This is a genomic window from Nocardioides sp. Root240, from assembly GCF_001428825.1.
Classification (GTDB): Bacteria; Actinomycetota; Actinomycetes; order Propionibacteriales; family Nocardioidaceae; genus Nocardioides.
Map to the genome: position 1 here is coordinate 336,928 of NZ_LMIT01000011.1, position 56,888 is coordinate 393,815.

The window sequence follows — 56,888 nt, forward strand, 5'->3', positions numbered from 1 at the left end:
GCCCTTCGTGGGCGGCGCAACGGCGGGCTGTGGCGCAGCTTGGTAGCGCGCCTCGTTCGGGACGAGGAGGCCGCAGGTTCAAATCCTGTCAGCCCGACCGCCCAGCAGGTGGATCCCCAGGGATCCACCTGCTGTCATTTCGGAGAACGACCAGTCACCGAACCGGTGGTACGACATGACAGACTGCACTCCATGTCTGACGAGCAGGACAAGCTGAAGCTCAGCTTGGAGCCGCCGAAGCTGTTCGGGCGGAAGAAGAAGCCGGCCGCACCGGCGGCGACCTCCGAGCCTGCCCAGCCGACCCGTCCTGTCGCAGCAACGCCGGCTGCCCAGCCGGCCGCCGAGCCCGTCGAGGCCGAGGAGACCGTCGAGGTCGTCGAGGTCGTCGAGGAGCCCACCGCCGTCCTGGAGACGGTCGTCGAGCCCGAGCCGGTCGTGGAGCCGGAGCCCGAGCCGGTCGTGAAGCCAGAGCCCGAGCCGGTCGTAGAGCCGGAGCCCGAGCCGGTCGTGGAGCCGGAGCCCGAGCCGGTCGTCGAGCCGGAGCCCGAGCCGGTCGTCGAGCCGGAGCCCGAGNGGAACCGGAGCCCGTCGTCGAGCCGTCCCCCGAGCCTGCGCCCGTCGCGGTGGCCGAGCCGGCCCCCAAGCCCACTCCGAAGCCCACTGCGACGCCCGTCGAGGTCATCCCCGAGCCGGTCGACCCCGCGGCCGTCGAGGACGCCGAGATCGCGTCCCTCGGGTCCGGCGGCCCGCTGCTGACGGCGTACCGTGCCGCGGCCCTCAGCGGCCTCGTCGTGGGCGCCGGCATGGTGGTGCTGACCTGGCTGTCACTGCGCGGCTGCGAGGCCGTGCGCGGGACTTCCTCGTGCGGCGGTGGCCCCGGGTTCCTGCTGCTCGTCGCGACCTTCGCGGTCTGCGTCCTGCTCGGCAGCGCCCTGCTCAGGACCTTCCAGATCCCCGACCCCGGCAGCAGCAGCTTCCTCGCGGTGGGCCTGGTGGCCGTGGTGGCGCTGCTGTTCCTGATCGACCACCTCGACCACTGGTCGATGCTGATCGTGATCCCGGTCCTCAGCATCGGCGGCTACCTCGCGTCGGTCTGGGTCACCAAGACCTTCGTCGAGCCCGTCGACACCTGATCCACCCCTGGACGACGAAACTCACGCCTGGACGATGAAGCTTCATCGTCCAGGCGTGAGTTTTCTCGTCCAAGCGCGGGAGTTTCACCGGCCGGCCGGTGAAACTCCCGTCAGCGCGACGCCGCGATGAGCTCCGCGATCTGCACCGTGTTGAGCGCGGCGCCCTTGCGCAGGTTGTCGTTCGACACGAACAGCGCGAGGCCGCGGTCGTCGTCGACGCCCGGGTCCTGCCGGATCCGGCCGACGTACGACGGGTCCTTGCCGGCCGCGGCGAGCGGGTTCGGGATGTCGGCGAGCTCGACGCCCGGGGCGCCGGCGAGCAGCTCCCGCGCGCGCTCGGCGGTCAGCGGCGAGGCGAACTCGGCGTTGATCGCCAGCGAGTGGCCGGTGAAGACGGGCACCCGCACGCACAGGCCGGAGACCCGCAGGTCCGGGATGCCGAGGATCTTGCGGGACTCGTTGCGGAGCTTCTGCTCCTCGTCGGTCTCGTTGAGACCGTCGTCGACGAGGTTCCCGGCGAAGGGCAGCACGTTGTAGGCGATCGTCCGCTTGTAGACGCCCGGCTCCGGGAAGACCACGGCCTCGCCGTCGTAGGCGAGCTCCTTGGCCTTGTCGCCGGCGGCAGCGACGCCCGTGGACAGCTCCTCGACGCCGGCGATGCCCGAGCCCGACACGGCCTGGTACGTCGACGCGATCAGCCGGACCAGGCCGGCCTCCTCGTGCAGCGGCTTCAGGACCGGCATGGCGGCCATCGTGGTGCAGTTGGGGTTCGCGATGATGCCGCGACCGGCGGCGATCACCTCGGCGGCGGCCTCCGGGTTGACCTCGGAGACGACGAGCGGGATGGCCGGGTCCTTGCGGAAGGCCGAGGAGTTGTCGACGACGATCACGCCGGCGTCGACGAAGCGGGGCACCAGGGCGCGCGACGCGGTGGCGCCGGCCGAGAACAGCGCGACGTCGAGGCCGGTCGGGTCGGCGGTCTCGGCGTCCTCGACCACGACCTCGCGGTCGCCGAACTGGAGCACCTTGCCGGCCGAGCGGGCCGAGGAGAAGAAGCGGATCTCGCCGACCGGGAAGTTCCGCTCGAGGAGGATCTGGCGCATGGCGACGCCGACCTGGCCGGTCGCGCCGACGACACCGATGTTGATGGTCATCGTCCGGTACCTCCGTAGACAACGGCCTCGATCTCGTCGGAGCCGAGGTCGAACGCGGCGTGGGCGGCGTTGACGGCCGCCTCCACCTGGGTCTCGGCCACGACGACCGAGACGCGGATCTCCGAGGTGGAGATCATCTCGATGTTCACGCCGGCCTCGGAGAGCGCCTCGAAGAAGCGCGCCGAGATGCCCGGCGACGAGCTCATGCCGGCACCCACGATGGAGACCTTGCCGACGCTGTCGTCGTACTGGAGGCTGTCGAAGCCGACGCTCTCCTGCAGGCGCGACAGGGCGGTCATCGCGGTCTGGCCCTCGCCCCGCGGCAGCGTGAACGAGATGTCGGTCAGGCTCGTCGCGGCGGCCGAGACGTTCTGCACGATCATGTCGAGGTTGATCTGCGCGTCGGCGACGGCGCGGAAGATCGAGGCGGCCTCGCCCGGCTTGTCGGGCACCCCGACGATGGTGATCTTGGCCTGGCTGCGGTCGTGGGCGACGCCGGTGATGATCGCGGCTTCCATGGAGTTCTCCTGAGCTACATCCTCGGCCTTGACGACCCAGGTGCCCTCCTTCTCGGAGAAGGAGGAACGGACGTGGATGGGCATGTCGTAGCGGCGGGCGTACTCGACGCACCGCAGGTGCAGGATCTTGGCGCCCTGCGCGGCCATCTCGAGGGTCTCCTCGTAGGAGATCCTCGGGACCTTCCGGGCCCGCGGCTCGATGCGCGGGTCGGCGGTGAAGATGCCGTCGACGTCGGAGTAGATCTCGCAGACGTCGGCCTTGAGCGCGACGGCCAGCGCGACGGCGGTCGTGTCGGAGCCGCCGCGGCCGAGGGTGGTGATGTCCTTGGTCGTCTGGGAGACGCCCTGGAAGCCGGCGACGATCGCGATCGCGCCCTCGCCGATCGCGGCCTCGATGCGGCCCGGCGTGACGTCGATGATCTTCGCCTTGCCGTGCGCGGCGTCGGTGATCACGCCGGCCTGGGAGCCGGTGAATGAGCGCGCCTCGTGACCGAGGTTCTGGATCGCCATGGCCAGCACGGCCATCGAGATCCGCTCGCCGGCGGTGAGCAGCATGTCGAGCTCACGGGCCGGGGGCAGCGGGGAGACCTCGTTGGCGAGGTCGATCAGCTCGTCCGTCGTGTCCCCCATCGCCGAGACCACGACGACGACCTGGTGGCCGGCCTTCTTGGTGTTGACGATGCGCTGCGCGACGCGCTTGACGCCGGCCGCGTCGGCGACCGACGAGCCGCCGTACTTCTGCACGACAATGCCCACGAGGGCTCACTCCTGGCGGTTCGGGGGAAGGGACGTCGCCCCGCGACCTGGGTGGGCCGCTGGGCCGACGCCGATTCTACCGAGAGGACGCTAGGCGTTTTCCGCGCTGTCCAGCACCGCGGACGCCACCTCGACCAACGCCAGCTCCTGGGTGGTGTCCAGGTCGACGTCGAGCCGGTCGTGGGCGACCACGGACAGCAGCGCCTTCATCGCCGATCCGGCCAGCGCACCCCACGAGGAGACGTAGGAGAACTGCCACCACCACAGCGCCTCCTCGACGTCGCCGGCCTCGTAATGGCGGACGCCGACGGCGAGGTCCGCCGCGATGCTGGTGAGGTCGTCGGAGAGCAGGCCCTCGACCACCTCGGGCTGGTAGGGGTCGAAGACGTAGCTGTAGGTGTCGAGGTCGCCGAGCAGCGTCGCGAGCTGCAGGCGCAGCTCGTCGATGTCGTCGGGGTCCGGACCGTCGTCGGGCTGGTACTCGTCGCGCGGCGCGAAGTCGCGGTGGACTCCCAGCCGGGCGCCGGTGAGCGCGATCTGGCTGATCTGGAGCAGCAGCAGGGACACCGCCTGCCCGCCGGTCGCCTCGGCCGCGACCACGCGCAGGCCGTCCAGGAAGGACCGGACCGATGCTGCGATGTCGTCGGCGAGCCGGACCGTCTCCGTCTCGACCGCGATCAGTGCCTCGAGGGCCGCGAGGCCCGGGAGCTGCTCGGTGCTGGTGTTGTCGCTCATGTTCCCGCTCATGTCGCTGTCTGCCTTCCCACGAATGCCCGACCCAGGGTGACCTCGTCGGCGTACTCCAGGTCTCCTCCCACCGGAAGTCCACTGGCCAAACGCGTCACGCGCAACCCCAGGGGGCCGAGCATCCGCGTGAGGTACGTCGCCGTCGCCTCGCCCTCGAGGTTCGGGTCGGTCGCCAAGATCACCTCGGTGACCGCTCCGTCACCCAGCCGGGTGAGCAGCTCACGGATGTGCAGCTGCTCCGGACCGATGCCGTCGATGGGCGAGATCGCCCCGCCCAGGACGTGGTAGCGACCGCGGAACTCACGCGTCCGCTCGATCGCCACGACGTCCTTGTACTCCTCCACCACGCACAGCACCGACGGGTCGCGCCGCGGGTCGCGGCAGATCCGGCACTGGTCGTCCTCGGCCACGTTGAAGCAGATGCTGCAGAACTTGACCTTGTCCTTGACCTCGATCAGGACGTCGGCGAGGCGTCGTACGTCGGCCGGGTCGGCCTGGAGGAGGTGGAACGCGATCCGCTGGGCGCTCTTCGGACCGACGCCCGGCAGCCGGCCGAGCTCGTCGATGAGGTCCTGGACCACGCCTTCGTACACGTGCTCGTCCCGGTCAGAAGCCGAGCTGACCGGACGCCTGGCCCGGTCCGCCCAGCCCCGGCAGGCCACCCATGTCGGGCAGGGCGCCGAACGGGCCGATCAGCTCCTCGGCGAGCGCGTCCGCCTTGGTGCGGGCGTCGCGGAAGGCCGCGACGACGAGGTCGCCGAGGTCGGCGAGCGCGTCGGCGTCGGTGCCGTCGAGGGCCTCGGGGGCGATCTTGACCGCGGTCAGCTCGCCCGCGCCGGTGATCGTCACCGTCACCGCGCCGCCGGCGACGCTGCCGTCGACGGTCGCCTCGGCCAGCTGCTGCTGCGCACCGACCAGCTGCTCCTGCATCTGCTGGGCCTGCTGGAGCAGGGCGTTCAGGTCGAGGCCACCGCCTCCGCCGAGTGCGTCGAACGGGTTCTGGCTCATCGCTTGGTCTCTTCTCTGACTGGTTCGGTTGGGCGGGGATCGGGCCGGCTCACGAGCCGCGCGGGATCTCCTCGATCATCTGGGCACCGAGCTCTCGGCTGAGCAGGTCGGCGGTGGACTCGGCGTCGACGTCGGCGTCGTCGAAGTTCACGTGGACGTCCGGGTCCTCGGGCGAGCCCTCTGCCCACGAGTCCTCACGGGCCTGGACGTCGGCGATCAGCTGCCGGCGCGAGGACGGCTGCTCGACCTCGTCGCCGGGGGCGGCGTCGCCGGGGACGTCCCACGGCGGCGGGTCGCTGGGCGGCGGGCCGTCCTGGGGCGCCGGCGCCCGGTCGGGCTGTGCCGCAGCCTGCGGGGCGGCGTTCGGCGGGGCGTCGACCGCGGGCCAGCCGCCGGAGTCGGCCTGCGGTGCCGCGGCGGGCGCGGTGTGCGCGGCGGCCGGCGGCTCGGCGCCGGGATTCGCCGCCGGGTCGACGATCGCGTCGATCCGGACCTGCGCCCCGATCTCGTCGATCACTGCCTGCTGGACGATGTCGGCGTGCCCGCCGGACTCGAACGAGCGGCGCGGCCCGTCGGCCTGGAACCCGAGCGCGATCACGTTGTTGTCGAAGCCGACCACCTGGGAGTTCTGGGTCAGGTGGATCCAGGTCACCCGCTTGACGCCCTTGACCCGGTCGATGACCGAGGGCCACAGCCGGCGGATGTCGACGAGGGTGAGACCGCCCGCAGGGCCGGCCGGGGCCGGCGCGGCGACGGCCGGGCCGGGGGCCGGCGGGGGTTCCGGGGCCGGCTCAGGCTCGCGAACCGGCTCGCGAACCGGCTCGGGCTCGGGGGCCGGGGCCGGGGCCGGCGCGACGACCGGGGTCGGCACGGTCGGTTCAGCGACAGGTGTGGGGGTGGGCTCCGGAGTCGCCGCCACCGGTGCGGGCGCCGGGCGGTCCTCGGCCCGCTCGGGCGCGGCCCGCTCGGCCCGGGACGGGGCCGGCCGGTCCTGGGCCGGGGCGGCGGGAGCCGCGACGGGAGCCGACTCCGCGGACGTCGTACCGCCGATGGAGACGCGACGCTCCAGCCGGTCCAGCCGGGCGAACACCCCCTCGGTCGTGTGGTCGGCCGCCGGGAGCAGGATCCGCGCGCAGATCAGCTCGAGCAGGAGACGCGGGGCGGTGGCGCCCCGCATGTCGGTGAGGCCCGCGGCGACCAGGTCGGCGGCGCGGGTCAGCTCACCGCGCCCGAATGCGGTGGCCTGGGCGACGAGGCGGTCGGCCTGGTCGGCGGCGACGTCGAGGAGGCCGGACGCGGCGGCGTCGGGCACCGCGGAGATGATGACGAGGTCGCGCAACCGGCGCAGCAGGTCCTCGGTGAACCGGCGCGGGTCCTGCCCGGTCTCGATGACCTTGTCGACGACGCCGAACACCGCGGAGCCATCGCCGCTCGCGAAGGCGGAGACCACGTCGTCGAGCAGGGTGTCGGGCGTGTAGCCCAGCAGCCCGCTGGCCAGCGCGTAGGTCACTCCCTGCGGACCGGCACCGCCGAGCAGCTGGTCGAGCACCGAGAGCGTGTCACGCGCGGAGCCCGCGCCGGCGCGGACGACCAGCGGCAGCGCCGCCGGCTCGATGGTGACGCCCTCGCGGTCGCACAGCTCGGTGAGGTAGGAGGTCAGCAGCCGCGGCGGGATCAGCCGGAACGGGTAGTGGTGGGTGCGCGAGCGGATGGTCGGGATGACCTTCTCCGGCTCGGTCGTCGCGAAAATGAAGCGCAGGTGGGGAGGCGGCTCCTCCACCAGCTTGAGCAGGGCGTTGAAGCCCTGCGTCGTGACCATGTGGGCCTCGTCGATGATGTAGACCTTGTAGCGGCTCCGCACCGGGGCGAAGAAGGCCTTCTCACGCAGGTCGCGCGCATCGTCGACACCACCGTGCGAGGCGGCGTCGATCTCGATGACGTCGATCGAGCCCGGACCGTTGCGAGCCAGGTCGCGGCAGCTGTCGCACTCGCCGCACGGGTCGGCGATCGGGGCCCGCTCGCAGTTGAGCGCGCGGGCCAGGATCCGGGCGCTCGTGGTCTTGCCGCAACCACGTGGGCCGGAGAAGAGGTAGGCGTGGTTGACCCGGTTGCCCGCGAGCGCCGAGCGCAGCGGCTCGGTGACGTGCTCCTGGCCGATCACCTCGGCGAAGGTCTCGGGCCGGTAGCGGCGGTAGAGAGCGAGCGGGGAGTCCACCCCTGAACACTAACGAGCGCCCCCGACAGCCGACAGTCGTGGGCCCGAGCCGTCTCCTGCCGGCTGTGGACGGCCCCGACATGCGCGAGCGCCGCGCGACCCCGACGAAGACAGCAACCGTCGCGCCGCCCGCCGTTCCTGCACGGAGGAGCGAGCGAGCGGGGAAGGAAGAAACGGCGTTGGCAGGCGGCGCGACAATGTGCGAGCGCAGCCAGCACAAATGGAAAAGGCCCCCCGCACACCCGATAGAGCTCACTTACCCTTGCTGCCTTCCGGCCCTGGGGGAGTTGGGTGAGATACCGCCGCGCGGGGGGTTGCGCCCACTCTAGACGACCGCCCCGACCCGTCCCGATTCCGGGCGCCCGATTTCTCCCCGCCCGACCCTGACCGGTAATCTCCTCGACGGAGCTGTCGCCTAGTGGCCTATGGCGCTCGCTTGGAAAGCGGGTTGGGTTAACAGCCCTCGGGGGTTCGAATCCCCCCAGCTCCGCCATCACGGACGGCGCCGACTGATTCAGTCGGCGCCGTTCGGCGTCGTGACCGCGGCCCGCCGCCGCCGTCGCGCCGCCCGGACCGCTTCCCGTGGATCCCCACCGACCATCGCGCCGCGACGATCCCGACAGCCGTACCAGCGATCACGTCGGTCGAGCGATGGACACGGATCGTCACCCGGCTGGCCGCGACGGCGGCACACAGCGCGCCGGCTGCGGGTACGGCGACCTGTGACGACCGCGGTCGCTCTGGGGCCCCACGGAGGAGCAGGCCCATCGCGAGGTAGACGGACGCACTCGCCGCGGCATGCGCACTCGGGAAGCTCGAGCCCATCGGCAACGGCACGTCCCCTGCGGGCCGCGGGCGGCGTACGAGCGGACGGGTGCTCCACACGATCGCCTCAGCGAGCCCGAAGGAAGCCAGGAGCGCGACGACAGCACCGGGTTCGCCGCGGCGCGTCCACCGGTAGCCCGCCGTACCCACTGCGGCTGCGAGCACCTGAAGATCCCCCGCGTGCGTGGCGATCTCGAGCCACGGTCTCACACCAGGTCCCTGGAGGCTCGCGTCCAGGCGGTCGTCGATCCGATCGAGGATTCCCGGTGCCAGGCCGGCGACAGCGACAACGCCCGCCCAACCAGCGGCCGCCCGTAAGGGGGCTCGCCGCCTCACGTGAGGTACATGGCGTGCGCCTCGCCCGTGGGGCGGAGCCCCATCGAGGCGTAGAGCTGACGGGCAGGGTCATTCCGGTCGTGGAAGTAGAGCGAGACCTTGTAGGCACCGCGAGCACGGGCGCGCTCGAGTGCGACCTGGACGAGGGTCGTTCCGACGCCGCGGCGCCGCACGCCATTGGAGACGACGAGGAGATCGATGAACGTCGAGACGCGACCGCCGTGGACGAGTGAGGGCATGTCCACCATGGTGAGAACTCCGCCAACCCCGCCGTCGCTCTCGGCAACGAGGACCTCTACACCGCCGTTGGCGATGACCGACTCCGCGGCCTCCGTCGCCCTGGCGAGATCGGATCCAGCGCTCGCAGACGCGCTCGGGTTCGCGTCGGCGAACTCGCGGGCCAGAGCAGCGACGGCCCTCGCGTCGCGCTCCTCCGCCAACCTCACCGACCAGACGCCACGGAGCTCTGGAGTGGCTGCCGACGACATGTCGGCACAGTAGCGACGGCTCACTCCGGCGGCAAGGAGTTGGGGAACCTTCACCGTCGGGCCTGCGACCTTCCGCGATCCGGTTGGGGACCCGGCCAGAGCGGTCATCGACGAGGGGTGGCCTGACTGCCATGATGCCGCCTGTGAGCAAGCGGTTCGTCGTCGTGGGGGCAGGCCCAGCCGGGCTGGCCGCGGCACGTGTCCTGGCGATCTCGGGCGCCGACGTCCAGGTGCTCGAAAGCGGCAGCACGCCGGGGGGACGCACCGTGTCGATCACCCGTCACGGCATCCGCATCAATGCCGGGGCCACGTTCTTCACCTCGTTCTACGCGCGGTGCCTCGACCTTTCGGCCCAGCTGGGGGTCGATCTGATCTCCCCCCAGCTCCACCCGGGACATCCCGGCGACCTCCGGAGGTTCGTCACCCCGGCGGGCCAGCTGGTCTTCGAGCCCGGTGACCTGCGCAGCCTTCTTTCGTTCCCGCTCGTCCCGCCGCTGCAGAAGGCGAGGCTCCTGGCGACCTTGCTGTCGCACCTCCCGCGTCGGCGCCTCCACATTGCCGATCTCGAAAGTCTTGCGGCCCTCGACGACGGCGAGAGCGCCGAAGCCTGGGGCCATCGGGTGGTCGGAGTGGAGGCGACGGACTACGTCCTGCGCCAGACAGTCGAACCGTTCTTCTACTTCCAGGCAGCGGACTCCTCGGCTGCCATCGCGCGGTGTCTCCTTCGGCACGCGATCCGCTGGTCGCTGCTGACCCCGACTGGCGGGATGGGCTCCTTCTGCGACGCCCTCGCGCGCGGCGTCGACGTGCACACCGGCCATCGGGTCCGTGCCGTCACACGCAACGCGAGCGGGTACACCGTGGAGCACGATCACGGATCCGAGCAGGCTGACGGCGTCGTTCTCGCCGTGCCGGCACCCGCCTTGCGACAGATCGACGTGCCCCTGTCCGACGCCGACCGGGCCGACATCGACACGGTGCGCTACGAGCCCTGCACCAAGCTGCTGCTCGGCTACGACCGTCCCGTGCGCCTCGACCCTCCTGTGCTCACGCCGTTGGGCCCGGGGCGGCATCCGATCATCGGTATCCGCGCACTGTCCACCGCGGGCGCGCCCGACCTCATCCCGGCCGGCCGGGAGGTGGCGACCGTCCTCACCATGGGCTGGCGGGCCCGTGAGCTCGCCGGGCAGGACGAAGACGCCGTCGCAGCTGCGCTGACGAGCGATGCCGAGATGCTCGGCATGAACCTTCCAACGGCCGACTGGCGCGTTGTCGTCCCGTGGGACGCCGCGACGGTCGTCCCGACGCCGGGCAGCCTGCGCCGGATGGCAGCCCTGGGCCGGCGCAGACGAACAGGCGTTGTCCTCGCAGGCGACTGGACGAGCGGGATATCGACAGTCGAGAGCAGCGTCCGCAGCGGCGAGGCCGCGGCACGTTCTCTGCTCCAGGGCTGAGCAAGGAGCGCCCGTGCTGGATGACGGGCGCCGTCTCAGCGGGCACGACGGGCCGTCTCGAGGACGACCGCCACGGTCTGGCGTGGAGCGTCGATCATCGGCACGTGCCCGCTCAGCGCTAGTACCCGAGCACGGACGTGAGGCGCGTCGGCCTGCCAGCGTGCGCACTGTCGCACCGGCAGCTGCAGGTCGGCGCGGCCCCACAGGATCGAGGTCGCGACGTCGAGATCGGCGAGCGACGGCGCTCCTGCACGATGACGACTGATCCAGTCGAGGGTGGCCGCCACGCTCGTCGACGACGCCGACGCGGCTTTCAGGAAGTACGCCACGTCGTCGTGCGGGAGCCGCCACCCGAAAAGCGCGATCGGCAGCAGGGCGATGGTGCGGAGCGGTGCCCAGCGCCCGATGAGGTCCGCCCACCGGGCGGCGAGCCGGGCGCCGCCCATCGCCGACCGCGTCAGTCGGTCCAACGCCCGCCACTCCCGGTCGGTCCACCGTCCCGACGGCGCGACGAGGGTCAGCGACGCCGCCCTACCGCGGAGCGCGAGCTCTGCTGCGATCCAGCCGCCCAGCGAGCTGCCGACGAGGTGCGCACGATCCCAGCCGGCCGCGTCGAGCTCGCGCTCGACCGCTTCGACGAGGGCGGGCACGGACGGCTCGACCACCAGACCCGGTGACCCTCCGCAGCCGGGAAGGCTGACCGCAAGGACGTCGTGGTGCAGGGCGAGGGAATCCAGCACCGGTCGCCAGATGCGCCAATTGGCACCGGTTCCGTGGATGAGCAACATCGGCTCGCCCTCTCCCGCGCGCCACCGATCACTGCAGGGGCCGGTGCTCACTCCCAGTCCTGGCCGGGAGCGTCCCGATCCGGCAGCAGTGCGAGCTGCTCCACTGCAGCCTGGGGCCACGCCAGCGCCCAGTCGTGGAGGAGGTCGAGCAGCGGCTGTCCCTCTGGCCATCGTGCCCGCAGCCGCCGGATCCTACGGGCCGCTTCCTCCCCGTTCGCCACCAGGTGCTCCGCGCTCCGCTCGAACGTCCGGTAACGCTCCAGCAGATCGATGCCCTCCGCCAGCGACATCGGCGCTCCCGGCCGCAGGTTGAAGTGCGCCTCCAGCGACTCACGGTCGACCGGGTCCATGACCTGTTCGAGACACAACAGGACCGGGAAGGTGACGCGTCGGCTGGCGAAGTCGGCCAGCTCGTCCCCGTGGTCTGTCGAGCCACCGGTGTAGTCCAGCAGGTCGTTGCGCAGTTTGCCGTTGGCACACATCAGGGCCGCACAGGAGTACAGCTCACGCAGGACGTCGTCCGGGACATCACCGGCCACCGGCGCGACGATCGCCCACAGCGCGGCGCTGTTGCTGTAACCGCCCACCTTGCTGTAGCTCGCTAGGGTCCACCGCCGGCGTGGGACGGCACTCGCCAGTGCTTGACCGGTGGCGAGCAGGCCCCAACGCACGAGCTGGCCACGTCGGTGCCAGGTCAGCGGCATCCGCACGGTCAGCACCGGCACCATCAGCGCGAGGGTCGACCCGGCGGCGACCAAGGTCCGCACCCGGCCGTACTCGGAATGGGCGCACCGGTGGTTGTCCCTGAGGTTCCCGCCATCGATCAGGTCGTCGACGACGAGTGCGCAGCTCCAGCCCAGCTCGACAGTCGCGCCCAGGAGGGGCCCGACGGCCGCCGAGCGGGAAGCGTCGGCTGCGGCGAGTGCGAAGCCGGACCGGAAGAAGGACTCCCGCTGATCGAGCGTCCAGACGACCGGCTCGGTCAGGTACCTGAGGAGGCGGCCGAAGGCTCGCGAGGTGCCGATCCCAAAGGCACCGTCGACGCCGGGGCGCACCGTCGTCCGGTACGACGCCTCGAAGGCCTGCAGCTGAGCTGCGACCCACCGGGACGCCGGTCCCGACTCTGCCGTCTCATTCATGGTGGCGTGGAGTATCGGGCATCGGCCTCGACGCAGGCAAGGGGTACATGTGAATCCTGCTGACTCAGCCAGTGCCGCGGGTCAGGGACGTGACCACGAGCGAGGTGATCGAATCGAGCGTCCTGAAGTTGTCCGCCGTCATCTCGGTCGCGGGAATCTCCACCCCTACCCGATCTCGTACGAAGGCGAGCAGCCGGACGATCGTGATCGAGTTCAGCACACCCCACTCGAGCAGTGGCGAGTCGTGCGCGATCCCGCTCTCGCCGCGCAGCACCACACGCTGCACGTAGTCACGAACCAGCTCGAAGATCTCGTCTCGTTCAGGCATGGTCACGGGCTTCCTCCGCTGCTCGGATCTGGTGGGACAGGGTGAGCCGGTCGATCTTGCCGTTCGCGGTCAGCGGAAGCGTCGACCGGTGGTGCACTGCATCGACCGACATGTAGGGAGGGAGGTGTTCCGCGCACATGCGCTTGACGGCCAACAAGGACGGCGAGTCCCCAACGGCCCGGCTGGCCACCACCGCGTGGACCGAGGTCTCCAATCCGACTCCCAGGCCCAGCACGACCACGTCATCGACACCCGGCAACTGGCGGATCACTGCCTCGAGCTCGGCAGGTTCCACGCGATGACCACGCACCTTCATCATGTCGTCCTTGCGTCCGGCGTACTCGATGTCACCGGACGCCAGGCGGCGCCCGATGTCGCCCGTGCGGTACGCGCCGTGGTGACGCTCGCGACCCCAGTAGCCGAGCATGACGGTCGGCCCGGACACGACGATCTCGCCTTCGGGCTCCGGGTCGAGCACGACGGTGTCGCCCGCGCAGGCGGTGCCGATCGGCAACCACGAGCGGCCCTCGAGGTCTTCAGGGACGCACTCGTGAGCGGTGCAGACGTTCGTCTCGGTGGGCCCGTACCAGTTGACGATGCGTGCGTCAGGCAGTGCTGCGTGAAGCAGACGAACGTCACTGGGCGGCATCGCCTCCCCCGCAACGATGCAGGCGCGGAGCCGCGGCGGATCGGACGAGAACGCGCCCGCGCGCAGTGCCGGCGCCAAGGCCGACGGCACCGAGTACCAGACCGTGATCCTCTCCTCGCGGAGGAAGCGAACCAACTCATCGGGCGAGTACGCCAAGTCCGACGGCACCAGCGCGACCGACGCGCCCGCGCAGAAGGCCCCGTAGAGATCGAACACCGAGAGGTCGAAGTTGAAGGCCGCATGGTTGGAGAGCCGGTCGTGGGGCGCGAGTTCGACGGCGCGCACGGCCCAGTCCACGAAGGAACAGGCGTTTCCGTGGCTCAGCACCACGCCCTTGGGCGCGCCCGTGGAGCCCGACGTGTAGAGAATGTAGGCCGGGTCATCGGGGTGGTTCTGGTGGCGTGGCCCCGGGGTCCCGTTCGGCGCTGCGAGCTCAGTGAGGGACACCGTCTTCCCTCTGGAGCGCTCTGCGTGCAGGTCCGACACGACGACCACTGCCGCGCAGTCATCGGCGATGGCGCGGACGCGGACGTGGGGATTCGTGTCCGCGACCGGCACGTAGCACGCGCCCAGGCGCAGCGTCGCCTGCATCAGTCCGACGGCTTCGGGGGTCTTCCGCGCCCAGATCACCACCCGGTCTCCGGGGCCGACACCCAGGTCCCGGAGGTTGGCGGCCTGGGTCTCCGCAAGCGCGTCGAGCTCGCCGTAGGTCATGGCGAGGCCGGCAGACCGCACCGCCACCGACCGAGGGTTGCGACGCGCGGTCTCTCGCACATAGCTCTCGAGCGTCACAGTCCCAGCTCTCGCGCGATGATCAGCTTCTGGACGTCCGACGTGCCCGAGAAGATCCGGCCGGCGGTGGCGTCCCGCACGGCGACCTCGATGCCGTGGTCGGAGAGGTAGCCCCAGGCTCCAAACACGGCCACGGCGTCCAACGCGTTGGCGACCGCTGCCTCGGAGACGGCGAGCTTGGCCAGCGCGATGTGCTGGTCCGGATGCTCTCCGACGTCGATGGCCCAACAGGCTCGGTAGAGCAGCAGACGCGCAGCCTCCAGCCTGGACTTCATCTCGGCGATCCGGTGCGCCACCGCTTGGAAGTCACCGATCGGCCGCCCGAACTGCGAACGGGTCTGCGCGTGCTCGACAGTCCGGCGCAGGAGACGATCCATGGATCCGACGTAGCCCGCGAAGAGGCAGGTGCGCTCCCACCTCATCGAGCGGTTGAACACCTCCGTGCCCTGCCCGATGGCACCGAGCACCTGGTCACTGGGGACGAAGCAGTCACCGAATGCGACGATCCCCGCACTGGCGGAGTCGAGCCCCATCTTGTCCATCGGCGGACCGAGGTGGATGCCCGGTGTCCTCGTTTCGACGACGAACGCGGTGATGCCGAGGTAGCCCGCCGTCGGGTCGGTCTGCGCGTAGGTGACCAGCAGGTCGGCGATCGGACCATTCGTCACGAACGACTTCTCGCCGCTCAGCAGATAACCCCCATCGACGGCGACCGCACGGGTACCGAGCTTCGACAGGTCGGATCCTGCGCCACTCTCCGTCATGGCGTTGCCCGCCACGAGGGCTCCTGAGCACAGGGATGGCAGAAAACGCTCCCGCGCCTCCTCGGTCCCGAACTCGGCGATCGGCATCGCGCAGGCGAAAAGGTGAGCGGCAGTGGCGAACACGAGGCCCATGTCGGTGCAGGCGTCGCCGAACGCCTGGACACGCAAGGCGGTGTCCCGCACGTCGAGCCCGCCGCCGCCGTACCTCTCCGGGACGCTCAGCCCCAGCAGCCCCCACGAGGCCAGGTCATGCCGAGCCGCTCGAAGGTCGGACTCACTGTCCGCAACAGAGCGGTCGTCCTGCCATGAGCCGATCGCGGCAAGAAGCTCCTCGAAGGCGTGACGTTGCCCCTCTGACCATCCGAAGTCCATGACTACGATGCCCTCTCGTCTCGAAACGCGGGCGGTTCGGAACTGGACCTGCCCCAGCCGATCGAGACCGCCGTCAGCACGAGCCCTCGGGACACTCCGATGCGCCCCGACACACCGTCGTCGCGTCTCGGCAGGCGCCGGCCCTGGCCCGTCGACGGGGCGGCCAGGATGCGAGCCGCAAACGTTCGCCTCGATCCGTCGATCACGACCCGCGCGTCCCCGAAACCCAACCGCTCGCCCGTAAACGCGAACCATGCCTTGTAGATGCTCTCCTTCGCCGAGAACAGGACGGTGTCCCAGTGGATGCCCCGCCGGGCCGCCATCAGCTGCGCCACCAATGCCGACTCTTCGGGGCTCGCGATGAAGGACAGGACACCCTCGGGCAACGGCTCGTGTGGTTCGGCATCGATGCCCACGGCTCGCCATTGCGCCGCCGGCGCGACCGCAGCCGCCCGGTAGCCACGACAGTGCGTGAGACTGCCCACCACCCCGTGCGGCCAGTCGGGATGGCCGTGCTCTCCGCGCAACAGCGGGACGGGCGGGTGCCCGATGTCCGACAGGGCAGCGCGGGCGCAGGCCCGGGCGGTCGCGAACTCTCGAGCCCGCTCTTCACCGACGCGTCCGAGCTGGGCCCGTTCGGATTCCATGAGGACCAGCTCGGGGTCGGCGTCCTCAAAGGTCTCCCGCACTGCCACGCTCGGGGGAACCAGGGACTGCAGACGGCCGATCGGGGCTCGCGGGGAGCAAGGACGGAGACTGTCGGGCACGGTGGGTACTCGCTCAGCAGAACAACGGACGTTGGGCGCACTTGCGGATCTGCTGCACCTCGCTGACCATCTGCTCGAGCACGGTGAGCGCCTTGGCGAAGGACGTCTGGAGAGCCTCCGTTGTCTGCGCCATCGCATGTGCGTCAGCGGAGATCGACCCCATGTCGCCCGAGATCGCGGCCAGGTCGGCAGTCGCCGAGGAGATGTCGTTCAGTCGCCCGAGCAGCTTCGACATCTGCTCCTTGATGTGCACCAGCTCCTGCGAGTTCTCGCTCAGCCTGCCGAGATCGCCCGTGTTGGCGTTGAGCGTCTCCAACTGATCCTGGAGGCCGTCCAACGGCTCGGCGAGCTGCTTCTGGAGGCCGTCCAGCTCGTCCAGCAGAGCCCTCGCGCTTCCGCCGCCCTGCGTCGGCGGCAGAGCAGGAAGAACTTCCTCTGTCGAGCTCGGAGCGTCCTCGGAAGTGTTCTGCACGATGCGCCACATGAGCACGTTCATGCTGGCCAGCAGCAGACCGACCACCGCGATGGCCAGGACGAGAGGACGACGCTCTGTCGCACGGATCATTCGTCATTCCTCCGGTTCCACTGACAGAAGTACGGCATGGTACTTCGCTCGGTACTGGTCGAGTCCGTACTCACGAACCGTCTCCGAGTCGATGATCACCGGCAGCTTCTCGTCCACGGAGAGCCACGTGGTGGCCGTCTGCCAGCCCTGCAGGTCACCGGCGAAGGTCGACCGGAGCTCCACCCCGACCGTTCGGACCCTGCGCCCGCCGACCTTGATGGTGCGGCGCCCCACGACACTGGCCTGGTAGTCGCCCTGGGTCGTACCCGCGAAGGTTCCCGTCCACTCGAGCTCCTTCGGGTCCAGCGACCGGATCGCAGGGTTGGGCACGTAGGTCACGAGATCGCCTCCCGACTGGAGCTCGACGGCGACCAGGAACAGCTCCTCACCGCGCAAAGCGAACGTTGCAGTGTCGGCGATCTCACCGGTGAGCCTGTTCTGGACGCGGAAGCAGGAGACGCCTCCCACGGTCCGCGCGTCGGTCACGTACGCATCCATGGTCTTCGGCAGCTGACGCCGCTCGACCACCTTCCCGTCCCGCCGCGTCTCGATCACGCCCCTCGAGGCGAACGCGTAACGTCCCGGCGCAGGGGGATCCTCCGTCGTGGCCGCCCCCGCAGAGCGATCGCCCGCGAGCTGGGTGCACTCGTCCTCCGACGGCGTGTCAGGCGGATCCACCAGCACCGAGCGGCGCTCGCCGTCCTGACTTCCATCATCCCCGCAGCCCGACAGCGTCGCGCCGACGAGAACCGTGGTGAGCAGGAGGGTCACTCCCCTAGTCATTCGACAGTGCTTCGGCAACAGACATCCTCCTCAGTTGGTTGAGAGGCGCCAGGCTCGACACGACGACCATCAGCACCGTCAGCAGCCCGACCTTCCCGATCAGGTCAGCATGGACGGAGAAGTGAAGCGGATAGGACGTGCTCTCGACCAGAGCCCGGACTGCGAGCGCCGAGCCGGCGATGCCCGCCACGCACCCCAGCACCACACCCAGCACCGCGACCGACGCGACCTCGATGAGGACCGACATCCCGAGCTGAAGCCGGCTCAGACCGACGGCGAGGAGGATCGCGTGCGTCCGGCGTGACTGCGCGATGGTCAGCAGCATCACAGCGGCCACGGCCAGGACCGACGCAAGGCCCACTCCAGCCGCGATCTGTCGCAGGACCTCCGTGCCATCACTCGCCACTTCCGACGATCGCCGCTGCGCCTCGCTCGCCGTCTCCACCCGCAGTCCTGCACCACGGACGAGGGTCGCGACATCGTCCTTGACGGACTCGCGCGATGCCCCGGGATCGAGCTGGATCGCGACGATCGTCGCCGCCGTCGACGGCCACCAACGATCGTAGGTCCGCTGGTCGACCACGACCGTTCCCGGGGGCCATCCGTAGCTCGGGAGGAGCGTGACCAGCTCGAGCGTCCTTCGGCCAGCTGGTGTCGGCACCGTGAACTCGTCGCCCAGCCCGAGGTCGCGCTGCTTCGCCAAGGACGCCGTCATCAGAGCCTGGGGTGGTTGGTGCTCCTCCACGAAGGGATTGTGCTCGCCAGCGAAGACCCGGATGGCCGGCAACGGCGTGTCATCGACGCGGTGTGCCCCGATCGCCAGGACGAGTTGACCGTCCCAGTCCAGGAACCGGGTGGTCGTGGCGTCGGCCGAGGCGACGCCGGGGACAGCCGCCAGGCGATCACCCCACGCTCTATCGAACGGCTCCTGGAGGTAGACGTTCTGAGGCGTGTCGCGGGAAACCCACAGGTCGGCGTCGGCGAAGAGTGCTGAGGACAGGTCGTCGGTGGCCGTCTCGATACTGCGCGTGACGCCCTCCACGATGAGGAGCAGCCCGGTTGACAGGGTGCAGACGACGGCAATCGCCGCAGCTTGTGTCGGCCGTGCCGACAACTGACCGACCGCGACGCGAAACAACCTCCCGAGGAACGGCGCTCGTGCGGCGAGTCGAAGCAGAGCCGGCACCGCACCGATGGTCAGCGCCGCCGCCGCGCACATCGTCAGTGCAACCGCGGGGATTCCCCGCCCGACTCCGCTGCCCGCGGCAAGCGCCGTGACTCCGCTCAGGACCAGCCCGAGGACCAGCATGGTCCTGCCCGGCCAGCGGTCGGACCTCTGGGCGATTCCATCGGACCTCATGGCCTCGGCTGGGTCAACAGCGACGAGTCGCAGTGTCGGGTAGGTTGCGGCACCGAGGGAGGCGACCAGCCCACTGACGCCACCCACGACCGGAGCCCATGCCGGGAACCGCTGGGGTGGGAGGAGCGCGAAGGCAGCTGTCAGGAAGGCCGGCGGCTGAGGGGCGGTCCACGTGAACGTGGCGTACCCGACGGCCGTGCCCAGGATCGCGCCCAGCACGCCGAAGAAGAGGGCGTCGAACACCCCACCGAACACGATGACCGTGCGCGATGCGCCGATCGCCTTGATGACCGCGACCTCACGCCGTCGTTCGAGGGCTGAGAGCAGCATTGCGCTCGCCGCGAGCAGTGCGCCGACCCCCAGGCAGTTGGCACCGAGGAGCGAGGCCGCGGCGCGGCTGATCGCGCTCGCCTCGGAAAGCATGCCCGACTGCACATCGAGATCGTTGACGACGGCCTGGGATCCGACCGTCGCAGCGATCCGCTGCCGAAGCCCAGTGTCCGGCTCACCGCTCGTCACGATGAGCGCGCTGTCGATCCGCTGACCGGCACCTGCCAGGCGCTGTGCCAGCCCGAGGGGAGCAGCGACGAAGGAAGCGCCCGCGAACCTGCCGAGCTGGTCGTCGTCGACGACAGCGACCACGATGACGGCCACCGGATCGCGACCTGCCGCGATCCGCACCCGGTCACCGACCCCAACGTTCAGGTGCTCGGACACCCGCTCCGAGACGTAGAGGCCGAGATCGCGCTCGGTCGGACGGTTCGGCATCGTCTGGGAGAACGTGCCGCCCAGCTCGCTGAATGCCTGATCGATGCCGAGCAACGGGACGTCGTGAGACTCCCGCCCGGCGTAGAGGACGGCAGACCGCTCGATCATCGGTGCGACGACCTCCACGCCCCGCACACGACGCAGGTCGGTCACCACCTTCTGGTCCACACCAGACGGTGATTGCGCGTCGACCTGCAGCGTCGCGTCGCCGAACAGCTGCTTCGCGTACCCGTCGAACGGTGCCTGCAGGGTCGCGTTCACCGCCTGCACCACCACCATGAGGGTCACCCCGGCGCTGATGCCGACGATGGTCAGGGCAGACCGTAGCGGGTGTTTCCACAGCCGCCACCGGACCATGCGGACGATCGGCGCGACGACGCTGGTCCGACTCATGCCCGGCTCGGCGGATCCGCATCCTCATCGAGAACCGCCTCCTCCACCAACGTGCCGTCGTCGAGGCGCCACAGCCGATCCGCGTACCGCACGGTGCCCGCGTCGTGAGTCGCCATCAGGACCGCGACATCGTTCTTCTTCGCAAGGTCTCGCAACAGTGAGAGGACTTCGCGACTGTTCGCACCGTCCAGGTTGCCTGTGGGCTCGTCGGCGATGAGAACCGAGGGCCGCGGCGCCAGAGCGCGGGCCACAGCGATGCGCTGCATCTCCCCACCGGACATCTGCGACGGGAGGTGCAAGCGGCGGTGCCCCATCCCCACCATCTCGATGTACTCGTCCGCGCGCGCTCTCGCCTCTCGGCCGGGCATGCCGTCGAACCGCAAGGGCAGGGCGACGTTCTCGACTGCGTCGAGCCCGTCCACGAGATTGAAGAACTGGAACACGAAGCCGATCTCTCGTCGACGCATGCGGGTCATCTCCCGCACCGTCATCTGTGCGAGGGAGTCGCCGCGGAGTCGCACCTCGCCCGCCGACGGCCGATCCAGGCCCGCGGCGAGCTGCAGCAGCGTCGTCTTCCCCGACCCGCTCGGGCCCATCACCGCGACGAAGTCGCGCTCCCTCAGCGTCGCGGTGCAGGGACGGAGCGCGTGCACGGCGGTCTGGCCGCTGCCGTACACCCGGCTGACCTCGTCGATCTCCAGGACCCTCGCGCGGTCCTGACTCACGAGGTCTGCCCGACGGGCTCCCGAACCAGTTCGAGAGGGGTACGGGCCAGCGCGTCCAGGGCGCCTGAGGCAGCGGTGATCGACATCAGCTGGCGTCGAGCCTCCGCGACATAGCCCTCACACGCATCAATGCTCATCCGGATTCCCCCGACTTCCGTCACCTTGCGGACAAGCGCATCGAACTCGTTGGTCTCGCACGCCCGCTTCGCCATCGCCGTCACGTCCGGAGCCGCAGCCATCGCGAACACCAGGGGAGCTGGTTGCGGCCCGGCCGCGGTGATCGTCCCCGCACGGCGGCCGGTGGCATGGTCATCGACCAGGAGGGCTCGGATGTCGTTCGAGATGCGGTACGCCGTACCGATCGCGCTGCCGTAGGCCTCAGCGGCCGACGCCGACGCCGTGTCCGCTCCGGCCATCTCGGCGCCGAGCCGGGCCGCCACCGCACCCTGCATCCCGGCTCCCTGAGCCGTCGCCTCGAGGAACTGAGCCGGGGTGGGCGACTCGAGCTCACGCATCAGGCCCTCGCCCGCGTTGCAGGCGAGCCTCGCAAGTCTCTTCATCGTCTGTGCACCCAGGGTCCGGCAGCTCATCCAGAGCGCTTGGCTGACGTAGTAGTCCGAGACCAGGATCGGGAGCGCGTTGTTCAACTTGCCCTGATCCGTGTGCTGCGAGTCATCCCCGAGCTGGACCAGCGGCCGCTGGGCAATGCGGACCATCTCCAACGCCAGCGCCAGGCTGACCTCGCGTCGGCTCGGCTTTCCTCCGAAAGCCTGGAAGCTCGCAAGGAAGAGCGCAGCCTGGAAGGGCCCGGCCTCCGACCGGAGATTCTGGAACAGGATCTCGTGCACGAAGGGGAAGTCAGAAGTCAGGTCGGACGCCGCGAGGCTCTCCACGGCTCCCAGCGCGTCAGCCAGCTCTGTGTTCACGCTCGCGCAGGTCTGCCATACGGGCGTGCTCTGCAACGTCACACTGCGGCCGTCGACGATGAGGTCGAGCAGTCCTTTGAGAAAGGGCTCGCGGGCGAACGAAAGGAGGTCACCGTGCGCAGGACTCGAAGGGTTGTTCACCCGACGAGTCATGGAGCTGAGCAGCATGCGAGCAACCGGCGCAACATTCTGGTTGAGCCTGGGAAAGTTCGTTGCGTACTGCGTTCCGATGGAGATGGTGGCGTCGTGCGAACGAATCGCCCGATCGATCTCGTTGCCCAGGATCTCACCACCCCTGAGGGCGAAGTAGATGCCTTCGCCGTTGAACGGGTCCGTCATCCGCGCCGCGTCACCGACGCAGTAGATGTTCTCGTGCTGGCACGACCCGGCCCGGAAGTTGGTCCCGACCGGCGCTCCGATGACCTTGCTGACCGCGCGGATCTCGCCCCACGATGCTTCCTTGTTCCGCTGGAGACCAGCGACGAACTCATCGAGGAGCGTGCGAAGAGAGGGAACCGCCGGGAGACCTTCACCCCGGCCGAACCCGATTCCGATGTTCGCGGTCCGCGGTCCGACGGGAAAGATCCACGCGTAGCCGACCATCGGCCGAGAGTCGAAGACGACCGGGATGTGCAGGTCGAAGTACGGGTCGAGCTCACCCTCGGTCTCGAAGTACTGGCGAGCGGCGTACGACTCGATCGTCGCTGAGCCACCCGCCAGCCCGAGAGAGTTGCCGAGGCGCGACACAGCGCCCGTCGCCAGCACGAAGTGCTGGGCGCGGACGAGGCCCATGGTGCCGCTCGCGTCCCGCACCTTGAGCAGGTGGGCCCGCCCTCGGCTGTCGTAGAGGAACTCGTCGGCACGCGCCTTCATCAGCACGGCTCCTGAGTCGATCGCCTCACGGATCAGGGCCTCGTCAAGGGCGTACCTCGTCAGGCAACGTCCGATGGAGTCGCTGGGGTACCTCTTCAGCTTCTCGACTCGCTGATCGATGACGAGGCGGCTGCCATCGATGGGGTGCGCCGATTCCACCAGCTGGCGCAAGCCGAACCGTTCGAGGAAGGCAACGGCGTCACGCGGCAGACCGTCGCCACACGGCTTGTCCCGCGGGAAGTCGTCCTTGTCCAGCACCACGACGTCGCGCCCCAGCCGAGCCAGGGTGGCCGCTGTCGTGGCGCCGGCCGGACCACCCCCGATGACGGCTATCTCTGCCTGGTGGAGGATCTCCAGCGTGGCGCTCACCTGGCCTCCTGGCGCATTGCGGGGACGGAACGGTGCAGGAGATCATGAAAGACCCGAGCCTCATCGACAGTGGCCAGTGCCTCCTCGGCCGCACGGAAGTGCTCGCCGCACTCGGCCTCAGCCATCGCGACTCCACTCGTCGACTTCACCAGTTGAGTGACCGAGCGGATGTTCGCCTCGGTGACCCCGGCCAGCAGCTGACCGCGCAGCTCGTCGGACTCGGCGATCGCGTAGATGACCGGCAGCGTGTAGACCCCCTGCAGGAGGTCCTTGCCCGTCGGCTTCTTCATCACCGCGGAGACCGACAGCAGGTCGAGCAGGTCGTCGTTGATCTGGAATGCCATTCCGAGCGCGCGGCCATAGGCCTCCATCGCCGAGACGACCTCGTCTGAGCAGCCGCCGAGCAACGCACCCAGGTGCGCCGAGAGTGCGAACAGCTCCGCGGTCTTCCCGTCGATCGACCGCAGGTAGCGCTCTCGCGTGCGGTCCACGTTGTGGAGGTCCTTGATCTCGAGGATCTCGCCGTCGACGATGTGCTTTGCCGCCTCGGCGAAGCGCTCCGTGGCCCTGTCCCCGCACTCAGCGATCAGCTCCAGCGCTCGGGCGAAGAGCCAGGCGCCGGTGATACCCGCTGCCACGTTGCCAGCCCGGGCCCCGACGGTGGGCGATCCACGACGGACCTGGCAGTCGTCGATGACGTCGTCATGAGCAAGCGTGGCGAGGTGGACGACCTCCACCACGGTGGCGGCCAGCTCTGCCTTCTCCTCATCGACCCCCGCGCCGAGCCGGGCGGCCTCGAGCAGGAGGGTCGCCCTGACCTGCTTGCCCTTCGTACTCAGGAGATGGCGGCAATTCTCGTCCAGCGTCGGCTGTTCAGGACGACCGACGATCTCCCGAACGCGGCTCGTTGCAAGCATTCACGGCCCCTTCTCCGGATGCCGAGAAAAGCCCATCGGCAAGCGCGCCCCATGCACGGTGAGCAGTGTCTAGCAGAGGAAATGGGCGGATCGCTACGGCACCGTGCGAGATTTTTCGTCCCTTCGCCAACCAGCCGGTGCTCTAATGGGCCCGCCGCGACGCCACCACCGCCGAAGGACGGGTGAGACCTCGAGTGACCGCCTCCCCGTCCGACCCGACCCGGCTCAGTGCGCTCGATGCGGCGTACTTGGCGGTCGGGCGTCGCCGCCAGCAGGTCAACTCACCGACCTTCGTCATCGAGGTCGCTGGGTCGGCGCCGGAGCAGGACACGCTCCTCGACCACGTCTCGCAGTGCGTGGCCCGGATGCCACGTCTGCGCCAGCGGGTTCGCCGATCGGGGCTCGGCCTGCGCCGTCCGCTGTGGGTCGAGGATGTCTCCTTCGTTCTGGAGCAGCATGTCGGCGTGAAGCACGTCCAGAACGAGGACGAGCTGCGCATGGTCGTCGACCAGTGCCTGTCCGAACCCATCGACCTGGACAAGCCCCCCTGGGACCTGAGGCTCGTCACGGGTCACTCGACGAGCGGCTTCGTCCTCCTCCTGCGGGTGCACCATGCCGTCGGCGACGGCGACGCCCTGGTCAACCAGGTCCTGGCCGAGTTCTTCAAGTCGAGGGACGACCCCCCGATCCTCTTGGCACCGGGCCACCGGATCAGCCGACGACGGGACGCAGTGCTGGGCCTGGCGGAGCTGCTCGCCGACACCACTCGCCGTCCCGCCCCTCGCGTGGCTGAGCTCAACGGGCCCCTCGGAACCGACCGGCACCTCCACTGGAGCACGTCATCGGTCCGGGACTACGCCGTCGCAGCCGAGCGTCATGGTGGCTCCATCAACGACATCTTCCTCACTGCACTGGGGGGAGCGCTGCGCGACTGGCTCGGCGCACGGCAGCTACCCCTGCCGGCAGACCTGGCGGTCGGGGTTCCCGTCAACCTCCGGTCACATCGTGAGGCAGGTGCGCTCGGCAACCGCCTCGCCGGCTTCCGGCTGCACCTCCCCCTCGGGCCGAGCGACCCGACGAGACGTCACGTGCTCGTACTCGGCCGCATGCAGGCCCTGAAGTCCGGGCGGCAACTCGAAGGGGCGATGCTCGAAGCCGAACTGTCCCGACTCGTCCCCACCCCCTTCCTCGGGACGAGCATGCGCCTGCGCTTCTCGCGCAGGGTCGTCAACCTGATGGCGTCCAACATCGCCGGTCCGTCGCGACCCGCGACCTTCATCGGGCGGCGAGTGGTGAGCATCGTGCCGGGCCCGCCGCTGCCGCCGCGCCACCGGCTCATCGCCCAGATGAGCACCTACGCAAACACCGTGAGCGTCGCCGTCGTGGCCGATTCATCGGTCGGCGACGCGGACGCCATCGTCGCGAGCATCGGTGAACACGTCTCACGCCTGGTTGGCGACCAGTAGATGCCGCCGGGTCTGATCGCCGTCGGCTCGGCGAACACCCGCAGCAGTTCGTCGATCGCCGCCGCGTCCCCGTCGACCACGATCCGCCCGTCGAGCACTGCCTCCACCGCGCTCGCGCGGCCCGCCCCGACGACGGCGACGGTCGCCGCGTCCAGCGTGATCGTCGCGTCGGGGGCGCCGTCGCCCTCGCCGACCAGTACCGACGCCCGGCCGTCACGGAGCTGGAGGTACGCCGCGCGCCCCGCGATCACGAACCGGTACGTCGCCGCGATCCCCTCGAGCGCAGCGGGATCGACGAGGTGGGTGAAGGCCAGCAGCGCCCAGTGCGGCCTCGACTACAACCCCGCCAGGCCGTCGGCGTCGCCCGCTTCCTCGCCACCCACCACCGCAAGCGGGTCCACGACGGCAACACGCTCGACACGATCGCCCAGCGGTACGGCGTCCGCAGTGGACCGCTGGCGCCGGCTGCGCCGCTGAGCGCGTAAATTCCACGGGTGCTCGACTCGCGTCTCCTCCGCCCGTTCGTCCTCTGTGCGCTCGTCCTCCTGGCCGGCCACCTCCTCGGACTGGTGGCCCGCGAGGCCTACGACGTCAACCCGCGCATCGGCATCGTGCGGCAGTTCGACCTCAACGCGGAGGGCAACCTCGCAGCCTGGTTCTCGTCCTTCCTCCTGCTGCTGTCCGCCGGCCTGTGCCTGCTGGTCGCACGGATCCGGGCGCTGCGGGACGAGCCGCTCGCGGGGCGCTGGGCCGCCTTCGCAGCGTTCTTCCTGCTGATGGCGATCGACGAGACGTCCCAGCTGCACGACCTCGCCACCCGCCCGGTCCGCAACGCGCTCGGCCTCGACTTCGGCATCTTGTACTTCGCCTGGCTGCTGCCGGCCCTGCTGGTCGTGGCGGCGGCGGCGTACTGGTTCCGGCCGCTCGTCGCAGCGATGTCCGACGCGGTCCGCCCGCGCCTCGTCATCGCCGCGATCGTCTACCTCACCGGCGCCGTCGGCTTCGAGATGCTCGGCGGCGAGGTCGTCGCGGACGGCCACTACACGCTGCGCTACCTGCTGACGATGACGTGCGAGGAGTCCCTCGAGATCGCCGGTGGCCTGCTGTTCCTGGCGGCGCTGCTCGCCCAGGTGCGGGAGCTGCGCCCGGAGCTCGTCGTCCGCTGGACCGGTCCCCTGCCCGAGGTCGTCGAGCTCCACGAGCGCCAGCCGCGCACCTCTGAACGTTAGAACCAGCTCTCCCGCATCTCCAGCGAGGTCAGGTCGCCGGAGGCCAGCAGGTCGAGCATCGGCGTGATCTTCGGGAGCTCGGTGGCGAAGAAGTATGCCGCGGCCTGCCGCTTGCCGTCGTAGAAGTCGCCCTCGTTGCCCTCGGCGACCAGCGCCTGCTCGAGCCACAGCCAGGCGACGACGAGGTGGCCGGCCGCCTCGAGGTAGGCCGTCGCGTTGGCGAGGATCGTCTCCGGCTCCCCGAGCCCGGCGAGCCCGAAGGTCACCTCGCCGAAGCGGTCGAGCTGCGCCTTGAGCTGGTCACCCCAGGCCGAGCACCGTCCGCCGACCCCGTGGGCACGGGCGATGGCCGCCTCGATCCGCGCTGCCAGGGCCATCAGCCCGGCGCCGCCGTCGAGGAGCACCTTGCGACCGAGCAGGTCCATCGCCTGGATGCCGTGCGTGCCCTCGTGGATCGGGTTCAGCCGCTGGTCGCGCCAGTGCTGCTCGACGTCGTGGTCGCGGGTGTAGCCGGCACCGCCGAGCACCTGGATCGCGAGCGAGGTGCTCTCCTGGCCCCACTGCGACGGCCACGACTTCACGATCGGGGTGAGGACGCCGAGCACCTTCGCGGCCTCCGCCCGCTCCTCCTCAGTGGGCGCGGAGCGCTCCTCGTCGAGCTGGCGCGCGCAGTAGAGCGTCAGCGCGAGCGCGCCCTCGACGTACGCCTTCTGGGCCAGCAGCATCCGTCGTACGTCGGTGTGCTCGATGATCGCGACCTGCGGCGCGGCCTGGTCGGTCGTCGCGACATCGCGGCCCTGCGGGCGCTCGCGGGCGTACTCGAGCGACTTGAGGTAGGCGGCGTAGGCCGTGCCGGTGGCAGCCGTCCCGACCGCGAGCCGGGCGGCATTCATCATGTGGAACATGTACTTCAGCCCCTTGTGGGGCTCCCCGACGAGGTGGCCGATCGCACCCGCCTGCCCACCGGGCATGAAGGCGCCGTCACCGAAGACCGGCGCGGTGTTCACGGTGCCGCGCGAGCCGAGCTTGTGGTTGATGCCGGCGATCGCGACGTCGTTGTGCTCGCCGAGCGACCCGTCGGCCTCGACCACGAACTTGGGGACGACGAAGAGCGAGATCCCCTTCGTGCCGGCCGGGGCCTCGGGCAGCCGCGCCAGCACCAGGTGGACGATGTTGTCGGCGAGCTCGTGGTCGCCACCGGAGATCCACATCTTCGACCCGAAGATCCGGTAGCTGCCGTCGTCCTGCGGGACCGCGCGGGTGGTGATGTCACCCAGCGAGCTGCCGGCGTGCGCCTCCGACATCGCCATCGTCCCGAACCAGCGGCCCTCCAGCATCGGCGGCACGTAGCGCTCGCGGATCTCGGCCGACGCGTGCTCCTGCAGCAGGCCGGCGTTGGCCTGGGTGAGGAACGCGTAGCAGATCGTCCCGATGTTGGCCGCCGTGAACCAGGTCGCCGCGGCGGTGCCGACGGTCGAGGGCAGTTGCAGGCCGCCGGCCTCGGCATCGGCACCGAGCGCGAAGCCGTCCATCTCGGCGAAGCGGCGCAGTGCCTCCCCGACCTCGGGGATCACGGTGACGGTCGTGCCGTCGAAGGACGGCTCGTTCTCGTCGCTCTTGCGGAAGTGAGGCGCGAAGTGGTCGGTCGCCAGCTGCTCGCACAGCTCGAGCAGCGCGTCGTAGGTCTCGCGGGAGTGCTCCGCGAAACGCTCCCGCAGCGACAGCTCGCTGACGTCGAGCCACTCGTGCAGCAGGAAGGAGACGTTGCGGGCGGACAGCAGGTTCGAGCTCACGGCCCGGAATATTACAGCAGCGTAGTAATCAACTCAGCGCCGTCGCCGGGCCAGCGCCGGGCGCAGCACGAGGAGGACGACGAGCGCCCCGCCTCCGCCGAGACCCCACCAGACGGCGTCGTGGCGAGTGTCGGCGAGCAGGTCGGCCCGCTGAGGCGGTACGTCGCCGCGCGGCACCTGCGCGGCCCGCTGGCCCCCGGGGGCGAGGCTCTCGAGGGGACGCTGCAACGCCTCGACGGGCTGGACGACGCCGTAGCCGGTGAGCGGGCTGGCCTCGCCGTTGCCGCTGGCCGTGCCCTCGAGCCGCGCGCGGAGCTCGGCCGCGGAGTCGTCGCGGTGGATCGACCACACCAGGGCCGCGACACCCGCGACCTGCGCGGCCGCCCAGGCCGTCGACGGCTCGGTGACCCGGCACCATCCGCCCTGCGCTCCGATCGACACCGCTCCGACGCCCGGCGCCGCGAGGTCGACCTCGGAGTTGCGCAGGGCCAGCGAGGACAGCGGCGGCGCGAGGCCGACCGCGAGGACGGCGTCGTCGACCGCGGCGGGCCACACGTCGGCCGCCGCGTCCTGGCCGGGCCTGGCGTCGCCGACGTAGTCGTCGAGGAGGCCGTCGGCCTGCTGGGGGCGGTCGCCGGACGGCGCGATGACCAGGGCGCCCCGGCGCGCCAGCCGCTCGAGCGCCGACCGCAGGCTGTCGCCGGGTCCGACCACCGCCGGCACCAGGACGACGGTACGACGGCCCACCGAGATGCCAGCGAGGGCGCTCGCGAGCGCGCCGGGCTCCGGCTCGGCCTCTCCGTCGGCGGCGCTGCCCCGCTCGGCGTCGTAGAAGCGGACGGGGCGGACGTCGGCAGCCGGCGCGATGCCGACCGCGACGTCGCCCTTGCCCTGCTCGGGCCCACCGACGATGCCGGCCGCCGTGAGCCCGTGGCTGCTGACCAGGTCGGGGCGGGGCGCGACCGCGACGCCGCCCGGCACCTGGGTGTCGACCACCACGACCGTGACGCCCTCACCCGGACGGCGGCCCGCCTTGCGCACCAGCGCCGTCGCGGCGGGGACCTGCAGCGCGTCGTTGGCGGCGTTGGCGCCGGTCACCGTGCGCTGCGGGGTGTCCACGTCGGTCGAGCCGCACACGGGGTCCTCCGCGGCGCGCGCGGGTGCTCCCGGGAGCACCAGCAGCGGGAGCGCCGCACCCATCAGCGCGGCGCCCGTCGTACGGTGACCGCGGATCACGCGCATGACGGCCCGGTGGGCGCCTCGGCGGCCGAGCTCGTGGGCCGCGGCGGGCACAGCGCGTCGAGCTGCGACAGGTCGGGGCCGGGCCGGAACAGCTGCAGCCACGACTCGGGGACGACGACGGCGGGGACCCCGCCGTAGCCGAGGTTCTCGACCTCGAGGTCGCCGGCGATGGAGTAGCTGCGGCCGGCGTCGTCGACGAGGTGGACGGTGCCCCCCGAGGAGGTGTTCCAGTCGGCCGAGTGGACGACGGCGCCGTAGCCGGGCTCGACACGGACGTCGGCGTCGGCGGGCGCGATGTCGCCGAGCATGGTCGGCCCCGACGGGAAGGTCGCCAGCGTGACGCCCGGCTCCTCGCCCTCCGCGGTGTCCAGGACGCCGCACACCGTCGCCGTGCTCGGCGTGGATCCGCCGCTGACGGGCGCCTGGGGCCAGGCTGCGTCGTCGTAGGTGCTGCCGACGTTGTCGAACGGAGCGCTCTCGGAGTTCTCCTCGATCAGTCGCGGGTAGCCCTTGCCGAGCCGGGTGTTGCGCAGCACGGCGAACGCGAACTCGTCGAGCAGCACGAAGCCGTCGCGGCTGACGGCGTAGACCTGGCCGCTGCGCTCGTAGTAGTCGCCGACGCGCGCGGTGGAGTAGCCGGCCAGGTTCGCGGCCTCGCCCCAGCCGTCGAGGCCCAGGCCGTCCTGGTCGAGGGTGCCGCCGACCGGGAACAGCGCGAGCCAGGCGTCGGGGACGACGATCTCGTCGGCCGCCTCGAGGTGCAGGTCGGAGTAGAGCGCGTCGGCGTCCTCGGGGGCGCGGTAGCGGTAGGCGCGGTTGCGGTGGCCGGGCGCCGTCGCCTGGGCGATGACGTAGCGGACCCCGCTCTTCTGCGCGCGGACGACGAAGGCGGAGTCCGGCGCCGGCTCGACCGCCGCGCTCGGGGTGACCTCGGTCTGCACGCCCTTGCCGGCGGCGGTGCACGACACCCAGCCGCTGTTGAGCAGCCGGTCGGGACCGGGCACGGTGGGCGGCGCGTCGAGGATGCCGATCGACGGGCCCTTGTCGGCGGACGCGAGGTCGTCGTCGGGGATGCTCTTGGTCTGGACCTTGCTGCCGAGGATCAACCGGGCCGAGGTCACGTTGATCACCGGCCGCAGCTTGGCCTGGCCCTGCGACTGCTCGTCGGTGAGGACGACGTAGAGGGCGCCGTGGTTGTCGGTCACCAGGTTGCCCGGGCTGTTCCAGTCCTCGGGCGCCCGGCCCGAGAGCGCGCCGGCGATGGCGGCGCCGGCGATCAGCAGCACCGCGAGCGCGACACCGCCGACGATCATCCGGCCCGGGCGGGCGGGCTCCACCTCGCGGCCCCCGGGCGCACCGGAGACGAACGCGGTGACCAGGCGGCGGCGGCTGAACGAGTAGGCCTCGACGAGGTCCTTCTTGGTGGCCATCTAGGTCGTGCCTCCCGTTCCTAGGTGGATGCCCGGGTCGTCCGGTGCGTGTGATGGCAAGGCGCCGGCGCGCGGGCATGCTGGGCGCACGTCGAGCGTCGGCAACGCCGCCAGCGCGCGTGCTGGACGGCCTGGGCGCCGCCAAGGAACGGGAGTCACGACCTGGGGGTCCTCAGCCGATGGCCTCACGGACGGACGTGAACAGTCCGACCGCGACGACGAGCAGCGGCAGCAGGGCGATCAGGGCGGTCGACTCGAGCACGTCGCCGAGGCGGCCGCGGCGGACGGACGGGACCGACGGGGTCAGCGTCGCCGCGAGCAGCACGGCACCGGCCACCGCGAGCAGCACGGCGAGCGTCGGGCGCCAGTCGTCGTGGACCGCGAGCACGGCGACCGCCGTCGTGGCCAGGCCGGCGATGCCGGCGGTCAGGCCGGTGAGGACCTCGCTGCCGGTGCGGTACTGGCGGGTCCGCAGCATCACGATCAGGCAGGCGTCGACGGCCAGCAGCGTGCCGGTGACGCCGAGGCTGACGGCCAGCGGCACGATCAGGACGAGCAGCAGGCCGACCGTGCCGGAGATCGCGAGCAGGATCTCGTGGGCGATCCGCGCGTCGGCCGCGACCCGGTCACGCTCGATGTCGTCGGGGTCGGCGACGATGTCGGCCGGCGTGTAGAGCTGGTCGATCCGCGTCGACGTCGCACCGAGCGCCAGCCACGGGAAGACGCTGCCGGCCAGCACGATCAGGGCGAGCACCGTGGTCAGCAGCTCGGCCGGCGCGAAGCCGTCGCCGTCCGCGGAGTCGAGGTAGAGCCCGGCCGCCGCGGCGAGCGCGCCGACCACGACCGGCGGGAAGACGAGGGTGCGCCCGGGGCCCAGCCCGATCACGCACACGATGCCCGCGACGAGCGCTCCGGCACCGGCGAGGGCCAGCGGCTGGCCGAGCGGCACGCCGCCGTCGGGCGCGAACATCACGCCCGCGACCGCGGCGTACCCGGCGCCGAGCCAGGCGACGCCGACCGCCGCCTCGGGCTCGCGCTGGGCGCGGGAGAGCACGATGGCGCCGGCGCAGAGGGCCAGCGCGACGACCCCGGTGGCAGCCGCGGCGAGGTCGGAGCCGCGCTGCACGAGGAGCGCGGCGGCGCCGAGCACGAGGAAGAGGCCCGCGGCGAGCAGCGCCGTACGACGACCGGAGGCCGCCTGCCAGGGCTGGAGGTCGTGCTCGACCACGTCGGCCATCGCCTCGACGACGTCGTCGTAGACCCGCGGCGGGGGGTCGTCGACGCCGGCCGTCACGGTGAGCAGGCCGCCGTCCTCGACACCCTGGAGGGTGAGCCCGGTGTCGGGCACCAGCCGGCGGCCGTCGGCGGTGCCGACGCGGTAGCCGCCGTGGACCGTGGCCGGGTCGAGCAGGCCGACGCTGCGGGCGAGCTCGGGCAGGAGCTCGGCGACGGGGACCGCGCCGGGGAGCACGAGGTCGACCCGGCGGGTTCCGGAGGTGACCGTCACCCGGACCAGGCCGGAGGCGACCGTCACGGGCGCCCGGCCCGAATGCGCCGCTTGCGTCATCTGCTCACACCTTCCCGAGAGACCAGGGGGGCCATCGTGGCACGACCGCCGGGGGCGGTCGTCGTCCGGATCCGCCCAGGGGCGGACATGACGGGAGGGCCGACGCTGGGCGTCGGCCCTCCCGCAGTTCGGCGATCGACCTCAGAAGTCGAAACGGCCAGCACCACGCTTGTCGGCGGCGCGGTACTCGTCGTTGGACTGGTAGACCGTCTGGTGGCTCTGGTCGAGCAGGTCCTTCAGCTCGTTGATGGCGAAGTCCCAGGCCGCCTTCGAAGTGCGGTAGGCGTCCTGCTGGTCACCGGACCACGTGGAGACCTTCGGCTGGATGTCGTTCTCCAGGCTGGTCAGGGTCTCCTCCATCTTCTTGACGGTGGAGTACATGCTCTGGGCAGCGGCTTCGAGCTCGCTGTGGTTGACGCGAAGTCCGTCGAGGCTCATCTTGTTGTCTCCTGTTCCTGGGGCCGGATCAGATCTGGCCGAGCTTGTTGAAGAGGTTGTTCATGCCGGCGCCGGCCTGCTGGTCGACGGCGACGTTGTCCTTCTCGGTCTCGGTCAGCGCCGCGTGGAACTTGTCCAGGGCGGTGGAGACGACCTTGTGCTTCTCGGTCCAGGCCTGGTGCAGGATCGCGAAGGCACGGCCACCGTCGCCGTCCCACTTGCCCCGCATGTTCCCGATCTGGCCATCGAGGGTGTCGGAGTGCTTCTTGAACTCCTCCTTGGCCTGGATGACGCGCTCGGCAATCTGCTTGAGCGCGCCCTCTGCGTGGCCGAACTCAACATTCGACATGTTTGCTCCTTGATCAGTTGGGCGCTCGCGCCCGTCGGATGGCTTCCCTGGATCTGGCTCCCGAGTGCTGCCAAAGAGCCGATGCGTGGCTTGCTACCCGTGTCTCCGCACGGGCTAAACATCAGCTCGTCAGTTCCCACAGGTGACGGAAGAAGCCGACGGCCACCACGAGGGCCCCGATGGCGAAGGAACCGCACACCGCTTCGGCCACCTCGGCCCGTCGCGACCACCACGCCGAACGCCAGCCGCGGCCGACCAGGACCGCCACGAGGACCAGCACGGCCGCCGTACCGATGGCGAGGGAGGCGATGATCCCGGACCGCCCGGAGTCGGCGTCGCCACCGGGCCCCAGGCCCAGCAGGACCAGCGCGACGAGACCCAGTGCGACCACTCCCGCGAGGCGCAGCAGGCGGCGCGCGGCGGCGTGGCGGTAGCTGCGGGCGGCGAGGAGGAGCGAGGCGCCGCCGAAGCCGACGAGGCAGCGGGCACCGGTGCGGTCGAGCGGGAGGTCGGCGGTCCAGAGCAGCAGCGGAGCAGCGACCAGGACGACGACGAGGATCGCGACCGCGGCCGCACGCACCGTGCGGGCGCCGCGGGCGGCGACGACGTTGACGGCCTGCTCGGGGACGACGATGCGACCACGCCGACCGCTCGGACGCTCCCGTGCGGACCAGGCGGTGACGGCCAGTCGCTCGAGGTCGAGCAGGAACTGGTCGGGGACGTCGACGGCGACCTCGGGCACGAACCGGGCACCGAGCACGGCCAGCAGGAAGAGCACGGCCCACACGGTCTGCGGCGAGGCGCCCGTGAGGGCGGCGACCCCGGCGATCGCGAACCACGCCGCACCGACGAACAACCAGGTGCGCAGGGCCTGCTCGGCCGAGCCGTCCGGGTCGGCCAGGGCGCGGCCGACCGCCGCGGCGACGGCCGCAGCGAGGGCTGCGGCGCCGAACACCATCGGCAGCCGCTCCGGCAGCGGGTCCCACACGACCGCGAAGACGGCGGCGCCGGCGAAGGCGGGCGCGGCCACCACCCGCTGCGGGGCGAGGGCGCCGAACGGCAGGCAGCCCACGAACGCGGCGACGAGCAGGACGGCGACCGCCGGCCACCGCTCGTCCTCGGCCAGCCGGGTGGCGGACCAGCCGGCGACGACGGCGACGCCCACCGCGACGGCGAGCCAGGTGGCGGACACCGCGTCGGCCACCGGCCCTGCCGCGTCGCCGGCCATCGACCGGCGTCGCGGCAGGGACTGCCGGGCCGTCGGGTCGATAGCGACGAGGACCGAGCCCGGGACCAGCCCGGCCGCCCCCACCTCGGTCGTCATCGGCAACGCCTCACCCGTGCGGCTGACGAACGGCAGCGGCGCGGGAAGGGCCGTCTCGGCGGCGTACACCCGGGCCACGTCGAGCAGGGTCGCCGCCGTCGGCACGGTGAGGTCGAGGACGCCGCGGGGACCGTGCACCGTCACCGCGGTGACCGCACCGGCCGCGGGCGACCGGGACGTCGGACCGGACATCGGGCCTCCCGAGATTGATGTGTCGCCCCTGAGGGTAGTGCTCAGGGTCGTGCGCCCTCCCCTACCCGCCTGCGGCCCCGCCTATCATCATCCGCGTCGGATGATCGGGCGTCGACAGGGGACGGCAACGTGACGGTGACTCAGGGCAGTGCGCCCGGACGGCGCATGGCCGCGCCCGGAAGCCTGACCCACCGGGGTGGCCGGGGCGACCGACCCGAGATGCCGAGCGGCAAGGTCCAGATCCAGCCGCCGCCGCAGATCCAGCCCAACGAGGGTGCCGCCGGCGTCGCGATGAACGCGATCCCGATGCTCGGCAGCCTCGGCTCGATCGTGCTGGTCGCCAGCCTCGGCGGCTCGGGCAGCAACGGGCCGCTGCGCCTGATCGCGGCGGGCATGTTCCTGTTCGCGACCCTCGGCTTCATCGTCGTGCAGATCGACCGGCAGCGGAAGCAGCGCCAGGAGCAGGTGTCCGGCTCGCGCACCGAGTACCTCCGCTACCTCTCCAGCGTCCGCGGCGTGGCCCGCGAGGCCGCCGACCAGCAGCGCCGCGCGCTGACCTGGACCCACCCCGACCCGTCGGCGCTGCCGGCGCTCGCCGAGGACCGGTCGCGGATCTGGGAGCGGGCGACGTCCGACCCCGCCTTCCTCCAGGTCCGGTACGGCGTGTGCGCGCAGCCGCTGGCCCTCGAGCTCGTGCCGCCGGAGGGCGCCCCCATCGACGACGTCGACCCGGCGTCGGCGTCCGCGCTGCACCGCCTGCTCGTCGTCCACCGCCTGCAGCCCGACCTGCCGGCATCGATCGACCTGCGGGCGTTCGACCGGATCGAGGTGTGCGGCGGCGAGGACGAGGCCCGCGCGATGGCCCGCGCGCTGCTCTGCTCGGCCACCACCTTCCAGTCGCCCGAGAACCTGCAGGTCGCGGTGCTCGCGAGCGACGCGACGCTGGCCCACTGGGACTGGGTGAAGTGGCTCCCGCACGCCCACAGCCAGCACCAGACCGATGCGGTCGGACCGGCCCGGATGGTCACCACGTCGCTGACCGACCTCGCCCAGATGCTGCCGCCGGACCTGAGCGAGCGGCCGCGCTTCGGCGCCGACGAGCGCCCCGCGATCCCGCACATCGTGCTGATCACCGACGGCGCCGAGCTGCCGCCGGGCAACCACGTGATCCCGCCCGACGGGCTGCACGGCGTCACCGTGATCGACCTGCCCGCCCGCTGGGGCGAGCTCGACAGCGCGACGGCGCTGCGCCTGGAGCTGGACGACAGGACCGCCGAGGGGCCGGTGCCGCTCGTCGCCGTACGACTGCGGACCGAGCCGGTGCGCGCCAAGGGCGACCAGTGCAGCATCGCCACGGCCGAGGCGCTCGCGCGCCGGCTGACCCCGCTGTTCACGCCGGCAGCCGGTGCCGCCGTGGGCGACGAGGCCACCGACATCACCGCGCCGACCGACTTCATGGACCTGATCGGCATGGGCGACGTCTTCACGTTCGAGCCCGACTCGGCCTGGCGCTCCCGGCCCGCGCGCGACCGGCTGCGGGTGCCGATCGGCGTCGGCGACAACGCCGGCCCGATCCACCTCGACATCAAGGAATCGGCCCAGCAGGGCATGGGCCCGCACGGCCTGGTGATCGGCGCGACCGGTTCCGGCAAGTCCGAGTTCCTGCGCACGCTCGTGCTCGGCCTCGCGATGACCCACTCCCCCGAGCAGCTCAACATGGTGCTCGTCGACTTCAAGGGTGGTGCGACCTTCGCGGGCATGTCGGAGATGCCGCACGTGTCCGCGGTGATCACCAACCTGTCGCAGGAGCTCACCCTCGTCGACCGCATGCAGGACGCCCTGTCGGGCGAGATGGTGCGTCGCCAGGAGCTGTTGCGCGAGGCCGGCAACTTCGCCTCGATCCGCGACTACGAGAAGGCCCGGACGTCGGGCGATCCCGCCGGCGCGCAGCTGGCGCCGCTGCCCTCGCTCTTCATCGTCGTCGACGAGTTCTCCGAGATGCTCACCGCGAAGCCGGAGTTCATCGACCTCTTCGTCGCGATCGGCCGGCTCGGCCGGTCGCTGGGCCTGCACCTGCTGCTCGCCTCGCAGCGACTGGAGGAGGGCCGGCTCCGCGGCCTCGAGTCGCACCTGTCGTACCGGATCGGCCTGCGGACGTTCAGCGCGCAGGAGTCGCGCGCCGTGCTCGGCGTACCGGACGCCTACGAGCTGCCCGCCGTTCCCGGACTGGGCTACCTCAAGCCGGACCCGACCCAGCTGACCCGGTTCAAGGCGGCCTACGTCTCGGGTCCGCCCGAGACGGGCCGACGACGCGTCGACCGCGACAGCGGCGGCAAGGTCCGCGGCATCCTGCCCTTCACGATCTCGGAGGTGCAGACCTTCGACGAGCCGGTGGCCGAGGAGCAGGAGACCGCGAAGCCGGCGAACGACGAGTCGGCCTCCCTGCTCGACATCGCCGTCCAGCGGATGGAGGGCCACGGCCTGCCGGCCCACCAGGTCTGGCTGCCGCCGCTCGACACCCCCGACACCCTCGACCAGCTGATGCCCGACCTCGCCGTGCACCCGGAGCTCGGCCTCGTCTCGATGCAGTGGCGCCAGGCCGGCAGCCTGACCGTCCCGATCGGGACCGTCGACCGCCCGCGCGAGCAGCGTCGCGACACCCTGACGGTGAGCCTCAGCGGCGCGGCCGGCCACGTCGCGATCGTCGGCGGTCCGCGCAGCGGCAAGTCCACGCTCCTGCGCTCGATCGTCACCAGCCTGTCGCTGACCACGACGCCGCTGGAGTCGCAGTTCTACGTCCTCGACTTCGGTGGCGGCACCTTCGCCCCGATGACCGCCCTGCCGCACGTCGCCGGCGTCGGCAGCCGCTCCGAGCCGGAGGTGGTGCGCCGGATCCTCGCCGAGGTCAAGGGCATCGTCGACCGCCGCGAGGCCTACTTCCGCCAGCACGGCATCGACTCGATCGAGACCTACCGGAGCCGGCGGGGGCAGGGCCGCGCCGACGACGGGTACGGCGACGTCTTCCTCGTCATCGACGGCTGGGGCACGCTGCGGGCCGACTTCGACGACCTCGAGCTGGAGATCCAGCAGCTCGCCGGACGCGGCCTGACCTTCGGCCTGCACGTCGTCACGTCCTCGGCCCGTTGGGCGGACTTCCGGGCCGCGATGCGCGACCTGCTCGGCACCAAGCTCGAGCTGCGCCTCGGCGACGCGATCGACTCCGAGATCGACCGCAAGATCGCCGCACTCGTCCCGACCAACCGGCCCGGCCGCGGCCTGGTGCCCGGCAAGCTGCACTTCCTCGGCGGCCTGCCGCGCATCGACGGCAAGGCGTCGGCGGAGACGCTCGGCGACGGCGTCGACGCGCTGATCTCCGCAGTGGCCAAGGCCTGGCGCGGCCCCGCCGGCCCGAAGCTGCGCCTGCTGCCCAACCGGATCTCGCTCGACGAGGTCCGCGCACTCGCCCCGGCCGGTCCGGGACGCCCGCTGCTGCTGGCGATCAACGAGAAGGAGCTCGCTCCGGTCGCGTTCGACGTCGACGCCGAGCCGCACCTGCTGCTCTTCGGCGACGGCAAGTCCGGCAAGTCCAACTTCCTGCGCACCTACTGCCAGGAGATCATGCGGACCCGGACGTCGGCCGAGGCCCAGATCGTCGTCGTCGACTACCGGCGCTCGATGCTCGGCGAGGTCCCGGAGGAGTACCTCCTCAACTACCTCACCTCCGCGACCCAGGCCCAGCCGGCGCTGAGCGACCTGGCGACCTACCTCCAGAACCGCCTGCCCGGCCCCGATGTCACGCCCGACCAGCTGCGCAACCGCTCCTGGTGGACGGGCGCCGAGGTGTTCGTGGTCGTCGACGACTACGACCTGGTCGCGACCCAGCAGAGCTCACCGATCGCGCTGCTCCAGCCGCTGCTCGCCCAGGCCCGCGACGTCGGCCTGCACGTCGTGATCGCCCGTCGTTCGGGCGGTGCCTCGCGGGCGCTCTACGAGCCGGTGATCCAGTCGCTGCGCGACCTCGCGATGCCCGGCATCCTGCTCGCCGGCAACCGCGACGAGGGCGTGCTGATCGGCAACCTCCGGCCCGGACCGGCCGCGCCCGGCCGGGGTCGGCTGGTCTCGCGCGACCGGGGGGCGGAGGTCATCCAGCTGGCGTGGACGGACCCGTCGATCTAGGTGAGGCGACCAGCGTCGCCAGCACCGTCGTCACCGGTACGGCGAGCACCAGCCCGATCGAGGTGACCATCGTCCGCACGACCTCCTCGGCGAGCTGCTCGGTCGAGAGCAGCTGGAGGATCGGGCGGTCGTAGACCTTCAGCAGCATCAGCAGGAGCAGCGCGGTGCCGACGTAGGCGAAGACGATCGTGTAGATCGTGGACGCGATGTGGTCGCGGCCGATCCGCATGGCGCTGGCGAAGACGGTCGCGCGGCTGGCGTCGGGGGTCGCGGCACGCAGCTCCCACACGGCCGAGGCCTGGGTGATGGTGACGTCGTTGAGGACGCCGAGGCCGGCGATGACCAGGGCGCAGCCGAGCAGGGCCGGGAAGTCGAGCGTGCCGAAGGTGGCGAGGATCTGGCCGCCCTCGTCGCTGATGCCGGTCAGCCGCGCGTCGCCGATGGCGATGACCCCGATGCCGGCGGTCAGCACGATCCCGACGATGGTGCCGGCGAGCGCAGTGCTGGTGCGCAGCGAGAGGCCGTGGGTCGTGTAGAGGACCACGAACATGATCGCGGACGCGCTGGTCAGGGCCACGCCGACGCCCGGCGCTCCGTCGAGCAGCGCCGGCAGCATCCACCACCACACGACGGCTCCGCCGAAGGCGAGCCCGACGAGCGCGAACAGCCCACGCCACCGGGCGATCGCGAGCACCACGACCACGAACGACAGGCCGAGCCAGACCAGGGTGCCGTTGCGCTCGGTCGCGAAGTAGGCGTACGACGGCTCCTGGATCACCGCGTCGGCCTCGGGCGGCCGGCGGAGCAGCTCGACCTTGTCGCCCTTCACGATCCCGGAGTCGAGCACGTCCGGCGTCACCTGGACCACCACCGGCTCGCCCTCCCCCGCGACGCGAACCGCCAGCGAGCCGCACCCGTCGGTCCCTGGCGCCTCGTCGCCGGCGCAGTGGCGACCGACCTCGACCACCTCGCCGGTCGGGAAGGTCACGCCCGGTGCGGCGAACTGGGCGGCCTCGCCGCCGTTCTCCGCCGCCTTCTCGACGGTGTCGGACGGCGGCCACCACACGCCGATCCCGACCAGGGTGGCCAGCAGCACGACGCCGAGCCCGGCCAGCAGGACGGTGCGTGCCGTCCTGCCGACCCGGATCTCGTCGTCGATGCCGGTCGTCGCGCGGTGGGAGTGTCCGTGGCCGTGACCCATGGGGCTCACCCTCTCAGGGGACCTGCTCCCCTCCGGTCAGCGCTCCTCACGGAAGGCGACGTGGCGTCGTACGACGGGGTCGTACTTGCTGAGCACCATCCGGTCGGGGTCGTTGCGCCGGTTCTTGCGGGTGACGTAGGTGAACCCGGTGCCGGCGGTGGACCGCAGCTTCACGATCGGCCGGACGTCGCTGGACTTGCTGGCCATGGCGGCTCTCCCTTCGTGCATACTGAGAACGATTCTCATTCCTATCATGCGTGGAGGTAACTCGATGACGTCCCCGATCCATTCCGTGCGGCCGGTCCCGGTCGTGGTCCTGTCCGGCGCCGACCCCGACGCGATGGCGACGACGCTCGTCGGGCTGCAGTTCGACCTGCCGGAGGCGGTCGCCGTCCGCCACCACATCGACGTCGAGCGCGGCGTGCTGACCCGCACGGTGAGCGACATGGGCGGCGAGGTCGAGCGGCACGAGGTCCTGCTCGAGCACGCCTGCGTGACGTGCGCCCTGCGGGAGGACGTCGTACCGACCCTCGAGCGGCTGGCGCGCGACGGCCGCTGGCGCACGATCGTCGCGCACCTGCCGGTCGGCGCCGAGGCCGCGCAGCTGTGCACCGCCCTGTCCCGCGACATCCGACTGGCCCGCGTGCTGCGCGTCTCGTCCGTGGTCGCGGCCGTCAGCGCCCGGCAGCCGGTGCGCGACCTGCTCGGCGACGACCTGCTGGCCGAGCGCGGCCACCACAGCGCACTGGACGACCGGCGGGGCGTCGGCGAGGTGCTGGCCGCGATCATCGAGCACGCCGACCTGGTGACCTTCGACGACGTACCCGACCCGGTGGCCCACGGCCTGGTCGGCGCGCTCGCCCGCCCCAGCGTCCCGGTGGCGACCGGCGGGCACGGCCTCCCCGGCAGCGACCTGACCGGCCGCCTGCATGCCGCCGCGCACACCGCGGCGTGGACCAGCCCGGCCCGCTCGGTGGCCCTGCCGCCCGTCCGGGCGGAGGGCGTCTGGCGGCTGGACCTGCAGTCCCTGCGGCCGTTCGACCCCGCACGCCTGCTGTCCTCGATCGAGCAGCTGGGAGCAGGGGCACACCGCTCGCGCGGCTGTTTCTGGCTCCCGACCCGGCCCGGCCGGGTGCTGGAGTGGGACGGCGCCGGCGGCCAGCTCAGCATCGGCGACCGCGGCCCGTGGGGCGAGCGCACGCCGTTCACCCGGATCGTGCTCACCGGCGTCGGTGCCGCACCCGCGCACCTGCGGCCGGCGTTCGACGGCCTGCTCGCGGCCGGGCCCGAGCGCGTCGTGCGACGAGTGGCGGAGGACGGCTTCGAGCCGTGGCTCGGGGAGATCCGGTCGGCAGCCTGACCGGACCCGCGACCTAGGATGCCGCCGTGTCCCGCGTGCCCGTCGTCGCCCTCACCGGCCACCTCGGCGCCGGCAAGACGACCCTGCTCAACCACCTGCTGCGCCAGCCCGGCGCCCGGGTCGGCGTGGTGGTCAACGACTTCGGCGCGGTCAACGTCGACGCCGCCCTCGTCAGCGGACAGGTCGACGAGCTGGCCTCGATCGCGGGCGGCTGCCTGTGCTGCCTGGAGGACGCCGGCGGGCTCGACGACGCACTGGCGAAGCTGGCCGAGCCGAGGCGCGGGCTCGACGTGATCGTGGTCGAGGCCAGCGGGATCGCGGAGCCGGGCGCGCTCGCGCAGATGATCGTCGCGAGCAGTGCCCCGCGGATCCGGCCCGGCGGGGTCGTCGACGTGGTCGACGCCCTGGAGTACTTCGACACCGTCGACGGCGGCGGCCTGCCGCCCGCGCGCTTCGCGGTCGCGACGCTCGTGGTGCTCAACAAGTGCGACCTCGTCACCGAGGACGTGCTCGAGCGCATCGAGGCGCGGGTGCGCGAGCTGAACCCGCACGTCCACGTCGTCCGCACAACGGGCGGGGAGGTCGACCCCGCCCTGGTCTACGACGTCGCGAGCACCGACGAGCCCGAGGACGAGCTCCCCCTCGCGGCACTCCTGCGTGCCGAGCGACCGGCGGCGCAGGGCCACACCCACGCGTCGTCGGTCACGGTGACCACGACCGAGCCGGTCGATCCGGCCGCGCTCGAGGCGCTGCTCGCCGTACCCCCGCCGGGGGCGTACCGGATCAAGGGGACGGTCGCCGTGCGCTCCGGCTCACGGGTCCGCGGCCAGGTCGTGCACGTGGTCGGCCGGCAGGCCTGGGTCACGTCGTGCCCGCCGCCGGCGGAGAGCGCCCTCGTCGCGATCGGGCTCGACCTCGACCCCGAGGTCGTGCGCCCCCTGCTCGCGGCGGGACTTCGCCCCGCCCGGTGAACTAGAACACGTTATCGTTTCGCCATGAGTGCGTACGACGTGATCGTGGTCGGTTCCGGCGGCGGGGCCCTGACCGGCGCCGCCCTGGCAGCGAAGGCCGGCCTGCGGACCCTCGTCCTCGAGCGGACGCCGCTGATCGGGGGCACGTCGGCGTACTCCGGCGGCGCCTGCTGGCTCCCGGGCACCGACGTCCAGCAGCGGGCCGGGCTGCCGGACTCGACCGAGGGCGCCCGGGCCTACCTCGCCGCGGTCCTCGTGGACCCGGACCAGGAGCGGGTCGAGGCGCTGCTCGCGCACGCGCCGAAGCTGGTGGCCCAGCTCGAGGCGGACCCGCTCATGGAGTTCGAGTGGATCCCGTTCGCGGAGTACTACGACGCGCCAGGCCGGGTGCCGATGGGGCGCTCGATCCAGCCGAAGGCCATCAGCCGCGACGAGCTCGACCCGCGGGTCGACGCGATCCTGCGCCCGCCCGTCGAACGCGACCGTGCCGGCCGACCGGGCCGCTCCACGCTGTCCGGCGGCCAGGCGCTGATCGGGCGGCTCGCGGCGATGGTGCTGCGCGACGGCGGCGAGATCCGGACCGGGCACCACGTCACCGGCTTCGCGCGCGACGGCTCCGGGCGGGTCACGACCGTGCTGGCCCAGGGGCCCGACGGCCCGGTCGAGCTCACCGCGACGCGCGGCGTGCTGGTCGCCGCCGGCGGCTTCGAGGGGAGCGCCGAGCGTCGTACCGAGCACGGGACGCCGGGCCGCGCCGCCTGGTCGATGGCGCCGCGGGGCACCAACACCGGCGAGGTCATCGACGCGGCCGCCGCGATCGGTGCGGCGACGGACTGGTCAGGCGAGGGCTGGTTCTGCCCCGGCCTGCTGCAGCCCGACGGCAGCGGCACCTTCACCCTCGGCTTCCGCAGCGGCCTCATGGTCGACCAGTCCGCGCAGCGCTACGGCAACGAGTGCCTGCCCTACGACCGCTTCGGACGCGTGATGGCCGCGGCCGAGGACCGGACGCCGTCCTGGTACGTCTTCGACTCCCGCGAGGGCGGCCGCCTGCCGGCCATCGCGATGCCCGAGGGCGACCCGGCCGAGCACCTCGCCGCCGGCACCTGGGTGCAGGCCGACACCCTCGAGGAGCTCGCCGCGGCGACCGGGCTCGACGCCACGGCGCTGACCGCGACCGTCGAGCGGTTCAACGGCTTCGCGGCGTCCGGCGTCGACGAGGACTTCGGTCGCGGCGCCGACGAGTACGACACCTTCTTCGCCTCCGCCGGCAGCCCCAACAAGGCGCTGGTGCCGCTGGACCAGCCGCCGTACCTGGCCGCGCAGTTCGTGCTCTCCGACCTCGGCACCAAGGGCGGGCTCGTCACCGACGCCGCCGGGCGCGTCCTCGACGGGTCCGGTACGCCGATCGCGGGCCTCTACGCGGCGAGCAACTCGACCGCGTCGGTCTTCGGCTCGGCGTACCCGGGTCCGGGCGCGCCGCTCGGCGCGGCGATGGCCTTCGCCTCGCTCGCGGTCGAGGACATGGTCGGCAGCCTCAGCGAGAGCTGAGCCGACCGAGCACCCGCTCGGTGAAGTCGCCCAGCGCGCGGACCTGGTCGCGGGTCGCGCCCTCGAAGAAGAGGTCGCGCACCAGCTCGACGTGCGCGGGGGCGGCGGCCTCGATCGCCGCGCGTCCCTCCGGCGTCAGGTCGACGAAGGCCCCCCGGCGGTCGTCGGCGCAGTGGCGACGCTCGACGAGGCCGCGGGCCTCCATCCGCGACACCTGCTTGGAGACCCGGCTCTTCTCCCACTGGAGGCGCTCGCCGAGCTCGAACATCCGCAGCGAGCCGTCAGGAGCCACGTCGGAGGTCAGCTCGACGAGGATGGCGTAGTCGGACAGCGAGAGGCCCGTCGTGGACTGCAGCTGGCGGTTGATCGCCGCGTTCAGCTGCGCGTGCACGTCGAGGAAGCCGCGCCACGCGCGCTGCTCGTCGTCGTCCAGCCAGGTCGTCGTTTCCATCGCGCCCATTCTAGCCGAGAATGTTGACACATCCACGACTTCAGGAGCATGGTGGTTGACATGGCAACTATCGACATCGACGCGATCACCCGGGACCGGGAGCGGATCAAGAAGGAGTACCTCGCTCCCGAGGGCGAGCGGCCGGAGAGCAGCGCCCGCGGGATCCACCACGCGGCACTGCTGTCGTCCGACGTACGACGGACGGTCGAGTTCTACCAGGGCCTGCTCGAGTTCCCCCTGACCGAGATCTTCGAGAACCGCGACTACGCCGGCTCCGACCACTTCTTCTTCGACGTGGGCGTCGGCAACCTGCTGGCCTTCTTCACGCTGCCCGGCCTCGACCTCGGGCCCTACCAGGAGGTCCTCGGCGGCCACCACCACATCGCGATCTCGGTGACCCGCGAGAAGTGGGACCTGCTGCGCGCCAAGCTCGACGACGCCGGGGTCGCGTACCACCTCGAGTCGAACGCCTCGCTCTACTTCCCGGGCCCCGACGGCGAGCGGCTCGAGCTGCTGGCGGACCCGCTCGGCGAGATGTACGGCACGAAGGTGCTGTGACGCCTGCTGTGACCCGTGCTGTGACAAAGTCCACTCGTCCCGATGGGCGGCCCGATTGCGCACCGACCGGGGGCCCGGGCCTACGATCGAGCGGCTTTTGTCGACTGCTATAGGGGATTTCGTTGAGCGTCATCGAGGAAAAGTTCGACCGCTGGAAGCAGCACGAGGAGCTTGCGGAGGCGATGATCCCGATCGTCGGCAAGCTGCACCGTGAGAAGGACGTCACCATCCTCCTGCACAGCCGCTCGCTGGTGAACAAGTCGGTCATCGACATCCTCAAGACCCACCGCTACGCGCGCCAGATCGACGGCGTCGAGCTGTCGGTCGCCGACACCTTCCCCTTCCTCGAGACCATCGCCGGCCTCGACCTGGGTGCCGTGAAGATCGACCTCGCGCTCCTGATCCGCGCCTACCGCGCATCGGGCGAGGGCACCGCGATCCCCGAGTTCACCGCGGCCGCGCTGGCCGAGGCGACCGGCGACAACAAGATCGCCGGCCCGGGCTCGCAGGACGTCGTCCTCTACGGCTTCGGCCGCATCGGCCGCCTCGTCGCGCGCCTGCTCGTCGAGAAGTCCGGCTCGGGCAACGGCCTGCGCCTGCGTGCCGTCGTCGTCCGCAAGGCCAAGGGCGACGACCTGAAGAAGCGAGCCTCGCTGCTGCGCCGCGACTCGATCCACGGGGCCTTCAACGGCTCGATCACCGTGGACGAGGAGAAGAACCAGATCATCGCCAACGGCAACGTGATCCAGGTGATCTACTCGAACTCCCCCGAGGAGATCGACTACACCGAGTACGGCATCAACGACGCCATCCTCATCGACAACACCGGCATCTGGCGCGACCGCGAGGGTCTCTCGCAGCACCTGCGCCCCGGCATCGCCAAGGTCCTGCTGACCGCGCCGGGCAAGGGCGACGTCCCCAACATCGTCCACGGCGTCAACCACCTGACCGTCGACGCCTCGGAGAAGGTGCTCTCCTGCGCCTCCTGCACGACCAACGCGATCGTCCCGCCGCTGAAGGCGATGGAGGACGCGTTCGGCATCAGCCGCGGCCACGTCGAGACGGTCCACTCGTTCACGAACGACCAGAACCTGCTCGACAACTTCCACAAGGCCGACCGCCGCGGCCGCTCCGCACCGCTCAACCTGGTCATCACCGAGACCGGTGCCGCCTCGGCCGTCGCCAAGGTCCTCCCCGACCTCGACGCCAAGATCACCGGCAACTCGATCCGCGTCCCCACGCCGGACGTCTCTATCGCCATCCTGAGCCTCCAGCTCAAGCGCGAGACCACCCGCGAGGAGGTCAACGAGCACCTGCGCCAGGCCTCGCTCGTCGGCCCGCTCGCCCGCAACCTCGACTACACGACGGCCACCGACGCGGTCTCCACCGACTTCATCGGCGCCCGCGCAGCCTCGATCGTCGACGGCGGCGCCTCGATCGTCGACGGCGACTCCGCCATCCTCTACGTCTGGTACGACAACGAGTTCGGCTACTCCTGCCAGGTGCTGCGCACCGTGCAGTACATCTCGGGCGTGGAGTACCGGACCTTCCCGACCGCCTGATCGGCTTGTAACTCGGTGTCACGGAGAACCACCACGGAGTCCTGACCGGTCAGGACTCCGTGGTGGTTCACACGAACACCGAGTTACAAGCAGTGGGGCGGAGTGGGCGGCGGCCCGTCAGATGCCGCCGAGGTGGGTGACGATCTCGACCTGCAGCTCGCCGACGAGGAAGCCGAGCACGGCGCCCACGGAGATCATCAGCCACTCGTCGTCCTTGAAGATCGGGCGCATGATGCCCTCGAACTGTTCGGTCGTGAGCTCGGCCATCTTCTCGGCCAGCACGTTCTCGACGTCCAGGACCCGAGCGGCGTAGTCCTCGACCTCGGGCATCTCCGGCAGCAGCGCCAGCACGCGACGGGCGACGGTGGCCTTGGCCTGCTCGTAGCGCGCGGTGCCGATCCCGAGCGCCACCAGGACCCGGGTGGGGCCCAGCGTGCGGGCCAGCACGTCGTCGACCTCACCGTGGACCAGGGCGAAGAGGCGATCCGAGCCCCCTCCGGTCAGCACCGCCTCGAGCAGGGCCGACGGCTGGAAGAGGTCGGCCGCCATGATCCGGGCGTAGTCACGGGTGATCTGGTCGCGACTGGCGTGCAGCACGCCGTGGAAACGTCGGCCGAGGATCCGGCGCGGCGCCTGCGGGCGGAACAGCAACGTGAGCGCCACCCAGTCGCTGACGAAGCCGGTCACGAACCCGAAGACGGGCATGATCCACACGTTGTGCCACAGCGCCCACGCCACGACCTGCACCAGGCCGATGCCGAAGCCGAAGACCAGGCCGGTACGACGCAGGAAGAGCATCGAGCTTCCGGCGGTCCGGCGCATCATGTCGTTGAGCCGGTGCTTGTTGCGCACCAGCGTCGTCACCGTCAGGTAGTGGAGGTCGACGAACTGGTCGACGTCGGCCCGGATCTCGGCGAGCAGCCGGTCGACGATGCCGGGCGCTTCCTGCTGCACCCGGGAGCGCACCAGCCGCCGGACCGACTCGGGCAGCGCGTTCCATCCCCCCGGAGTGACCTGGTCGACGACCTCGCGGGCGATCTCGTCCACGGCCCGCGAGAGGGGCACCCGGAGCTCCCGCACCGCGTCGGCACCATCGATCCGGGCCAGCAGGTCCTCGGCACGCAGCAGGTTGTCGGTGAGCAGCCTGATCGTGACCGCGGCGACCTTCCCGGCGCGACGAGGGACGAGGCCCTGCCAGCCGAACGGGCCGATGCCGACATGGCGCATCGGACGGTAGAGCATCTCGATCGCGACGATCTTGGTGACGTAGCCGATGACGGCCGCGATCACCGGCATCGAGGCATACACGTACCAGTGCTCGGCGAGGTCGGCGCGGATCTCCGGCCAGGACTGGACGAGCGGGATCACCCGCTCGCCTGTCGCGACGACCACAGCTGGAGCCCGAGGTCGGACAGGACGAGTCCACCCCGGCGGATCCGTGGTCCGACGGGCCCGCGGCCGGCTGCACGGATCGCGTCGAGCACGTCGGGTTCAGCCAGCAGGACCTCGTACTCCTCGGCGCGCTCGGGGCGCTCCGGCGTGGTGGCCACCAGGCCCGAGGCGAGCAGACGCGTGACGTAGAAGGGAGTCCGGCGCACCAGCGCGACGCCCGCCTGGCGTCCGATCAGGGACGCGTTGCGCAGGCCGAGGTGGTCCTCGCCGTCGCGACGCGCTTCGACGTGCACCAGCGGGCTCCACCCCCGTGCGGCCAGCGCCGCGACGACCCTGGCCTCGTCCGGGACCAGCCCTCGCACCAGGGCGTCGAGCAGTGCGTCCCCGGCCTCCTGGGTCGACTGTGCCAACGCCTCGTCGAGAAGCGCGCCGAGCCGGTGGGCCGCCGTGGTGCCCACGGCAGGCCCGGCCAGCTCCGGCGGAGCCGACCTGGCGGCGAGGCCCAGCAGCCAGCGCCCGACGTCGTCGACGATCACCGGCGGGCCCTCAGCCGCCGACGGCCTTCTCCAGGGCCGTCAGCGCCTCATCGAGGTGGATCAGCATCCGCTGCAGGTGGGGCAGTGCGCGCCGGTCGCCGACGATGCCGAACGTCATCTGGTTGTCGTAGCGGGTCAGCGTGATGTTCATCGCCTGGGCCTCGGAGATCATCGAGACCGGGTAGATGTCGGTCATCCGCGCGCCGTTGCAGTACAACGGCTGGTCGGGGGCGGGCACGTTCGAGATGATCAGGTTGAAGGCGTGGCGCGGCAGGGCGGTGACCCCTGTCAGCGAGGAGATGATGACGCCGCCCATGATGAGCTTGCTGACGGCGAGCACCTCCGCGGCCGACATGCGCGCGTAGCGTTCCTTCGCCGCGCGGGTCTGGTCCCGGATCGACTCCAGGCGCGCGACCGGGTCGTCGCCGGCCGTGCCCAGGTCGCAGAGCATCGCTCCGAAGGCGTTGCCCTCACCGTCGGCGAAGGACTCGCCCGCTCGGCGTACCGACACCGGGACCATGGCGACCAGCGACCTGTCCGGCAGGGAGCCGAGCTCCTCGAGGTAGGCCCTCAGGGCGCCGCCCGCCATGGCGAGACCGACGTCGTTGACGGTGCTGGCGGTGGCCCTCGCCACGGCCTTGAGCCGCTCGAGCGGCCACTGGTCGCCGGCGAAGCGCCGGGCTCCCCCCACCTTGACGTTCAAGGGCGAGGGGGGTGCCTCGAAGGGGATGCGGGCACTGTCGTCACGGGCCATGTCGACCAGCGAGCGGACGGTGCTCGCGCTGCGCAGGACCGGTGCGAGGCTCAGTCCGGCACCGTGGCGAGCGGCGCGGCTGCGGCGCCGGTGGTCGGGATCGGCCGCCCACGGCGGTCGCAGGGACCGTTCGCCGGGGTCGGCGCTCAGGCTCCCGAGCACGTGTCGGGCCAGCGACATGCCATCCGCTATCGCGTGATGGGTCTTGAAGGCGGTGGCGAAGCGCCCTCCCTCGAGGCCCTCGAAGACGTGGTACTCCCACAGGGGGCGCCGCCGGTCGAGCTGGACGCCGTGCTGGACCGACACCGCCTCGAGGAGCTCGCGGACCCGGCCCTGGCCGGGCAACGCCGAGCGCCGTACGTGGTGGTCGATCTCGACCGGCTCGTCGTCGACCCAGCGCAACGTGGAGGGCGAGAGCAGGCTCCTGGCCGGGCGCCGACGGAAGACCGGCTTCAGGTCGTCGCTCGCCAGCAGCTGCTGGAAGTAGTCGCCGACCCACTGCGCCGGGTCCGCCTCGTCGGGCGGACGGAAGAGCTGCAGCGTGATGACCTGGGCGGGCCGGCCGGCGGCCTCCCCCAGCAGGAACATCGCGTCGCCGAGGGCGATATTGCTCATCGCGCGCTCAGCTCGCCACGCGGAGGACAACGAGCACGACGAGGGTGACGACGACGTAACCCTCGACCAGCAGCCTCAGCGCGAGCGGCGCGTCCCGCACCTCCATGAAGTGCAGCGCGACCAGGCGGACCTTGACGAAGGCGATGACGAGCAGCGCCAGGCCGACCGCGGTGGAGCCGCCGTGCTGCTCGAGACCCAGGACGGCGGTCAGCACCGTGGCGCCGACGAGGAACATCCAGACCGCGGTCTGGCGGTCGATGCGAACGGTCATCGCGATCACCTGATCAGGTAGAGCAACGGGAAGAGGACCAGCCACAGCAGGTCGACCATGTGCCAGTAGATGCCGCCGCACTCCACGAACCTGCGCTGACCCTCGGTCGGCTCGGGTGTCCGTGCCACACGGAGCAGGAAGGCCACGACGACCGTGCCGATCACCAGGTGCGCGAGGTGGATCCCGGTGAAGACGAAGTAGTACATGAAGAAGTCGTTGGTCGCCCCCGTGTGGCCCTCACCGACGAGCAGGGAGTACTCCGCGACCTTGATCGCCACGAACCCGAGCGCGCACACCAGGGTGAGCGCGAAGAGGCGCGACGAGGCCGCGGTGCCGTCGCCGAGTCGGCGTACGCCGTGGACGACGAGGAGCGAGCCGGTCAGCAGCAGGGCGGTGTTGACGATGCCGAGCCACGGGTGCAGGTGCTGCTGCGCCGCGTCGAACATCGCAGGGTCCTGACCGCGGGTGACGGCGATGGTGCCGAAGAACAGGGCGAAGATCGCCATGTCGCCGAGGATGAAGACCCACAGCCCCTCCTCGCCGGGGATCCGGCCGCCGCGGCGGGGTGCCGGCGACCCGGACCCCGGCGGCGCGTGCAGCGTCGCCATCACGTCCGTACCCATCCGTGCACCTCCACGCCGGCGACCATAACTAGACTTATCTTTTTTAGTCTAGGCTAGATCCTCATGGAGAGGCAACCGTCTGCCGACAGCCCGCGGCCCGACACCCCCGGCCACGTGCTGCTGCTGCACGGCATGGGCTGCGGCCCCTGGGTCTGGCGCGACGTCACGGCAGCGCTGCCGGCGCACCTGACGCCGGTGGCGGCGACGATCGCGGGACACCGCGGCGGGACCCGCCTCGAGCGGCGAGCCGACCGGCGCGCCCCGGACCAGATGCTCGACGACCTCGAGCGTCAGCTCGACGACCTCGGCCTGGCGAGGGTGCACGTGGTCGGGAACTCGCTCGGCGGCTGGCTGGCCCTGCGCCTGGCCGAGCGGGGCCGGGCGCTCAGCGCCCTCTGCCTGGCGCCGGCCGGAGGGTGGCGACCCGGGTCGCTCGGCGAGCGGATGGTCGTCTCGCGCTTCGTGGTCGGCCACCGGTTCGCCCGTCGGGTCGCCCGCAGCCCGCGTCTGCTCCGCAGCGCCGGCTTCCGCCGCACCATGATGGCGCCGGTCGCCCACCAGCCCGCCCGCATCCCGTACGAGGACGCGGTCACCTTCGTCAGCGACCTCGCCGACTGCCAGGCGCTGCGGGCCGCCATCGGCCATCCCGAGGCCCGCGAGCTCGACGCGATCCTCCGGCTCGGCGCGCCGACGACGATCGCCTGGTCCGGCGACGACAAGGTCCTGTCGGGGCCGTGGGCGCGGGAAGGCTTCGCCCACCTCGGGGCCGACGAGATCACGGTGCCCGGAGTGGGTCACCTGCCGATGCTCGACGACCCCCGAGGCGTGGCGGCGCTGGTCGCTGCGCGCGTCAGCGGGTCTCTGCCGCCAGGACGGACAGCCTCCCGAGCTGGCTGACCCGCTCGGCGGGCTCGTCCGCGAGGGAGTTGAGCAGCAGGGTGCGCACGCCCGCATCCCAGAACTCCCGCAGCTGTCGCCGCAGCGAGTCCTCGTCGCCGATCAGGGTGACCGCCTCCACCAGCTCGTCCGGTACGGCGGCAGCTGCCTCCGCCTTCCGGCCGGACAGGTAGAGGTCCTGGATCTCCTTGGCCTCGGCCTCGTAGCCGTAGCGGCAGGCGAGCTGGTTGTAGAAGTTCTTGTCCCGCGCACCCATGCCGCCGACGTAGAGGGCGAGCTGGTTGCGGACCGACTGCAGCGCCTCGGGCGACGGCTCGCCGAGGTGGTAGTGGACCTGGAGCTGGATGTCGAGCTCGCCGAGGCCCGGGTCGCGCTTCGAGAAGCCCTCCTCGAGCGCCTCTCCCCACGCCTGCTGCGCCTTCTGGGGGTGGAAGAACAGCGGCTGCCAGCCGTTGGCGAGCTCGGCGACCAGGGCGACGTTCTTCGGGCCCAGGGCCGCGACGGAGATCGGGATCTCGCTGCGAAGGGGGTGGTTGATGATCTTCAGCGGCTTCCCGAGACCGGAGCCACCGTCCTCCTTGGTCAGCGGCACCGTGTAGTGCTTGCCGCGGAACTCGACCGGCTGGCGCTGCCACACCTGCCGGCACACCTCGATCACCTCGCGTGTGCGGCCCAGCGGGGCGTCGTACTTGACGCCGTGGAAGCCCTCGATGACCTGCGGCCCGGAGGCGCCGAGGCCGAGGATGAAGCGACCGTCGGAGACGAAGTCCAGGCCCGCCGCGGTCATCGCCGTCAGCGACGGGGTCCGGGTGTAGATCTGGAAGATGCTCGACATCAGCTGCAGCTTCTCGGTCTTCGCGGCGATGTAGCCGAGCTGGCTCACCGCGTCGAAGGAGTAGGCCTCCGCGACGCCGACCAGCTCGAGGCCGTTGCGCTCGTACTCCTGCAACAGCTCGACCGTCTCCGCGAAGCCGCCCGAGTAGTCGATGATCATTCCGAGGCGCATGGCGCTCCTTCTGCGTCGTACCGGTTGGTGAGGATCATCCTGCCGCACCCGCGACCGCGAGGTCCTCGACCTCGAGGCGGCGCAGCGCGTGCCACGTGAACCAGGTACCGAGGGCGGTGAAGGCGAAGAACTCGACGAAGACCACCCAGAAGCTGATCCCACCGTGCCAGGCGAACAGGCCCTTCTCCACGAACGGCATCACCGTCAGTGGCACGTAGCAGAACGCGGTGAAGAAGGAGAGATAGGCGAACCAGCGCGGGTACAGGCCCTGCGTGCGCCGATCCCGCAGGATCGCGACGCCGAGGGCGACGCTCTGCAGGGCAGAGCAGACGAACGTCGTGTCGAAGAACATCCAGCCGAAGTCGTAGAGGGTCTGCACCATCTCCGGGGAGCGGTCCTCGACCCGGAAGGCCGCCGTGATCCAGATGGTGGCGGGCGTGAAGGTCACCAGCCCGGTGAGCAGGCCGCCGATGACCTGGATGCCGGCGAGCGGCCCCATCGGGCCCTCGATCCGCCCGATGACCTTGGAGATCGCCACGCTCCACGTCACGTAGAACGGACCGGCGAAGGCCATCATCACCATGCCGAGCGTGAGGCCGGTCTGGTGCTCGACGAAGTAGGCGTGGATCTCCTGGGCGCTCCAGTCCTCGCCCGGCGGCGGCCAGAAACCGGCGAACACGGCGAAGCCGAGCAGGCCGAACAGGCAGTAGGACCCGACGAGCAGCAGGGACACGCGCAGGGTGACGTAGTCCCCGTGCACCAGGTCGCGGTCGACGTTCGTACGGGGTTGCGTGGTCAGCACTTCGACACGTCGCCTTCTCGTCGGGCAGGGTCGTTCGGGCACGGCAGGTTCCGGGCGCCGCGGACGCCGCGTGGGTCGTTGTGGGGTGCTGTGCAGTAGATGAGCGGCGTGCGTCGGGGCGAGTTGTCGAAGGGCGAGGCCCAGTCCTTGCCGGGCAGGGCGCCCTGGACGCACTCGGGGGGCTTGTTGACATTCGCCACGGTGAGGCGCACCTCGTGCGTGGCGCTGTCGGGCAGGGTGACCGACTGCACGATGGAGGCGGCGAGGGGGTAGTCGCTCAGGGTCTGGGCGAGGTGGGCGTTGTAGGTCCGCAGCACCGCGAGCACGGGATTGGTGCGCGCCAGGAGCACGGGCAGCGAGACTGAGAGGTCGTCCAGGAAGGCGAGGGTCTGCTGGCTGAAGCCGGGTCCGCCCTCCAGGAGCCCACGCAGGTCCTCGTCCCCGGAACGGAGCTCGGTCGTGACCTGGTCGAGGCTGGCCGTCAACCGCCGGATGCCGTCGCCCTCCCCGTTGACGGTGGCCAGCACCGGGCCGACCTGGCGGAGCAGGGCCGCGGTGGGACGGAAGTTGACGTCCGCCTCGGCGATGAGGCGCGAGCTCGCGTCGAGGATGGTCTGCAGGTCGCCGGCGCGGCCGGCGAGGGCCGCGCCGCTCTCGTCGACCAGCTGGGACAGCTTCTTCTCGTCGAGGCTGGCGACGAGCGCCTGCACGTTGTCGAGCACGGGGCCGATCTCGACGGGGTACGACGTGCGGTCGACGGGGATGCGGTCGCCGTCAGCCAGTGCCGGACCGCTGCTCGCCGCCTCCCGAGGCGGGACGAGCGAGACGTACTGCTCGCCCACTGCGGAGCGGCTGTGGATCTCGGCGGTGACCTCGGCGGGGACCTCGACGTCGTCGACCAGGCTCAGCTCGGCGACGAGATGGTCACCCGAGAGCTCCAGGTCCTCGACCTTGCCCACGGGGTGGCCGAGGTAGACGACCTCGGCACCGGGGTAGAGGCCCGCCGCCTGCGCGAACTCGACCTGCACGGTGTGGCGGCCGATGCCGAGCTGTTCGGGCACCCGCAGGAAGGAGACCGCGAGCACGACCGTGCCGACGACGGCGGCGATGCTGAACGCGATCAGCTGCTTCTTGATGATCGGGGCCGCGCCCTTGAGCAGGACCGTCATCGTCCACCTGCCTTGTTGGTGCCGAGGAGGCCGCCGAGGAGCTCGGTCAGGCTGCTGGCGGGACCAGAGCTGCCCGTGCTGCCCGCGCCGGCCCCGGAGCCCTTCGGGGAACCCTTCGTCGAGCCCTGGGCACCACCCGTCGTGAGTCCGGCCAGGAGGCCCGACACGCCGGGGAGGAGTCCGCCGAGAAGGTTGCCCAGGTCGGGGAGACCGGGCAGACCGGGCACCCCGATCGATCCGTCGGGCCGGATGAACCCGTTCAGCAGGGAGGAGTTCGTCAGGTCGAGCGTGAGCGCGAGGTTGCAGTAGTCGCCGCGGCAGGCGTTCTGCACCGTCTCGGGGGCGAACGGGAAGGTGACGGCGAACCCCAGTGCGGAGACCGCGGAGTTCCCGGCGGCCCTGATCGACTGCAGCACGGGCACGAGGTCCTGGAGGTCCGCGACGAGGTCGTCCTTGACCCGGCCCACGAGGGGGGTCGCGACCTCGCTCAGGCGGGTCAGGGCGACCAGCGCCCTGGTCAGGTCGGGCCGGTTGCGGGCCAGGACGTCGAGCGCCGGGCCGATCTCGTCGAGGGCCGCGGTGATGGTGCCGCGGTCCCGGGCGAAACGCTGGGAGAGCCGGGCGACGTCGCGCACCGCGGTGAGGATCTCGCCGCGCTGTCCGTCGAGGGTGCCGACGAAGGAGTCCAGCCGGGGCAACAGGTCGGCGACGGCCCGGTCGTTGCCGCCGAGGACCTTGTTGAGCTCAACGGTGATGGTGGAGAGCTGCTCGAGCCCGCCACCGTTGAGCGCGAGCGACGCCGCGGAGAGCACCTGCTCGGTCGAGGGGTAGGCACGGCCGTGCTCGAGCGGGATGCGGTCGCCGCTGCGCAGCGCTCCCTCCGCCCGCGCGGGGGCGGTGAGCTCGACGTAGGCCGAGCCGAGGAGGGTGTTGACGCCGACCTTCGCCAGGGCGTTGGCAGGCAGGTCGACGTCGCGCTCGAGGCTGAGGTCGGCCACTGCGTGCCAGTTCTCGACCCGTACCGCGGTCACGGTGCCGACGGCGATGTCGTCGACCTTGACCTGGGCGTTGGGGGTGAGGGTGCCCACGTCGGGGAGCTCGACGGTGACCTTGATCGCGTCGTCACCGGTGCCCTTGCCTCCGGGCAGGGCCATCGAGTCGATGCCGTCGAACTTGCAGCCCGACAGCAGCAGCAGGCCGACCAGGAGGACCAGTCCCAGCCTGCGCAGGGAGGGTGGTCTCATGCGGCACCTCCGGCGATGAGGAGCAGGAGCGCGTCCAGGAGCTTCTGCGACTGCGGGTTGTCCACGACCTTGCCGAGGAGGTCGCCGAGGAGCCGGTTGCAGAGCTTCTCGGCGCCGGCCTCGTCGGCCCCCGCCGCGCCGCCGATGGCACCGCAGATGAGCTGGCCCGGCGAGTGGATGTTGGCGCCGGTGAGGTTGACCCCGACGGCATTCTGACCCTGGTGGTAGGACTCGGTGAGGTTGGCCAGCGCGTTGGGCGCGACGTGGAGGATCTGTGCGAGGTCTCCCTGTTGCTTGTTGACGACCTGGACCAGGTCGGACAGGCGGGTGACCGCGGTGTCGAGGCCCTTGCGGTTGTCGCGGATGAAGGTCTCGACGTCGCCGACGGCGCCGCTGAGGTTTCTCAGCGCGCTGCGGACCAGGTGCTTGTCGTCGGCCAGCATCGCCGAGACGGCGTCCAGGTTGCGGATGAACTGGGCCATCTGGCCGTCGCTCTCGGCCAGGGCAGCGACGAAGACCTGCAGGTTGCGCACGACGGAGAAGGCGTCGTCGGCGCCGTCGTCCAGCACCCCGACCGCCGTGGAGAGGTCGGCGATGGTCTGGTTGATCTTCGTGCCCTGCCCGTCGAGGGCAGCGGCCCCGGCGTCGACCAGGTCGGAGAGCGCACCCTTCTTGTTCGCTCCCCGCGGGCCCAGCGCCTCGGCCAGGCCGTTGAGCTGGTCCTTGATCTGGTCCCACTCCACCGGGACGGCGGTGTCCTTCAGCGCGATGGTCGCTCCGTCGGCCAGCTGCGCGCCACCGTCGTAGCGA

General features: G+C 71.2%; 52 protein-coding genes, 2 tRNA genes, 1 other RNA gene and 1 pseudogene (1 of these 56 running past the window's edge). 14 read left to right on the forward strand and 42 right to left on the reverse strand.

Annotated features, from left to right (window positions below):
- Positions 1–23 precede the first annotated feature (23 nt).
- Positions 24–97: transfer RNA gene (locus tag ASE20_RS15655), tRNA-Pro, on the forward strand.
- A gap of 95 nt (positions 98–192) precedes the next feature.
- Positions 193–573 (forward strand): annotated as a pseudogene (locus ASE20_RS25600) (hypothetical protein); the annotation flags it as partial.
- A 670-nt stretch (positions 574–1,243) separates the two neighbouring features.
- On the opposite strand, the gene ASE20_RS15665 reads toward ASE20_RS25600, so the two are convergent.
- From ASE20_RS15665 to ffs, 7 genes are all read right to left on the reverse strand, one after another.
- Positions 1,244–2,287, reverse strand: a complete 1,044-nt coding sequence (locus tag ASE20_RS15665) for an aspartate-semialdehyde dehydrogenase (RefSeq protein WP_056895487.1) — start codon at positions 2,285–2,287, stop codon at positions 1,244–1,246.
- Entirely contained in the window at positions 2,284–3,561 is a 1,278-nt protein-coding gene (locus ASE20_RS15670; RefSeq protein WP_056895488.1) for an aspartate kinase, read from the reverse strand. Before ASE20_RS15670 ends, ASE20_RS15665 begins: the two co-directional genes overlap by 4 nt.
- A gap of 90 nt (positions 3,562–3,651) precedes the next feature.
- Entirely contained in the window at positions 3,652–4,296 is a 645-nt protein-coding gene (locus ASE20_RS15675; RefSeq protein WP_082612469.1) for a DUF5063 domain-containing protein, read from the reverse strand.
- A gap of 8 nt (positions 4,297–4,304) precedes the next feature.
- Positions 4,305–4,901 carry a recombination mediator RecR gene (recR, locus tag ASE20_RS15680; protein ID WP_056895489.1) on the reverse strand — a complete coding sequence of 199 codons (597 nt, stop codon included), beginning with the start codon at positions 4,899–4,901 and terminating at the stop codon, positions 4,305–4,307.
- Between the two features lie 13 nt (positions 4,902–4,914).
- Positions 4,915–5,316 (reverse strand): YbaB/EbfC family nucleoid-associated protein, encoded by a 402-nt coding sequence (locus ASE20_RS15685; protein WP_056895490.1) that lies wholly within the window; start codon positions 5,314–5,316, stop codon positions 4,915–4,917.
- 49 nt (positions 5,317–5,365) lie between these two features.
- The gene (locus ASE20_RS15690) at positions 5,366–7,531 is read right to left on the reverse strand and encodes a DNA polymerase III subunit gamma and tau (RefSeq protein ID WP_056895491.1); all 2,166 of its coding nucleotides are present in this window, start codon (positions 7,529–7,531) and stop codon (positions 5,366–5,368) included.
- Positions 7,532–7,756: 225 nt separating this feature from the next.
- Positions 7,757–7,847: signal recognition particle sRNA small type (ffs, locus tag ASE20_RS24385), an RNA gene on the reverse strand.
- Between the two features lie 88 nt (positions 7,848–7,935).
- Here ffs and ASE20_RS15695 point away from each other — a divergent pair.
- Positions 7,936–8,024 (forward strand) — tRNA-Ser (locus ASE20_RS15695).
- Here ASE20_RS15695 and ASE20_RS26055 read toward each other — a convergent pair.
- Together ASE20_RS26055 and ASE20_RS15700 are read right to left on the reverse strand one after the other, a co-directional pair.
- Complete coding sequence (locus tag ASE20_RS26055) at positions 7,985–8,692, reverse strand: phosphatase PAP2 family protein (RefSeq protein WP_082612470.1); 708 nt, start codon at positions 8,690–8,692, stop codon at positions 7,985–7,987. The genes ASE20_RS15695 and ASE20_RS26055 overlap by 40 nt on opposite strands.
- On the reverse strand, positions 8,689–9,180 hold the full coding sequence (locus ASE20_RS15700) for a GNAT family N-acetyltransferase (RefSeq protein ID WP_162261003.1): 492 nt from the start codon (positions 9,178–9,180) through the stop codon (positions 8,689–8,691). The genes ASE20_RS26055 and ASE20_RS15700 overlap by 4 nt, the downstream gene beginning before the upstream one ends.
- A gap of 143 nt (positions 9,181–9,323) precedes the next feature.
- Here ASE20_RS15700 and ASE20_RS15705 point away from each other — a divergent pair, with 143 nt between their 5' ends.
- Positions 9,324–10,634: an NAD(P)/FAD-dependent oxidoreductase gene (locus ASE20_RS15705; RefSeq protein ID WP_056895493.1), complete on the forward strand. Its 1,311-nt coding sequence runs from the start codon at positions 9,324–9,326 to the stop codon at positions 10,632–10,634.
- Between the two features lie 35 nt (positions 10,635–10,669).
- On the opposite strand, the gene ASE20_RS15710 is transcribed toward ASE20_RS15705, so the two are convergent.
- The 12 genes from ASE20_RS15710 to ASE20_RS15765 all read right to left on the reverse strand — a co-directional run bounded on the left by ASE20_RS15710 (position 10,670) and on the right by ASE20_RS15765 (position 23,912).
- Entirely contained in the window at positions 10,670–11,422 is a 753-nt protein-coding gene (locus ASE20_RS15710; protein WP_162261004.1) for an alpha/beta fold hydrolase, read from the reverse strand.
- 47 nt (positions 11,423–11,469) lie between these two features.
- Positions 11,470–12,561: a polyprenyl synthetase family protein gene (locus ASE20_RS15715; protein WP_056895495.1), complete on the reverse strand. Its 1,092-nt coding sequence runs from the start codon at positions 12,559–12,561 to the stop codon at positions 11,470–11,472.
- A gap of 64 nt (positions 12,562–12,625) precedes the next feature.
- Positions 12,626–12,889, reverse strand: a complete 264-nt coding sequence (locus tag ASE20_RS15720; protein WP_056895496.1) for an acyl carrier protein — start codon at positions 12,887–12,889, stop codon at positions 12,626–12,628.
- Complete coding sequence (locus tag ASE20_RS15725; RefSeq protein WP_056895497.1) at positions 12,882–14,330, reverse strand: AMP-binding protein; 1,449 nt, start codon at positions 14,328–14,330, stop codon at positions 12,882–12,884. The genes ASE20_RS15720 and ASE20_RS15725 overlap by 8 nt, the downstream gene beginning before the upstream one ends.
- Complete coding sequence (locus ASE20_RS15730) at positions 14,327–15,466, reverse strand: acyl-CoA dehydrogenase family protein (RefSeq protein WP_056895498.1); 1,140 nt, start codon at positions 15,464–15,466, stop codon at positions 14,327–14,329. Before ASE20_RS15730 ends, ASE20_RS15725 begins: the two co-directional genes overlap by 4 nt.
- 2 nt (positions 15,467–15,468) lie before the next feature.
- A complete protein-coding gene (locus ASE20_RS15735) occupies positions 15,469–16,161 on the reverse strand; it encodes a 4'-phosphopantetheinyl transferase family protein (RefSeq protein ID WP_162261005.1) in 693 nt (230 codons plus the stop codon).
- Positions 16,162–16,246: 85 nt separating this feature from the next.
- Positions 16,247–16,798 carry a hypothetical protein gene (locus tag ASE20_RS25030; RefSeq protein WP_056895500.1) on the reverse strand — a complete coding sequence of 184 codons (552 nt, stop codon included), beginning with the start codon at positions 16,796–16,798 and terminating at the stop codon, positions 16,247–16,249.
- Positions 16,799–16,801: 3 nt separating this feature from the next.
- A complete protein-coding gene (locus tag ASE20_RS15745; RefSeq protein WP_056895501.1) occupies positions 16,802–17,569 on the reverse strand; it encodes a hypothetical protein in 768 nt (255 codons plus the stop codon).
- A gap of 4 nt (positions 17,570–17,573) precedes the next feature.
- A complete protein-coding gene (locus ASE20_RS15750; protein ID WP_056895502.1) occupies positions 17,574–20,102 on the reverse strand; it encodes an FtsX-like permease family protein in 2,529 nt (842 codons plus the stop codon).
- Complete coding sequence (locus ASE20_RS15755) at positions 20,099–20,827, reverse strand: ABC transporter ATP-binding protein (RefSeq protein ID WP_200952826.1); 729 nt, start codon at positions 20,825–20,827, stop codon at positions 20,099–20,101. The genes ASE20_RS15750 and ASE20_RS15755 overlap by 4 nt, the downstream gene beginning before the upstream one ends.
- A complete protein-coding gene (locus ASE20_RS15760) occupies positions 20,824–22,995 on the reverse strand; it encodes a geranylgeranyl reductase family protein (protein ID WP_056895503.1) in 2,172 nt (723 codons plus the stop codon). Before ASE20_RS15760 ends, ASE20_RS15755 begins: the two co-directional genes overlap by 4 nt.
- The gene (locus ASE20_RS15765; protein ID WP_056895504.1) at positions 22,992–23,912 is read right to left on the reverse strand and encodes a polyprenyl synthetase family protein; all 921 of its coding nucleotides are present in this window, start codon (positions 23,910–23,912) and stop codon (positions 22,992–22,994) included. Before ASE20_RS15765 ends, ASE20_RS15760 begins: the two co-directional genes overlap by 4 nt.
- Before the next feature lie 194 nt (positions 23,913–24,106).
- Here ASE20_RS15765 and ASE20_RS15770 point away from each other — a divergent pair, with 194 nt between their 5' ends.
- The gene (locus ASE20_RS15770) at positions 24,107–25,378 is read left to right on the forward strand and encodes a wax ester/triacylglycerol synthase domain-containing protein (protein ID WP_056895505.1); all 1,272 of its coding nucleotides are present in this window, start codon (positions 24,107–24,109) and stop codon (positions 25,376–25,378) included.
- On the opposite strand, the gene ASE20_RS24395 is transcribed toward ASE20_RS15770, so the two are convergent.
- Positions 25,267–25,695: an SCP2 sterol-binding domain-containing protein gene (locus tag ASE20_RS24395; protein ID WP_082612475.1), complete on the reverse strand. Its 429-nt coding sequence runs from the start codon at positions 25,693–25,695 to the stop codon at positions 25,267–25,269. The genes ASE20_RS15770 and ASE20_RS24395 overlap by 112 nt on opposite strands.
- Here ASE20_RS24395 and ASE20_RS24785 point away from each other — a divergent pair.
- Together ASE20_RS24785 and ASE20_RS15775 are read left to right on the forward strand one after the other, a co-directional pair.
- Complete coding sequence (locus tag ASE20_RS24785) at positions 25,678–25,863, forward strand: hypothetical protein (protein ID WP_157538476.1); 186 nt, start codon at positions 25,678–25,680, stop codon at positions 25,861–25,863. The genes ASE20_RS24395 and ASE20_RS24785 overlap by 18 nt on opposite strands.
- Positions 25,864–25,872: 9 nt before the next feature.
- A complete protein-coding gene (locus tag ASE20_RS15775; protein ID WP_056895506.1) occupies positions 25,873–26,607 on the forward strand; it encodes a hypothetical protein in 735 nt (244 codons plus the stop codon).
- On the opposite strand, the gene ASE20_RS15780 is transcribed toward ASE20_RS15775, so the two are convergent.
- From ASE20_RS15780 to ASE20_RS15810, 7 genes are all read right to left on the reverse strand, one after another.
- Positions 26,604–28,400: an acyl-CoA dehydrogenase gene (locus ASE20_RS15780; protein WP_056895507.1), complete on the reverse strand. Its 1,797-nt coding sequence runs from the start codon at positions 28,398–28,400 to the stop codon at positions 26,604–26,606. The genes ASE20_RS15775 and ASE20_RS15780 overlap by 4 nt on opposite strands.
- Before the next feature lie 33 nt (positions 28,401–28,433).
- Entirely contained in the window at positions 28,434–29,642 is a 1,209-nt protein-coding gene (locus ASE20_RS15785; protein WP_157538477.1) for a S8 family serine peptidase, read from the reverse strand.
- Complete coding sequence (gene eccB, locus ASE20_RS15790; protein WP_056895509.1) at positions 29,633–31,072, reverse strand: type VII secretion protein EccB; 1,440 nt, start codon at positions 31,070–31,072, stop codon at positions 29,633–29,635. The genes ASE20_RS15785 and eccB overlap by 10 nt, the downstream gene beginning before the upstream one ends.
- Positions 31,073–31,244: 172 nt before the next feature.
- Positions 31,245–32,639, reverse strand: coding sequence for a type VII secretion integral membrane protein EccD (gene eccD / locus ASE20_RS15795; protein WP_056895510.1), 1,395 nt, complete (start codon positions 32,637–32,639; stop codon positions 31,245–31,247).
- Between the two features lie 141 nt (positions 32,640–32,780).
- Positions 32,781–33,077 (reverse strand): WXG100 family type VII secretion target, encoded by a 297-nt coding sequence (locus tag ASE20_RS15800; RefSeq protein WP_056895511.1) that lies wholly within the window; start codon positions 33,075–33,077, stop codon positions 32,781–32,783.
- 28 nt (positions 33,078–33,105) lie between these two features.
- Entirely contained in the window at positions 33,106–33,426 is a 321-nt protein-coding gene (locus tag ASE20_RS15805; protein ID WP_056895512.1) for a WXG100 family type VII secretion target, read from the reverse strand.
- A 121-nt stretch (positions 33,427–33,547) separates the two neighbouring features.
- Positions 33,548–34,942: a hypothetical protein gene (locus ASE20_RS15810; protein WP_056895513.1), complete on the reverse strand. Its 1,395-nt coding sequence runs from the start codon at positions 34,940–34,942 to the stop codon at positions 33,548–33,550.
- Between the two features lie 165 nt (positions 34,943–35,107).
- On the opposite strand from ASE20_RS15810, the gene eccCa reads away from it, so the two are divergent.
- Positions 35,108–39,118, forward strand: coding sequence for a type VII secretion protein EccCa (eccCa, locus tag ASE20_RS15815; protein WP_056895514.1), 4,011 nt, complete (start codon positions 35,108–35,110; stop codon positions 39,116–39,118).
- On the opposite strand, the gene ASE20_RS15820 is transcribed toward eccCa, so the two are convergent.
- Positions 39,084–40,319 carry a YibE/F family protein gene (locus ASE20_RS15820; protein ID WP_082612476.1) on the reverse strand — a complete coding sequence of 412 codons (1,236 nt, stop codon included), beginning with the start codon at positions 40,317–40,319 and terminating at the stop codon, positions 39,084–39,086. The genes eccCa and ASE20_RS15820 overlap by 35 nt on opposite strands.
- A gap of 36 nt (positions 40,320–40,355) precedes the next feature.
- The gene (gene rpmG, locus ASE20_RS15825; RefSeq protein WP_056895516.1) at positions 40,356–40,526 is read right to left on the reverse strand and encodes a 50S ribosomal protein L33; all 171 of its coding nucleotides are present in this window, start codon (positions 40,524–40,526) and stop codon (positions 40,356–40,358) included.
- A gap of 64 nt (positions 40,527–40,590) precedes the next feature.
- Here rpmG and ASE20_RS15830 point away from each other — a divergent pair, with 64 nt between their 5' ends.
- Genes ASE20_RS15830 through ASE20_RS15840 form a run of 3 tightly spaced genes read left to right on the forward strand, consistent with a single transcriptional unit; the run spans position 40,591 to position 44,198 of the window.
- Positions 40,591–41,679 (forward strand): GTP-binding protein, encoded by a 1,089-nt coding sequence (locus tag ASE20_RS15830; RefSeq protein ID WP_056895517.1) that lies wholly within the window; start codon positions 40,591–40,593, stop codon positions 41,677–41,679.
- Between the two features lie 26 nt (positions 41,680–41,705).
- Positions 41,706–42,650 (forward strand): CobW family GTP-binding protein, encoded by a 945-nt coding sequence (locus tag ASE20_RS15835; protein ID WP_056895518.1) that lies wholly within the window; start codon positions 41,706–41,708, stop codon positions 42,648–42,650.
- A 24-nt stretch (positions 42,651–42,674) separates the two neighbouring features.
- Positions 42,675–44,198 (forward strand): FAD-dependent oxidoreductase, encoded by a 1,524-nt coding sequence (locus ASE20_RS15840; protein WP_056895519.1) that lies wholly within the window; start codon positions 42,675–42,677, stop codon positions 44,196–44,198.
- Here ASE20_RS15840 and ASE20_RS15845 read toward each other — a convergent pair.
- Positions 44,185–44,649 (reverse strand): MarR family winged helix-turn-helix transcriptional regulator, encoded by a 465-nt coding sequence (locus tag ASE20_RS15845; protein WP_056895646.1) that lies wholly within the window; start codon positions 44,647–44,649, stop codon positions 44,185–44,187. The genes ASE20_RS15840 and ASE20_RS15845 overlap by 14 nt on opposite strands.
- A gap of 60 nt (positions 44,650–44,709) precedes the next feature.
- Here ASE20_RS15845 and ASE20_RS15850 point away from each other — a divergent pair, with 60 nt between their 5' ends.
- On the forward strand, positions 44,710–45,207 hold the full coding sequence (locus ASE20_RS15850) for a VOC family protein (RefSeq protein WP_056895520.1): 498 nt from the start codon (positions 44,710–44,712) through the stop codon (positions 45,205–45,207).
- Between the two features lie 122 nt (positions 45,208–45,329).
- Complete coding sequence (locus ASE20_RS15855) at positions 45,330–46,769, forward strand: glyceraldehyde-3-phosphate dehydrogenase (RefSeq protein WP_082612477.1); 1,440 nt, start codon at positions 45,330–45,332, stop codon at positions 46,767–46,769.
- A gap of 117 nt (positions 46,770–46,886) precedes the next feature.
- Here ASE20_RS15855 and ASE20_RS15860 read toward each other — a convergent pair whose 3' ends face one another.
- From ASE20_RS15860 to ASE20_RS15880, 5 genes are read right to left on the reverse strand one after another with little or no spacing between them, the layout of a single operon-like run.
- On the reverse strand, positions 46,887–48,137 hold the full coding sequence (locus tag ASE20_RS15860) for a DUF445 domain-containing protein (RefSeq protein WP_056895648.1): 1,251 nt from the start codon (positions 48,135–48,137) through the stop codon (positions 46,887–46,889).
- On the reverse strand, positions 48,134–48,697 hold the full coding sequence (locus ASE20_RS15865; RefSeq protein ID WP_056895521.1) for a hypothetical protein: 564 nt from the start codon (positions 48,695–48,697) through the stop codon (positions 48,134–48,136). Before ASE20_RS15865 ends, ASE20_RS15860 begins: the two co-directional genes overlap by 4 nt.
- 10 nt (positions 48,698–48,707) lie before the next feature.
- The gene (locus ASE20_RS15870; protein ID WP_056895522.1) at positions 48,708–50,066 is read right to left on the reverse strand and encodes a WS/DGAT/MGAT family O-acyltransferase; all 1,359 of its coding nucleotides are present in this window, start codon (positions 50,064–50,066) and stop codon (positions 48,708–48,710) included.
- A gap of 7 nt (positions 50,067–50,073) precedes the next feature.
- The gene (locus ASE20_RS15875) at positions 50,074–50,337 is read right to left on the reverse strand and encodes a cytochrome C oxidase subunit IV family protein (RefSeq protein WP_200952827.1); all 264 of its coding nucleotides are present in this window, start codon (positions 50,335–50,337) and stop codon (positions 50,074–50,076) included.
- Positions 50,338–50,342: 5 nt separating this feature from the next.
- Positions 50,343–50,960, reverse strand: coding sequence for a cytochrome c oxidase subunit 3 (locus ASE20_RS15880; RefSeq protein WP_200952828.1), 618 nt, complete (start codon positions 50,958–50,960; stop codon positions 50,343–50,345).
- 63 nt (positions 50,961–51,023) lie between these two features.
- Here ASE20_RS15880 and ASE20_RS15885 point away from each other — a divergent pair, with 63 nt between their 5' ends.
- Entirely contained in the window at positions 51,024–51,857 is an 834-nt protein-coding gene (locus ASE20_RS15885) for an alpha/beta fold hydrolase (protein WP_082612478.1), read from the forward strand.
- Here ASE20_RS15885 and ASE20_RS15890 read toward each other — a convergent pair.
- The 5 genes in view from ASE20_RS15890 to ASE20_RS15910 are tightly spaced (at most 34 nt apart) and all read right to left on the reverse strand, a layout consistent with a single transcriptional unit that may run on beyond the window.
- On the reverse strand, positions 51,811–52,863 hold the full coding sequence (locus tag ASE20_RS15890) for an LLM class F420-dependent oxidoreductase (protein WP_056895524.1): 1,053 nt from the start codon (positions 52,861–52,863) through the stop codon (positions 51,811–51,813). The two genes, ASE20_RS15885 and ASE20_RS15890, sit on opposite strands and share 47 nt — an antisense overlap.
- 34 nt (positions 52,864–52,897) lie before the next feature.
- The gene (locus tag ASE20_RS15895; protein WP_056895525.1) at positions 52,898–53,665 is read right to left on the reverse strand and encodes a hypothetical protein; all 768 of its coding nucleotides are present in this window, start codon (positions 53,663–53,665) and stop codon (positions 52,898–52,900) included.
- The gene (locus ASE20_RS15900) at positions 53,659–54,834 is read right to left on the reverse strand and encodes an MCE family protein (protein WP_056895526.1); all 1,176 of its coding nucleotides are present in this window, start codon (positions 54,832–54,834) and stop codon (positions 53,659–53,661) included. Before ASE20_RS15900 ends, ASE20_RS15895 begins: the two co-directional genes overlap by 7 nt.
- Positions 54,831–56,078: an MCE family protein gene (locus ASE20_RS15905; protein WP_056895527.1), complete on the reverse strand. Its 1,248-nt coding sequence runs from the start codon at positions 56,076–56,078 to the stop codon at positions 54,831–54,833. Before ASE20_RS15905 ends, ASE20_RS15900 begins: the two co-directional genes overlap by 4 nt.
- Positions 56,075–56,888 carry the 3' portion of an MCE family protein gene (locus ASE20_RS15910; protein ID WP_056895528.1) on the reverse strand. It continues 332 nt past the right edge of the window, so 814 of the gene's 1,146 nt are visible here — the last part of the coding sequence; its start codon lies beyond the right edge, outside the window; its stop codon occupies positions 56,075–56,077. The genes ASE20_RS15905 and ASE20_RS15910 overlap by 4 nt, the downstream gene beginning before the upstream one ends.

Excerpts from the sequence above, each read along its gene's own strand:
- ASE20_RS15665 (WP_056895487.1), bottom strand. The coding sequence starts at position 2,287 with ATGACCATCAACATCGGTGTCGTCGGCGCGACCGGCCAGGTCGGCGTC.
- ASE20_RS15675 (WP_082612469.1), bottom strand. The coding sequence starts at position 4,296 with ATGAGCGACAACACCAGCACCGAGCAGCTCCCGGGCCTCGCGGCCCTC.
- ASE20_RS15685 (WP_056895490.1), bottom strand. The coding sequence starts at position 5,316 with ATGAGCCAGAACCCGTTCGACGCACTCGGCGGAGGCGGTGGCCTCGAC.
- ASE20_RS15700 (WP_162261003.1), bottom strand. The coding sequence starts at position 9,180 with ATGTCGTCGGCAGCCACTCCAGAGCTCCGTGGCGTCTGGTCGGTGAGG.
- ASE20_RS15710 (WP_162261004.1), bottom strand. The coding sequence starts at position 11,422 with ATGTTGCTCATCCACGGAACCGGTGCCAATTGGCGCATCTGGCGACCG.
- ASE20_RS15715 (WP_056895495.1), bottom strand. The coding sequence starts at position 12,561 with ATGAATGAGACGGCAGAGTCGGGACCGGCGTCCCGGTGGGTCGCAGCT.
- ASE20_RS15720 (WP_056895496.1), bottom strand. The coding sequence starts at position 12,889 with ATGCCTGAACGAGACGAGATCTTCGAGCTGGTTCGTGACTACGTGCAG.
- ASE20_RS15730 (WP_056895498.1), bottom strand. The coding sequence starts at position 15,466 with ATGGACTTCGGATGGTCAGAGGGGCAACGTCACGCCTTCGAGGAGCTT.
- ASE20_RS25030 (WP_056895500.1), bottom strand. The coding sequence starts at position 16,798 with ATGATCCGTGCGACAGAGCGTCGTCCTCTCGTCCTGGCCATCGCGGTG.
- ASE20_RS15750 (WP_056895502.1), bottom strand. The coding sequence starts at position 20,102 with ATGAGTCGGACCAGCGTCGTCGCGCCGATCGTCCGCATGGTCCGGTGG.
- ASE20_RS15765 (WP_056895504.1), bottom strand. The coding sequence starts at position 23,912 with ATGCTTGCAACGAGCCGCGTTCGGGAGATCGTCGGTCGTCCTGAACAG.
- ASE20_RS15785 (WP_157538477.1), bottom strand. The coding sequence starts at position 29,642 with ATGCGCGTGATCCGCGGTCACCGTACGACGGGCGCCGCGCTGATGGGT.
- eccB (WP_056895509.1), bottom strand. The coding sequence starts at position 31,072 with ATGGCCACCAAGAAGGACCTCGTCGAGGCCTACTCGTTCAGCCGCCGC.
- eccD (WP_056895510.1), bottom strand. The coding sequence starts at position 32,639 with ATGACGCAAGCGGCGCATTCGGGCCGGGCGCCCGTGACGGTCGCCTCC.
- ASE20_RS15800 (WP_056895511.1), bottom strand. The coding sequence starts at position 33,077 with ATGAGCCTCGACGGACTTCGCGTCAACCACAGCGAGCTCGAAGCCGCT.
- ASE20_RS15805 (WP_056895512.1), bottom strand. The coding sequence starts at position 33,426 with ATGTCGAATGTTGAGTTCGGCCACGCAGAGGGCGCGCTCAAGCAGATT.
- ASE20_RS15810 (WP_056895513.1), bottom strand. The coding sequence starts at position 34,942 with ATGTCCGGTCCGACGTCCCGGTCGCCCGCGGCCGGTGCGGTCACCGCG.
- eccCa (WP_056895514.1), top strand. The coding sequence starts at position 35,108 with ATGGCCGCGCCCGGAAGCCTGACCCACCGGGGTGGCCGGGGCGACCGA.
- ASE20_RS15820 (WP_082612476.1), bottom strand. The coding sequence starts at position 40,319 with ATGGGTCACGGCCACGGACACTCCCACCGCGCGACGACCGGCATCGAC.
- rpmG (WP_056895516.1), bottom strand. The coding sequence starts at position 40,526 with ATGGCCAGCAAGTCCAGCGACGTCCGGCCGATCGTGAAGCTGCGGTCC.
- ASE20_RS15830 (WP_056895517.1), top strand. The coding sequence starts at position 40,591 with ATGACGTCCCCGATCCATTCCGTGCGGCCGGTCCCGGTCGTGGTCCTG.
- ASE20_RS15840 (WP_056895519.1), top strand. The coding sequence starts at position 42,675 with ATGAGTGCGTACGACGTGATCGTGGTCGGTTCCGGCGGCGGGGCCCTG.
- ASE20_RS15845 (WP_056895646.1), bottom strand. The coding sequence starts at position 44,649 with ATGGAAACGACGACCTGGCTGGACGACGACGAGCAGCGCGCGTGGCGC.
- ASE20_RS15850 (WP_056895520.1), top strand. The coding sequence starts at position 44,710 with ATGGCAACTATCGACATCGACGCGATCACCCGGGACCGGGAGCGGATC.
- ASE20_RS15870 (WP_056895522.1), bottom strand. The coding sequence starts at position 50,066 with ATGAGCAATATCGCCCTCGGCGACGCGATGTTCCTGCTGGGGGAGGCC.
- ASE20_RS15875 (WP_200952827.1), bottom strand. The coding sequence starts at position 50,337 with ATGACCGTTCGCATCGACCGCCAGACCGCGGTCTGGATGTTCCTCGTC.
- ASE20_RS15880 (WP_200952828.1), bottom strand. The coding sequence starts at position 50,960 with ATGGGTACGGACGTGATGGCGACGCTGCACGCGCCGCCGGGGTCCGGG.
- ASE20_RS15885 (WP_082612478.1), top strand. The coding sequence starts at position 51,024 with ATGGAGAGGCAACCGTCTGCCGACAGCCCGCGGCCCGACACCCCCGGC.
- ASE20_RS15890 (WP_056895524.1), bottom strand. The coding sequence starts at position 52,863 with ATGCGCCTCGGAATGATCATCGACTACTCGGGCGGCTTCGCGGAGACG.
- ASE20_RS15900 (WP_056895526.1), bottom strand. The coding sequence starts at position 54,834 with ATGACGGTCCTGCTCAAGGGCGCGGCCCCGATCATCAAGAAGCAGCTG.
- ASE20_RS15905 (WP_056895527.1), bottom strand. The coding sequence starts at position 56,078 with ATGAGACCACCCTCCCTGCGCAGGCTGGGACTGGTCCTCCTGGTCGGC.